Origin of the sequence: Actinoalloteichus sp. GBA129-24 (genome assembly GCF_001941645.1) — a bacterium.
GTDB classification, from domain to species: Bacteria; Actinomycetota; Actinomycetes; order Mycobacteriales; family Pseudonocardiaceae; genus Actinoalloteichus_A; species Actinoalloteichus_A fjordicus.
Map to the genome: position 1 here is coordinate 6,786,955 of NZ_CP016077.1, position 57,526 is coordinate 6,844,480.

Here is a 57,526-nt window from a genome sequence, read left to right on the forward strand (position 1 = left end):
CCTCGGCGGCGATCAGGTCTTCGCGACCCGCAGCGGCGAACTGTCCTGTGTCGCCACCGAGGACGGCCGGATCGACATGGACTTCCCCGCCGATCCGACGACGGTGATCGCCGAGCCGCCCTCGGAGCTGTCCGCCGCGCTGGGCGGGGCGAGGGTGACCGCTGTCGCCTCGGGCGCATCGGATCTGCTGGTCGAGGTCGACTCCCCGGCAGCCGTCGCGGCCGTCCGCCCCGACCTCGCCGCCCTGGGCGCGCTGCCGCATCGCGGCGTGATCGTGACGGCGGCAGGAGGACGCGACGGCGTCGACTTCGTCAGTCGATGCTTCTTCCCGCGCGTCGGCGTTGAGGAGGACCCGGTGACGGGCTCGGCGCATCGGACCCTGGCGGCCTGGTGGTCCGAGCGGCTCGCGCTGACGGAACTGGTCGCCGAGCAGCTCTCCGCGCGGGGCGGAACGGTCCGGGTCGCCGTGCGCGGCGACCGGGTCGGCATCTCGGGCCGCGCCACGACGGTGCTGCGGGGCAGTCTCTACAGCTGAGCGGCCGGGCACTGCCCGCCGGAACCCGCCCGCCGGAGGCGTCGCGGTCCGTCCGGCCAAGACCGACCGCCCGACCAGCAGGCTCAGTCGGCGGGGCCGTCCCCGCCGCCCAGACCGCGATCCGCGCTGAGGATCGTCCTGGCAGGCGAGTCCTCGGGGAACGGCAGATGCGCCGCACCGACCAGTTCCGAGATCGACTCGATCACCCGCGTGGGCCGGAACGGGAAGCTGTCGGCGGTCGCGGGCCCGGAGATCCCGGTCATGACCAGGATGGTCTGCATCCCGGCCTCCATGCCCGCGCGGATGTCGGTGTCCATCCGATCGCCCACCATCAACGTGTTCTCCGAATGGGCGCCCAGCGCCCGCAGCGCCGACCGCATCATCAGCGGGTTGGGCTTCCCGACGTAATACGGTGCCCGGCCGGTCGCCCGCTCGATGAGCGCGGCCACCGCTCCGGTGGCGGGAAGCTTCCCTTCACGGCTGGGTCCGGTCTCGTCGGGATTGGTCGCGATGAAGCGGGCGCCCGCCTCGAGCAGGCGAACGGCCTTGGTGATGGCGGTGAAGCTGTAGGTACGGGTCTCCCCGAGCACCACGTAGTCGGGGTCGCGATCCGTCAGCACGTAACCGACCTCGTGCAGCGCGGTGGTCAGGCCCGCCTCGCCGATCACGTAGGCCGAACCGCCGGGGCGTTGCGAGTCGAGGAAGCGAGCGGTGGCCAGTGCCGAGGTCCAGATCGACTTCTCCGGCACTTCGAGGCCGTTGGCCGACAACCGCGCCCGCAGGTCGCGCGGAGTGTAGATCGAGTTGTTGGTCAGCACCATGAAGTCGATCTCACGCTCGGCGAGCTCCGCGAGGAGTTGATCGGCCCCGGGGATGGGGTGCTCCTCGTGCACGAGGACCCCGTCCATGTCCAACAGGTAGTTCCAGCGTTCCTGACGAGTCTCCGCTGATCCGATCACCACTTCATGCTGCCCGCCCGACGGCGGAAGCGCCATCGGTGTCGGCCTGGTTCCCTAGCCGTTCTGGCGGGGGGTCTCCACGACGACATGGGTCGACTTGACCACGGCGACCGCCAGCACACCCGGCTCGAGGCCGAGCTCGGCCACCGCGTCGGCCGTCATCAGGGACACCACCCGGTGGGGCCCGCAGACCATCTCGACCTTCGCCGCCACCCGGTCGACCACCACCTCGGTGACCAGGCCGACGAAGCGGTTGCGGGCGGAGCGGCCGACAGCGGAGGGATCGGGTGTCTCGCGAGCCTGGCCCGCGGCGAACGCGGCAAGCACCGCTCCCTCGATCACCATCCGACCCGACTCGTCGCGACCGGCGGACAGCTGACCGAGCTCGATCCAGCGGCGCACCGTGTCGTCGCTCACCCCCAACAGGGAGGCGGACTCGGTGATGCGGTATCGGGGCACGAGATCGGACCTTACGTCACGACAGGCCGCGGGAGGCGGGTCTGGAGCCGCCGAGAGATGATCTTCACCACGGTCCCGGCCGCCGCCGAGGCCCGCATAGGCGTCGACGCCTGCGGAATCGACGCCGACGAGTGGTTAGTCTCGAGTCGTGAGTGCGGTGGAGCTGGGCATCCCGGTCGTTCCCGGCGCGACGGGCGGCACGGCGGGCGGCGAGCCGCGTCCGGCGGCCGACGGCCTGATCGACCGATACGGACGCACGGCCACCGATCTGCGAGTGTCCTTGATCGACCGCTGCAATCTTCGCTGTTCATACTGCATGCCCGCCGAAGGTCTCGACTGGCTGGCCAAGAGCAGCCTGCTCGACACCGAGGAGCTTCGCCGACTCCTGCGGATCGCCGTCGAACGGCTCGGCGTCCGCGACGTGCGCTTCACCGGCGGGGAACCCCTGCTGCGCAAGGACCTGACGGCGATCGTGGCCAATACCGCCCGACTGCGCCCGCGACCGAGAATCTCCCTGACGACCAACGGCATCGGGCTGAGGGCTCGGGCCGTGGAACTGGCCGAGGCAGGCCTCGACCGCATCAACGTCTCGCTCGACACCCTGCGCCCGGACCTCTTCCACACCATCACCCGCAGGCGACGGCTCGACGACGTGCTGGCGGGGCTGGCGGCGGCCAGTGCCGCGGGGCTGGACCCGGTGAAGATCAACGCGGTGCTGCTGCGCGGGGTCAACGACGACGAGGCACCCGACCTGCTGCGCTTCGCCCTGGACGGCGGATATCACCTCCGGTTCATCGAGCAGATGCCGTTGGACGCCCAACACGGCTGGCAGCGCTCCGAGATGATCACCGCCGAGGAGATCCTCCGGCTGCTACAGGAGCGTTTCACCCTGACCCCGCATCAGGCCGAGCGCGGCTCGGCGCCCGCCGAACGCTGGTCCGTCGACGGCGGGCCCGGCACGGTCGGCGTCATCGGCTCGGTGACCCGGCCGTTCTGCGCGGCCTGTGACCGCACCAGGCTCACGGCCGACGGACAACTTCGAAGCTGCCTGTTCTCCCAGACCGAGACCGACCTGCGCGGCCCCCTGCGGTCGGGGGCGGACGACGAGGAACTCGCCACGATCTGGCGGGCGGCGATGTGGGGGAAACCCGCCGGGCACGGCATCGACGACGAGAGCTTCACGCAGCCCCGGCGGCCGATGAGCGCCATCGGCGGCTGAGCTGACCGGAATCGGCCGCGAGCGTCGGCGTCGCAGGCGAAGAGGCGCCGACGACCGGATGCTCTCGGCGCTTCGTGGTCAGGATGCGGAGACAAGCCGGTCGGCGAGTACGGACGCCGGTCGCCGAACGGAGGAGGGACATCGGTGGACAGCACCGACGAGATCACCGTGCACGTCCGGTACTTCGCCGGGGCGAGGGCCGCCGCCGAGGTCGCCGAGGAGTCGGTGTCGATGCACCGAGGCGCCTCGGTGCGCGAGACGCTCGCGCTGCTCGCCGACCGCCGGGGAGCCGGGCTGGCTCGGGTCCTGAGCGCATGCAGCTTCCTCGTGGACGGCGTGGCCGTGACGAACCGGGAGCGACCGCTCACCGAGGCCGTCGTCCTGGACGTCCTGCCACCCTTCGCAGGCGGCTGACCGACCTTCACGCTGCTCTGTCGGCGAAGCGAAGCCAGCCTTTCGGGCCCGATGGATCACGAGTTGATCTCGCAGAGCGATCATCCATCACACTCTGTAGCACACAGTCGTCGGACCCGATTGGATCTTGCGCTGGCCGCAATATCTTGCTCTCCGTCACCGAAAGCCGGCCCGGCCTCCCCCACCGGTGTCCCTACTCTCACTCGAAGCTGTACAGCTACTCCCCGCATATCAGAAAATCGCTCACAGTAAGCAGGGCATGGTGACCCATGCCTCACGGTGGGTGATCGATATCGAACCGGAAACGGACCGGTAACGGTGCCCCGACCTGCGGAAACAGTATGATCGCCGATCACCCACCCGCGTTACTGTGACGAGCGTCACCATTGGTATCGTTTGGGAATTCCCTCTCGGCTACGTACCGTCGCGTCTCGGTCGCCCCGAACGGCCGCAAGAAAACCGGGAGTGCGCAGCGCCAAGCCCTGTCCAGCGCATTCCTTCCCCGAATCACAGACCGGACAGGGACGAGAACTCGATCTTCGACGGCCCCGCGAACCGGGGACGACGGCGATCGGGGCCCCGCGCAAGCGGGGACGGAGTCGGCGCGGTGGGAGAGAGGGACATGGCTCGCTACCAAGGCAAGCACCGCAAGCCTTCCAGCACTAGCCGCACCATCACCCGAATCGCAGTCGCAGGCGCCTTCGTCGGCGCCCCCCTGGCAATGGCCACACCAGCCGTCGCGGCGCCCGACTGGGACGCGCTCGCGCAGTGCGAGAGCACCGGCGACTGGGCCATCAACACCGGAAACGGTTACAGCGGTGGACTCCAGTTCCACCCGCAGACCTGGGCCGCCTTCGGCGGCACCGAGTACGCACCCAACGCACACCAGGCAACCCGCGAGCAGCAGATCGCCGTGGCAGAGCGGGTCCTGGCCGAGCAGGGACCGGGCGCATGGCCCGCATGCAGCGCCAAGACGGGCTGGCACCTCGGCGGCGGAACGGAAGAGCCCGCTCCGCAGCCTGCGGCACCCGCCCCGGCTGCCCCGGAGGCCGCTCCGGAGCAGAGCGCGGCGCCCGAGCCGGAGCCGCAGCCCGCCCCGCAGGAGGTTCAGGAGCAGGCGCCGAGCCACGTCGGCCCGATCCTGGATCACCCGGAGGGCGACTACACGGTCGAGGCAGGCGACACCCTGTCCAAGATCGCGAACGAGAACGGCACCGACTGGCAGTCGCTGCACGAGGCGAACGCAGAGGTCGTCGCCAACCCGGATCTGATCTTCACCGGTCAGAAGCTCCTGGTGGGGTGATCCCTGCCGGGTCCGCTCCCCGCCGCCATCCCCCGGGGGGCGGGGAGCGGGCCCGATTCGGCCGTCACGACGACGGCCGGACCCGACGAGCAGCCACCCGCGCCCGAGTCGATCAGGGCTCCGCGTCAGCACCCGTCATCGGCGGGGCGCGCCGCCCCACACGGTCTCGACGAGAGCCGTCTCCCCGACCGGCCGAGCGTCGAGCAGACCTCGCCACGGCCGTGAACCGCAGAACCTGCGGCGAACGGCATCGATGATCATCGGAACCTAGGCAGGCCGGATCGACGGCGGTAGAGTCGCATCGTGACCGAGCCGCTCCGCCTGCCGCGCGCCATCGCGACGCCGGACCGTGCAGCAGCCCGTCACCGTCACCACGCCCCTGGCCGCCCGCTGGCCGCCTCATGGGCAGTCGACCCACTCCTCCTCGCCGTCGACGAAGACCTGGCGTTTCCAGATCGGCAGCCGTGCCTTGATCTCGTCGACCAGATCGGCGCAGGCCGTGAACGCCTCGGCGCGATGCGCGGCCGAGACCGCACAGACCAGGGCGAGGTCGCCGATCCCCAACAGGCCCAGCCGGTGCGTCACGGCAATCGCCCGCAGACCCGGATGTCTGGCGGCCACGTCGGCCGCCACCTGGCCCACCGTGTCGGGAGCGCTCGGATGCCCCACGTACTCCAGTTCGCGCACGCCCCGACCGCCGTCGTGATCACGCACGACGCCCCGGAAGCCCACCACCGCCCCCGCTGCGGCATCGCCCACCAGGGCCTCGTGATCGACGGCGGCCAGGTCCTCGTCAACGACCTCGGCGCGCACCACCAGCACGTTCCCGCCCGGCTTCTGCGCGGCTGAGGGTTCGACCGGTCCGGCGGAGCCTGCATCGACGGTCTCCGCCGCTGCCGGGTCTCCCCCGGCCGTGGCCGACCCCGCAGGAGCAGCAGGCCCCTGGTCTCCCGCAGCAGTGCCCGCGACGATCGACGCCGCGCCCGCCGCCCGTCCCGGTTGCGGATGATCGCCGCCCCGGAGCTGGTCCACGGCGTGGTCGAGCACACCCGCCAGCACGCCCAGCCCGTCGCGAACACCGCCCCGCGACCCGGGCAGGTTGACGATCAGCGTCCGGCCCGCGACCCCGACCACGCCCCGGGAGAGCACGGCGGTGGGCACGGCGGGCAGCCCGGCCGACCGGATCGCGTCCGCTACGCCGGGCACCTCGTAGTCCAGCAGTTCACCGGTGACCTCGGGGGTGCGGTCGGTGGGGCTGATGCCGGTGCCGCCGGTCGTCACGACCACCGCCACGCCCGCCGCGACGGCAGCCCGGATCTGTGCACCCACCGGCGCACCGTCGGGCACGACCGCCGCGTCCGGCGTCTCGAAAGACCGCTCGCGCAGCCAGGCCACGATGATCGGCCCGGTGGTGTCGGCGTACACGCCCGCAGCCGCGCGGTTGGACGCGGTGATCACCCTGGCCTGCCTGGTCTCGCCCGTCACTCCGGTCTGGTCCATGTCCCCGTCTTCCCGCCGTCCTTGCGCTCCACCCGGATCTGGTCCAGCACCGCGGCCGGGTCGACCGCCTTGATCATGTCGTGCAGGGCGAGTCCCGCGACGGCGACGGCGGTCAGGGCCTCCATCTCGACTCCGGTGCGGTCCGTGGTGCGGACCGTCGCGCTGATGCGCACCTCGACACCCGCAGGCTGCAGCTCCACGGTCACCCCGGACAGGGCGATCGGATGGCAGAGCGGAACGAGGTCCGGCGTGCGTTTGGCGCCCATGATCCCGGCGATGCGCGCGGTGGCGAGCGCGTCGCCCTTGGGCAGGGTGCCGCTGGCGAGCAGGTCCACCACCGCCTCGGTGGTGCGCAGCACTCCGGTGGCGGTGGCGGTCCTGGCGGAGACCTCCTTGGCGGAGACGTCGACCATGCGGGCCGCGCCGCCACGATCCAGATGCGGTAGCTCCATGCCCGGTGATGCTAGGCGGGCTGGTCGGGTGCTCGTGCCCGCAGGGCGGTGGCGGACCGGAACAGCCCGCCACGAGGCGGATGCCGCAGGCGGCCCGGGCTCCGACGACTCACGGCCGACGGGCCGACCCGGCGGGCGTCGATGAGACGGCGTCGAACAGCAGGCGTCGGCCTTCTCCCGAAGGAGGAGGCAGGCGGTGTCTCCTGCGGGCTGTCAGTCGCCGCCGATGTGCTTCCGCCACGGTCCCGTCGCCACGAGCCAGTGCGGGACGAGCCGGATGGGGAAGGGCGTGTCGGTCTCGAAGACGTCCGTGCCGAAGACCTGGGCGATCTCGTGATAGCCGCCGTCCGCCAGCCGAAGCTCCACGATCCCGGGCTTCTCCGGGTCGGGACTCACGATCCAGTAGGACTCGATGCCGAACCGGGCGTACTCGACGCGCTTGGTGTGATGGTCTCGGAACACGCTCTCCGGCGAGACGACCTCGACGGCGAGCAGCGGCGGACGGGTCAGACCGGGGTGCTCGAGGTCGTCCGCTCGAATCACCGACAGATCCGGGATGCGGTGGTGGGTCCGATCGGCGTTGAGGTCGATCCCCAGGCCGCGGAGGACCGCATGCTCGTCAGGAGCGAGCCTCCCCAGCTGAAACATCAATCGAGACTCGATGAGCGAATGTGTGGTGACTGGTGCCCGCGACATCTCCAGCCGCCCGTCGACGAGCTCGTACCGGCCGCCGTCGTCCGACAGCGTTCGAAGGTCGTCGACGGTCAGCGGCTGGTCCGCGATCCCGTCTGCCGGAAGCCCATGGCAGCCGTTCTGCACCCGGTTCAGCACGGTCACGAGCATGACAGAGCAGCCGCTCCCACTAATGAGTCACCCAGCAGCGAACCGGCCGGGGCGGGACGGCATCGCCCCGCCCCGGTGTCCGCCCTCAGCCCTCCTCGGCCGCCCGCCGCACCGCCTCGGCCACCGCAGGGGCCACCGTCGTGTCGAAGACGCTGGGCACGATGAAGGAGGCGTTCAGGCGCTCCCCGTCGGCCACGTCGGCGATGGCGTCGGCGGCGGCCAGCAGCATCGAGTCGGTGATGCTGTGTGCCTGGGCGTCGAGCATCCCTCGGAAGAAGCCGGGGAAGGCCAGCACGTTGTTGATCTGGTTCGGGTAGTCGCTGCGGCCGGTGGCCACCACGGCGGCGTGTTGCTGGGCCTCCAGCGGGTCGATCTCCGGGTCCGGGTTGGCCAGGGCGAAGACGATCGCCGAGTCCGCCATCGTCGCGACCTGCTCCGCGCCGAACAGGTTCGGTGCCGACACCCCGATGAACACGTCGGCGCCGACGAGCGCGTCATGCAGCGAGCCGCTGCGGTTCTCCGTGTTGGTGTGCTCGGCGATCCACTGCAGGTGGTCGCCCAGCCCCTCCCGCTCCGGATGCACAATGCCGTCGATGTCCACCGCGAGCACGTCGCCCGGCTTGTCCCGCAGGAGCAGCCGGATGATCGCCGAACCCGCCGCTCCGACGCCGCAGACCACCACCCGGCAGTCGCCGAGGTCTTTGCCGACGACCCGCAGCGCGTTGCGCAGGGCTCCCAGCACGACGATGGCCGTGCCGTGCTGGTCGTCGTGGAAGACGGGGATGTCGAGCTTCTCGCGCAGCCTGCGCTCGATCTCGAAGCACCTCGGCGCGGCGATGTCCTCCAGGTTGATGCCGCCGTACACGGGAGCGAGCAGCTCCACCGTGCGGATGATCTCCTCGGTGTCCTGGGTGTCCAGGCAGACCGGCCAGGCGTCGACGTCGGCGAACTTCTTGAACAGCGCCGCCTTGCCCTCCATCACGGGCAGCGCGGCCGCCGGACCGATGTTGCCCAGGCCCAGCACCGCCGAGCCGTCGGTGACCACGGCGACGGTGTTGCGCTTGATCGTCAGCCTGCGGGCGTCGTCGGGATTGGCGGCGATGGCCTGGCAGATCCGGGCGACGCCCGGCGTGTAGGCACGGGACAGGTCGTCTCGGTTGCGCAGCGCGACCTTCGAACGCACCTCCAGCTTGCCGCCGAGGTGCATCAGGAAGGTCCGGTCGGAGACCTTGCGCACGGCGACGCCGGGCAGCGCGTCCAGCGTGGAGGTGATGTCGGTGACGTGCTCCGCCGACAGGGTGTTGCAGGTGATGTCGATGACGACTCGGTCGGTGTGCGACTCGACGACGTCCAGCGCGGTGATCACACCGCCGACCCGGCCGACGGCGCTGGTGAGGTCACCCGCCGCGCTGGACGACGGCGGGGTCTCGACGCGCACCGTGATGGCATAGCCGGGGCCGGGAACCGGCATGACGACCTCCCTGGTCAACGCTGTTCTAGCAGGGGGAACAGCCTAACCAGACGATTCCCGGCGCCCACAGCCCGGCCGGTGGAGACGAACTACCTGTTGATCACCGTGACCGGGTGCTCGTAGTGCACCGCGCCCTCAGCCAGCGGAAACTCGGTCTCGCCGAAGGGGGACGGCGCTCCGGCCGTCGCCGCCCTCAGCTCGGACACCGCATGCCCGCCCTCGGGCACCTGCGGCCAGCTCGGGTCGATGCGGTCCTTACGGGCTGCCTTGGCCACGGCTCCTCCTGAGATTCGATCCGACGACCTCACCGACCTGCCGCACGCATCCGCATGGCATGGCCCCGCCTCGGCGGCGTGCCCGGGCGGAGTGTCGGAAAGGACTCCCCTCAGTCTGCCGCATCGCGAAGTATCGTGGTGAGGATGCCCGGCACCTCACTGGCCGACTGGTTGCGTGACCAGGACGACTCGATGCTCGCCGCACTGCTGCGCGCCCGACCGGACCTGGCCACCCCGGCTCCGCCCGACACGACGGTCCTCGCCACCCGCGCGGGCATCGGGATCTCCGTGGCCCGAGCCTGCGAGGAACTCGACACCTTCAGCCTCGCGGTGCTGGAGGCGCTGCTCGTCGCGGACGCCGACCAGCAGCCCGTTCCGGAGAAGTCGATCCTCGAGCTGTTCGGCGGCGGAGTCTCCGCGGACCGGGTCCGGGAGGGGCTGGCAGTCCTGCGGGCCAGGGCGCTGGCCTGGGGAGCCGACCCGACGCTGTCGGTGGTCCCGACCGCACGCGAGGTGATCGGCCCGTTCCCCGCCGGGCTGGGCAGGTCTGCTCCACACCTGGACCGCCAGGACCTCCCCGCCGTCGTGGCGGGCCTGTCCGAGGCAGAACGCAGGCTGTTGGAGGCCCTGGCCGCCGGGGCACCGGTGGGCCAGACGAAGGACGCCGGAACGATGGTGCCGCCCGACCGGGCACGCACCCCGGTCCAGCGGCTACTGGCCGCCGGGCTGCTGCTGCGCCGCGACGCCGAGACGGTGGAGCTGCCCAGGCAACTCGGCCTCCTGCTGCGTGGCGAGCACCCCCTCGGCCCGGTCCGACTGGACGAGCCGGAACTCGACACGGTGCGCCGCAGCGCCGCCGACTCCGACGCCGCTGCGGCGGGCGAGGCCCTGGAGCTGTGTCGCCATGTCGAGACGCTGTTGCGCCTGTGGTCGACCGAGCCGCCGCCGGTGCTGCGCTCGGGCGGCCTCGGCGTCCGCGAGCTGCGGCGAGCGGCCCGCGCCCTGGAGTGCACCGAGCCGCGTGCCACCTTGATCATCGAACTGGTGGTCGCCGCAGGCCTCGTCGCCGCGAGCGACGACACGGAGCCGCACTGGCTGCTCACCGTCGCCGCCGACACCTGGACGGCCTCCCACTCCGAGCAGCGCTGGGCCACGCTGGCGCTCGCCTGGCTCGACATGCCCCGGCTCCCCGCGCTGGCGGGCAGCCGGGACGACCGGGAGCGGCTGCTCTCGGTGCTCGCCGAGGAGCTGCGCAGGCCTCGTGCGCCGCTGGCCCGCAGGCGGGCCCTCGACGAGCTGGGGACGCTTCCCGCGAACACCGCCCTGCGGTCCGACGACTCACTCGTCGAGCTGCTCGCCTGGCGGGCGCCCAGGCAGGGCGGTCGCTTACGAGACGAGCAGGTCCGGTGGACGCTCAGCGAGGCCGCGGCCGTCGGCGTCAGCGCGTTGGGCAGGCTCTCCTCCGCAGGGCGGGCGCTGCTCTCCGACGGGCAGGCGGAGGCGGCCAGACTGATGGGCGCGGCGATGCCCCCGCCACTGGACCACATCCTGGTGCAGGCCGATCTGACAGTGATCGCGCCGGGCCCGCTGGAGTCCGACCTCGCCTCGGACATGGCACTGGTCGCCGACGTGGAGTCGGCGGGCAGCGCCACCGTGTACCGGGTCGGCGAGGCAAGCGTGCGACGCGCGCTCGATGCGGGCCGCAGCGCCACCGAACTGCACGATCTGTTCGCGGAACGCTCCAGAACGCCGATTCCGCAGTCGTTGACCTATCTGATCGACGACGTGGCTCGCAGACACGGCAGGCTGCGTGGCGGCTCGGCGGGCTCGTTCCTGCGCTGCGAGGATCCGGTGCTGCTCACCGAGGTGCTCGGCAGGCCGGAGGCCGCGCAGTTCGAGCTGCGACGTCTCGCGCCGACGGTGCTGGTGAGCCCGCTGCCGCTGGCCGAACTGCTGGACGGTCTGCGCGGAGCGGGACTGGCTCCGGTGGCCGAGGGACTGGACGGGCGGCTGCTGGATCTACGCCCGGCGGGCCGCAGGCTCTCCCGACGCGCCGGGACCGGCCGCCGGGTCGTGTCGCCGGGTCCGATCGACGAGGAGCGCCTCGCCGAGGTGGTCACCGGGATTCGGATCGGGGATCGGACCTCGGGCGTGCGGCGTGGCGCCTCGGCCTCGACCGCATCCGAGGGGCATCGGATCTCGCCGACCTTCACGCTGTTGCAGGACGCGGTGAGTTCCCGGCACCGGCTGTGGATCGGCTTCGTCGACTCACACGGCGTCGCGACCCAGCGGATCGTCGATCCGGTGAGCATCAGCGGCGGGTTCCTGGAGGGCTTCGATCAGAGCGTGGGAGCCGTGCAGCGCTATCCGCTGCATCGCATCAGCACGGCGGCCCTCGTCGAAGGCTCGGCGGACGCGGCGGGCGCCGCAGACTGAGGCCGTGTCACGCCGCCGCAGTGGCGGCTGTCGGCCGCATCAGGCTGGGCGATCGTGCGTCGCCCGCCGATCGTCTCGACGAACGCACGGCCCGAAGGCCGGGAGGACGCCAGTCCCGGCTGCGCGGCTCGCCGCCCCCAGCCGGGTCGCCCCGAGCCGGGTGGACCCGAGCGGCGGACCGCCTCGGCACTGCGCGGGCCGGCGTGACGGCGGCTCCGACGAGCGGAGCAGGCGTCACGCCGGCCTGCGATCGTCATCCGGTGGCGCGAACCGCCATCCACTGCCGCATCGCGTGCTCGACCAGCGTGATCAACGCCTGCTTGGTCGAGTCCCGATTCCGTGCGTCGCACACCACGATCGGCACGCTCTCATCGATCGTCAACGCCTCACGGACGTCCTCGATCCGGTGATGCAGCACGCCGTCGAAGCAGTTCAACGCCACGACGTACGGCAGCTCACGGTCGTCGAAGAAGTCGATCGAGGCGAAGGCGTCGGCCAGTCTTCTGCTGTCCACCAGCACGACGGCGCCGATCGCACCCTTCACCAAGTCGTCCCACATGAACCAGAACCTGTGCTGGCCGGGCGTGCCGAACAGATAAAGGATCAGGTCGCTGTCCAGCGAGACACGACCGAAGTCCATCGCCACCGTGGTGGTGACCTTGCCAGGGGTGGCGCTCAGGTCGTCGACACCCACACTGGCCTCGGTCATCACCGCCTCGGTGGTCAGCGGCACGATCTCGGAGACCGAGCCGACGAACGTCGTCTTACCAACCCCGAAGCCACCCGCCACGACGATCTTCGTCGACGTGGTGGCGTGCTTGCTGGCGGCCGGAGTCCGCTGGGGTTCAGAGCCTGCGAAGCCCACTGAGCACCCTTTCCAGGAACGCGAGTGACGGCCCGTCCCCCATCACAAGACCGCTGTTGTGGACGAGAACCAAGCCGAGACTGGCCATGTCGCCGATCAGCACACGAACCACGCCGAGAGGAAGACGCAGATGCGCCGCGATCTCGGCGACAGAACGGGTTTCGATGCACAGACCGCAGATGGAACGGTGTTCGGCCAGCGACATCGAGTTCCGCTCTCGACCACGGTCACTCGTGGAGATCAACGCCTCGATGGGGAGATCATAATCCGGCCGGGTTCGGCCGCCTGTCCTGGCATAGGGACGGACCAGCGACCCGGTCTCCACCAGCGGATCCCGGCTGCTGTCGTCGTCTGGCTCGTACTCGGGCCAGCTCTGCTCGACCTCCTGGACCGGAGCCGAGGAGAAGTCGTCGAAGTCGCCGGACATGCTCGTCCCGAGCAGATCGGCGCCGGGCCCGCCGAACAGCGCCCGATCGGCGCCGCCCATCAGGTAGTCGGCGTCCGGGTCGCTCTGACCATCCCGCCCTCGACCGTAGAAGCCGTCGAAGTCGAGCTGGCCTGCCCACTCGCCGGCACGGCCGTCGCCGAAACCAGGTCCAGAGGTCATTGCCCATCACTCCGTCGAGGTAAGTGCGCCTGTGGGTTCACCGGCGAATCACACCCTGTAGTTGAGCACGTAGCTCCGGCGTGAGCTGCTGGCCGACGCGCTCGACCAGCAAGGTCATCTCGTACGCGACGAGTCCGATGTCACAGTTCGGCGCGGCCAAGACGGACAGGCAGGAGCCGTCGCTGATGGACATCAGGAACAGGAACCCCCGTTCCATCTCCACCACCGTCTGTGCGACCTCGCCTGCCTCGAACACGCGGGCAGCACCCTGGGTGAGGCTGATCAGCCCGGAGGCGACGGCAGAGAGCTGCTCCGCACGATCCCGGGGAAGCCCGTGGGATCCGGCAAGGAGCAGGCCGTCTGCTGAGACGACCACGGCGTGCGCGACACCAGGTACGCGACGAACGAAGTCAGTGATCAACCAACCGAAGGAACCTGGTTGCTGGGCGGACGCGGTCACTCCTGCTCCTCGTCGTGGCGGCTAGCGGACTGATGGGATGGATCTGTGGAACTACCGGGACCGGCCAGGGCGTCAACCCTGTGGTGCCTGCCCTTCCGCAGTCCTTGTTGGAAGTTCGACATCTTGCCTCGAATCATCTCTGCCGACCGGGGAGGCGCATCCGACTGCTCGGGTGCGGCCTGCCGCTGCGTCTTAGTCTGCGGCGCGACCGAGCCGGGCATCAACTTGGCCTTCGGCACGCGCTTTGGCAAGCCTGCCTGCGTCACGCCTTCCGGAGTCTGAGCGAGCACCGTCTTGGCAGCCTCCCAACCATCGTCACCTGCGGAATGCCAGCCCTGGCCCTCCGACGGCGCCGCCGCAGGCCGCTCCGGCCGCACCGGCTGGCGGCGAGTGGGAGACGGCGGCGGGGTGGCGGGAGGCTGCGAGTCCGCGACCGGCGGGGTACGCCCGGCACCGGGCGCCGCCTGCCGCTGGGGTGCCTGCTCCTCCTGGGCGGCCTGCGGACGCCTGCGGGAGGCGACCGGCGGCGGGGTGGCCGCCTCGCGTCGGGGCGGAGCCTGCGGCGGGGCAGTCGGGGGAACGCCGTTCCTCGACGGAGCCGCCGGGGCCGGGGTGTTCCTGGCCGAACTCTTGGACGCGGCGCCCTTCTGCCGCGCCGCCTGAGCACCGGCACCGTTGGCGGGCTGGTCCTGCGGAGTGCCGCCGTCGCCCGCCTGGAACCACTGGGACAGGACGGCCTCGTAGATCGGCAGTCGCTCCGTCGGCGCATCGAAGTCGGTCTGCGCCTTCGACGCCTCCGAGGAGCGACCGTCCGCGATGGCCGCACGCGACACGCCGCCCTGCGAACGGTCGTTCTGCGGCGGGGCGGCCTCGGCCTGCGGGTGGTCCTGCTGCGGGAACTGAGCCTCCCACTCGTCCTCGTCCGGTTCCTGGGCCTCGTCCATGTCGGCGGCGGTGAAGTACGCCGTGTCCTCGGGAGCCGGTCGCCCGGCGGGCCTGCCCTGCTGCGGCTGCTCGTCCTCGGCGGGGTCTCGGTAACCGCCGCGCAGCTCCGACTCGGCCGATTCGCCGTAGAAGCCGAAGTAGTCCGTGGAGTCGGCCCTGGCGATGTCGCTCAATGCCGGGTCGCTCGGCAGCTGCTCGCCGAACGGCTCCATCGGGCCGGGCTCGGGCGCCACCGACGGCAGTGCAGGCAGCGAGCCTGCCCCGGAGGCGGGTCCGCCGTGATCGTTGACCACGGTCGGCAGCGCGAGGTTCTCCCTCGGCGCCGCCAGTGCCTGCGTGCCGGTCTGGCCGCCGCCGCGCAGCGAGGTCGGCCGCACCACCAGGATCGACGGCACCACGACCAGGGCGATGATGCCGCCCTCCAGGTACTCGCTGCGCAGTCGGACGCGGATCTCGTGTCGCTTGGCGAGCTGTGCGACCACGTACAGGCCCATGCGGCGGGAGACGCCGACGTCGACCCTCGGCGGGTTGGCAAGCCGTTCGTTGACCTCGGCGAGCTCGTCGTCGGCCATGCCGACGCCTCGGTCCGTGATCTCGATGATCAGCTCGTTCTTCCTGCTGTGCGCGGTGCGCACCGTGACCTTGGTCTGCGGGTCCGACAACGCGGTGGCGTTGTCGAGCAGCTCGGCGATGAGGTGGACGAGGTCGTTGACCGCTCGACCCTGCACCATCAGCTCCGGCGTGGCCGAGACCGTGACACGGGCGTACTGCTCGACCTCGGAGACCGAGGCACCGAGGATGTCGGTGACCGGAACCGGCCGCGCCATCCGCCGCGTCGTCTCGGTGCCCGCGAGAACCAGCAGGTTCTCACTGTTACGCCGCATCCGGGTGGCGAGGTGGTCCAGCTCGAACAGGTTCGCGAGCTGATCGGGGTCCTGCTCGTCGCGCTCCAGCCGGTCGATCAGGCCGAGCTGCCGTTCCACCAGGGTCTGGCTGCGGCGGGAGAGGTTGACGAACATCGCGTTGACGTTGGCGCGAAGCAGGGCCTGCTCGGCCGCCAACCGGACGGCTTCGTTGTGCACCGCGTCGAAGGCCCGCGCGAGCTGGCCGATCTCCTCGCGAGTGTGGATGTCGACGCTTTGCACGGTGACCTTGGGAATGTCGTTCTCGGTCTCGCGCATCTGGGCGATGACCGAGGGCAGTCGCTCGTGCGCCACTTCCAGCGCCGTCTTCCGCAGCACCCGCAGCGGACGCAGCATCGACCGGGCGACGAGCAGCATCAGCACCAGCGCGCCGACGAGGAAGCCCAACACCAGGGCCGCGTCCCGGAAGGCGGTCATACTGGCCTGGTCGGCCAGCGACTCTCCGCGCGCCCGCAGGTCTTCCTGGAGATCCAGCTCGACCTCACGAGTCAGGCCGATCGTGGTGCTGGCCGACTGGTCCCACAGCACCGAGTTCAGCCCCAGCGGGATGCCGTTCTGGTGCCGGACCAGGGTGATCCCCTTGATGCTGTTCACGTCGTCGACCGCAGGGCCTGCGACGGTGTCGCTGTAGAGGTTGGCCTCACTCGGGCTGGCGATGGCGTAGAACTCGTTGACCGCCGCCGAGAACTGCGCGTTGGAGGCCTGGAGCTGCTGGAACTGGATCTCCCGCAGCTCGTCCCGATGCCCGGCGGCCAACAGGGTCGCCCGTTGCTGAGCGATCTCCTCCTTGGCCCTGGCCAGTGCCTCCGTCGCCCTCGCTGGAGCGCTGACGGCGCTGTCGGTGATCGACGCGACGATGTCCCGGTTCATCTGCAACAGGAACTGGATGATGCTCGTGTAGGTCTTGATCGCCGCCGTCTCGGAGTACTCCGTCTCCCGGACGGCGCCACGCAGGCCCGCCAGGCCGCCGAGGCGCTCCAGCGCCCTGGTGCGACTGGTGATCACCTGGGTGTCGAAGTCGTCGAGCTGCCCGAGGCTGTCCCGCAGCCGTTGGACGTCCTGATCAACCCGGACGACCTGCTCGTCGACCGGCTGACCACCGCCCTGCCTGCCCCTGGCGATGTAGGACGATGCGACGTCCCGTTCGCGCTGGAGCTCGTGGATCAGGTCGGTGCTGCGCTCGACGACGTCGAAGCCCCGGACGTTGCGGGCGTACTCGTCGGCCGCGTCGATCTGGTCGAAGACTCGGAGCTGGCCTAAGAAGAGGGCGGCCAGCGTCGGGAGCAGCAGAACCGCGACGAGCTTGGTGCGCAGGCGCCAGTTCCGTAGCTGCCATCGGGCGCTGCGGGTCCCGCCGGACCCCTGACTGCTCTGCGAGGAGGCCTCAGCGGCCTCACTTGATGCCGCCGTCTCCTGGCGGTCTTCCACTCCTTCGCTCTCCAGTTCGAGCGGAGCGGGCTTTCTGCCCTGCGAAGGCTTTTCGGGGCGTGCCACGACTAGCAGACCCTCCAACTCGGGCAGGCGGAGAAATCGAACGAGTGTTCGACCTCGGACCTTGACTTGGTGCCCGACGGCGCGGAGACCGACCGATGCCCGGGGAGGAACGCCCCCGCGTCCCCGGCATCGGACTCTCGACGCAAGCCGCCGTCTCGCGGGTCGGGTCGACCATCGGTCGAACTCGCCGGACCCGCATCGATCACAGCGAAGGCCTGGAACAGCGAAGTCATCGACTCCGCCCTCGCCCTGGCCGTCACCACCGGACTCGCCATCACGCTCCCTGGTCAGTTCAGCAGACTGCCGTGATCATGCCCGCCGGGAAGGTCGAACAGACCACCCCATCAGGCGGCCAGCCGAAACTATACTCACACAACGCGACCCATTGCGTCCCCCGCCCGTAAAGGAAATGCACCCATTCGGCGGTACTAGATCGTAACTTAGACCAGGTCACACACGGGTTGTTAAGGCTGTTCCCGCCGTTTAGGGTGGCCCCACTCAGCAATAGAGTTGGCTTCCTTAAGGAGGGGGCATGGCCCCACGTGTGGGCTCCGGTGCGCCGGCCACCAAACTCGCCAGACCCGCCAGAGTCGCCACCGCCATCATGGCGACGGCAACTCTGTTCGCTACCAGCGCCTGCGGACTGCTCGATGGTTCCGCTGGTCAGGAGGAGAGCAGCGGCGACGGCGGAAACGGCGTCGTGGAGCAGGAGGTCATCCGACTGGGACTACTCCCGGTCGTCGATGTCGCCTCTGTGCACATCGCCATCGAAGACGGATTCTTCGAGGAAGAGGGCGTCGAGATCGAGCTCACGTCCATTCAGGGTGCCGCGGCGGCGATGCCCGGTCTGGAGGCAGGTGAACTCGACATCGTCTTCGGTAACTGGGTGTCGATCTTCGCCGCGCATTCGGCACTGGGCAACATCAAGCTCGTCGCCGACAGCTACTACGCGCTGCCCAACACCTGGATGGTCATGACCACCCCGGACAGCGGGCTCACCCAGCCGGAAGACCTGATGGGCCGGACCATCGGCGTCACCAGCCAGGGCAGCCTGGCCGAGGTGACCATCAAGTCGGTGCTGCGGGCCAACGACCTCGACCCGGACAACGTCAGCTTCGTCGAGATGGGCTACCCCGACATGGCGGCGGCGCTGGACTCGGGCCAGGTCGACGCGGCGCTGATGGCCGAGCCCTTCATCACCAACGCGGAGCTGGAGATCGGCGCGGTGCCGGTCTTCGACGCCGCCTCCGGCCCCACCGAGGAGATCCCGATCGCGGGCTTCGCGGCCAAGGACGAGTGGGCTGCGGAGAACCCGCAGACCGTCGCGGCCTTCCAGCGCGCCTTCTCCCGTGGTCAGGAGGTCGCCAGCTCCGACCGCGAGCGCGTCGAGCAGATGGTTCAGGAGTACGCGAGCATCGAGCCGGAGACCGCGTCGCTGCTGAACCTCGGCGGCTGGCCGACGACGCTGGAGGCGTCCAGGCTGCAGCGCATCCCCAACCTGATGCTGGAGTACGAACTGATCGACGAGCCGATCGAGGCCGAGTCGATGATCCTCTCGCAGCCGCGAAACTGACCTGATGCGTTCGGTTCTTCGCGGCCTGGTCGGGCTGGCCGGCTTTCTCGCCCTGTGCGAGATCGTCGGCCGGTCCGGCCTGGTCCCCTCGTACTATCTGCCCCCGCCCTCGGTGGTCCTCACCACGCTCGGCGGCCTGCTCGTCGATCAGAGCTTCCTGATGCACGTCGTCGCGACCGTGCTGGCCTGGCTGATCGCGATGGGCATCGCCGTCGGCATCGCGGTGCCCGCCGGACTGCTGCTCGGCAGCGTCAAGGCGGTGCGGGTCGCGACTCGCTCGGTCATCGAGTTCCTGCGGCCCATCCCGTCGGTGGCGTTGATCCCGCTGGCGCTGGTCCTGCTGGGCACCGGCCCGGAGACGAAGATCGCTCTCGCGGTCTACGCCGCGATCTGGCCGATCATGTTCAACACCATCTACGCGCTGGACGAGATGGACTCGATGATGATCGACACCGCGCGGTCGTTCCGGCTGGGCAGGCTTCGCACGCTGGCCACGGTGGCACTGCCCAACTCGGCGCCGTTCATCGCGACGGGCATCCGGGTGGCGGCCTCCATCGCGTTGATCCTGGTCATCAGTACCGAACTGCTCGCAGGCGGCAGGGTAGGCCTCGGCGTGTTCATCCTCGAGGCGAGTTCCAGCGTGGGTCGGATGGACGTCGTCCTGGCGGGCACCGTGGTCGCGGGCGCCGTCGGCTATCTGACGAATGAACTGCTGGAGCGGGCCCAACGACGCTGGCTCGGCTGGGACAACACCGTCGAGGCCGTCCGGTGAGGCGTGGGCAGAGTGGAATTCACCGTCAATTCACGAATTCGCCTTCTCCGACGATTCGAGAAGGCCTGCCGGACCGGGACGGCGATGAGCAGAGGCAGGGCCGGTCGATGAGGGCGCCCACGAGTCCGACATCACATCGATGGTCGGCGTCGCAGCAGGCGGAGGTGAGCAGGTGACCGCGTCGGCGCTCGCACTCAAGGGCTTCGCCCAACGCTGGGTCGTCTTCGTCGGGCTCATCCTGGTGTGGGAGGTCGCCGCCCGCCTCGGCGAGAGCGTCTTCTTCCCGCCGCCGACCGAGATCGGCGCGACGGCGGTCGGCCTCTGGTTCTCCGGGCCCGCAGGCCAGCTCTTCCTCAGTGACACCGTGCTGGGCGACATCGTGCCCAGCGTGGTCCGGATGCTGAGCGCCTGGCTGGTCGCGGGCGTGATCGGGGTGTCGCTCGGCCTCGTGCTCGGGCGGTCGCGCACCGCGATGGACTACGTCGGTCCGCTGTTCTCCTTCGCGCGAGCGATTCCCTCGCCCGCGCTGGTCCCGGTGTTCCTGGCCCTGTTCTCGATCGGCACGCCCATGCAGATGGCGACGATCATCTTCGGCGTCGTCTGGCCCGTGCTGCTCAACGCCGTCGACGGTGCGCAGGCAGTGGACAAGACCAAGGTCGAGACGGCCAAGTCCTTCCGCATCCCGTACTGGCAGTGGATGGGCATGGTCGTGCTGCCCTCGGCAGGCCCCAAGATCTTCGCCGGGCTGCGGGTCGCACTGTCACTGTCGTTGGTGCTGATGGTCATCTCGGAGCTGGTCGGTGCGATCAACGGCATCGGTTACCAGCTGATCGCCGCGCAACGACTGTTCCGGTTCGACGAGACCTGGGCGTGGATCGTCCTGCTCGGGGTACTCGGCTACGTCTTCAACACGGTTCTCCTCGCGGTGGAACGCCGCGTACTGGGGTGGCAGCAGGCGCAAGGCGCAGGCACGAGCCTGGCCAGGACAGGAGGGTGACATGACGACGATGTTGCAGGTGACCGATCTCGGTCACACCTATGGAGGCGACGCGGGCTACACGGCCATCGACGACCTCTCCTTCACGGTGAACACCGGCGAACTGGTCTGCATCGTCGGCCCTTCCGGCTGCGGCAAGTCGACGCTGTTGCGCGCGGTGTCCGGGCTGCACCGCCCCAGCCGAGGGACGGTGCGGTTGCAGGACGACCCGGTGAACGGCGTCCCCGAGGACCTCGCCGTCGTGTTCCAGGACTACAGCCGGTCGCTCTTTCCCTGGCTGACCGTGGCGGGCAATGTGGAGTTCCCGCTGCGCAGCCGGGGTATTCCGGCCGCACAGCGCAAGGAGCGCGCCGCCGAGGCGCTCGAAGCCGTCGGGCTCTCTGCCGCCGCGGCGAAGTACCCTCGGCAGCTCTCCGGCGGCATGCAGCAGCGGGTCTCCATCGCCAGGGCACTGGCGTGCAGGCCCGCCCTGCTGCTGATGGACGAGCCCTTCGCCTCGGTGGACGCCCAGACCAGGGCCGAACTGGAGGACCTGCTGTTGAAGGTCCAGCGCGAACAGGACACCACGGTGCTGCTGGTCACCCACGACATCGACGAGAGCGTGTACCTGGCGCACCGGGTCCTGGTGCTGTCCACCGCGCCCGCGTCGGTGGTCGCCGACCTCCCGGTCGACCTCCCGCCGGAACGGGATCAGATCACCACCAAGGAGGACCCTCGCTTCATCGAGCTGCGTGGCGAGGTCGCGCGGCTGCTGCGCCGCCCCGAGAACGTGCCGGTCGTGGCGGACGCCGAGGGCGCGGCCGACTCGGTCGACGTCGAGCCCGTGGTCGCGGCGAAGTCCTGACCCGACGCGGCTAGCACGGCAGGCCCGTTCGGCCCGCTCGACACGGCAGGCTCCTCGACACGTCGTGACGGTCCGGGCCGGTCGTCCGCGCAGGCCAGGCGCGGGTGCTCCGCCGTCCAGGCAGGAAGGCCCGGTGTGCTCAGCCACACCGGGCCTTCGCATTCCTCGCCGCGCCGACCCGGCGCCTCGACGTGACACGGATCGCAGTGTCCGTCGCCGTAGCGGGCGTCCCTCGACGCAGCACCACACACCTGCGCGGCCGACGAACGGGCCTCTCCACCGGGTGCCACGGGCGTCACGGCGACCGGCCCGGTCACGCACACCGGCCGCCCGGCTCCGATTCACGACACCGGTCGGCAGGCCCAGCCCTCGAAGCCGACGTCGTGCGCGCCGTCGGCACGTCGACCAGGCCCGATCCCGGCTCGGCGCACGGCTGGGACGCTCCGGGCGGCGTGGCCACCTGGCACACTCGGGCGAGGCAGCCGGGCCGAGCACGGATCGAGATCGACGGCCGGACTCGGACCGGCCCGCCACCTGCGGACACCCTCGCCGCGAGCAGGCGGCCGACCCCACGCGGAGCAGGCCTGAGAGCCTGTCTTCGGTCCCCCTGGAGTCGTGAGCGGGGATCAGCGTGGATGAGCTGCCAGGCGGAAGCAGGAGACATGACGGAGTCATGTCTCCTGACGACGACAACGCCGCAGATCGCCGCTGCCTGCCCCGCGCAACAGGAAAGCGGGGATCAAAGACAGGCTCTGAGAACAGTCGAGCGGGAAGAACGGGCCTGGACAGGCACACTGGACAAGCGCACTGACCGCCAGAGCAAGGAGCACGAACGCGGTGACCGACGGCCCACTGATCGTCCAGTCAGACAAGACGCTGCTGCTGGAGATCGACCACGCCCGATCGAACGACGCGCGGATCGCCATCGCGCCCTTCGCCGAGTTGGAACGCGCGCCGGAGCACGTGCACACGTATCGGATCACGCCGCTGGCGCTGTGGAACGCCAGGGCGGCGGGCCATGACGCCGAGCAGGTCGTCGACGTCCTCGTCCGATACTCGCGGTATCCCGTTCCGCAGCCGCTGCTGGTCGACGTCGTCGACACGATGGGCCGGTTCGGCAGGCTACGGCTCGTCAACAGCCCGGTGCACGGCCTGGTCCTGGAGTCGCTCGACCGAGCCGTGCTCACCGAGGTCCTGCGGAACAAGAAGATCGCTCCGATGCTCGGCGATCGGGTCGACGACGACGTCACCGTCGTGCATCCCAGCGAGCGCGGCAGGCTGAAGCAGGCCCTGCTCAAGATCGGCTGGCCCGCCGAGGACCTCGCGGGTTACGTCGACGGCGAGGCCCATCCCATCTCGCTGGCCCAGGACGGCTGGCAGCTTCGCGACTACCAGCGACAGGCCGTCGACGCCTTCTGGGCGGGCGGATCGGGCGTCGTGGTGCTGCCGTGCGGAGCGGGCAAGACGCTCGTCGGCGCTGCGGCGATGGCCGAGGCAAGCGCCACGACGCTGATCCTGGTCACCAACACGGTGGCGGGCAGGCAGTGGAAGCGCGAGCTGATCGCGCGGACCTCGCTGACCGAGGACGAGATCGGCGAGTACTCGGGGGAGCGCAAGGAGATCCGGCCGGTCACCATCGCCACGTACCAGGTGATCACCCGCAAGTCCAAGGGCGAGTATCGGAACCTGGAACTGTTCGACTCCCGCGACTGGGGCCTGGTCCTCTACGACGAGGTGCACCTGCTGCCCGCGCCGGTCTTCCGGATGACCGCCGACCTCCAGTCCCGTCGCAGGCTCGGGCTCACCGCGACCCTGGTCCGAGAGGACGGCCGCGAAGGCGACGTCTTCTCGCTGATCGGCCCGAAGCGCTACGACGCGCCGTGGAAGGACATCGAGGCGCAGGGCTGGATCGCGCCTGCCGACTGCACGGAGGTCCGCGTCACGCTGACCGAGTCGGAGCGCCTGGCCTATGCCACGGCGGACCCGGAGGAGCGCTACAAGGTGTGCGCCACGGCGCGGACCAAGGTGCCGGTCGTGCAGGCGATCCTCGATCGGCATCCCGACGAGCCCTCGCTGGTCATCGGCGCCTACCTCGATCAGCTCGACGAGCTGGGCGAGGCGTTGAACGCGCCCGTGATTCAGGGATCGACCAAGAACAAGGAGCGGGAGGCCCTGTTCGAGGCGTTCCGGAAGGGCGAGCTGCGCACGCTGGTCGTGTCCAAGGTGGCCAACTTCTCCATCGACCTCCCCGAGGCCTCGGTCGCTATTCAGGTCTCCGGCACGTTCGGCTCGAGGCAGGAGGAGGCCCAGCGGCTCGGCCGGGTCATGCGGCCGAAGGAGGACGGCAGGCAGGCGCACTTCTACTCGGTGATCTCGCGGGACACCCTGGACACCGACTACGCGGCACACCGGCAGCGCTTCCTCGCCGAGCAGGGCTACGCCTATCGGATCGTGGACGCCGACGACCTGCTCGGGCCGTCGCTGCCGGACATCGCCTGACGGCTGCGGACCGGGCGGGGAACCTCCGGCGACGACCGCGCGGCGCGGACCGAAGCGGCGGGCGGCGGGCGGTCAGCCGTCGTGACGGACCAGGCCGTCCTCGGCCGCTCCCCGACTGAGCACGATCTCCTCGATCCGCGTCGCGGCCGCGTCGTAGGCCGGGCTCGGCTCGGCGGTGGTGAGATCCACCAGCCGGACGGGCGGTCCGAGATCGACCAGCGTCGGGACGAAGGACGCCTCCGCGACGGCCCAGTCGTCCTCGGGAGTCCGCTCGAACGTGAAGTGGGCGGCCACACCCTCCTCGGTGATGCCGCGTGGCTCGGCATGCCGGGCCACGCTGTTGCCGAGCCCGTAGGCGACCCAGGTGTCCCCGATCTTCTCGAAGGGCTGCACCACGTGGGCGTGGTGCCCGATGATCAGGTCGATCGCCGGGTCGCCCGCCAGCTGCTCGGCGAGTTCGATCTGGGACTCGCTCGGCTCGTGCTGGTACTCCACGCCCCAGTGCAGGCTGGCGACGACCACGTCCGCGCCCGCCTCCTCGGCGGCCCGCGCGCCCGCCAGGATCTCGTCGGCGTCCAGCAGGTTCGACATCCACGGCTTGTCCGGCGGCAGGCTCGTGCCGGTGTTGAAGCCGAAGGTGTGCGACACGTGACCGACCTGCACGCCGTCGACGTCCCGGACCAGCGGAGTCGTCGCCTCCTCCTCGGTTCTGGCCGCGCCCGTCTGATCGATGCCGACCTCGTCGAGCCGGTCCAGGGTGCGCACGACGCCCTCCTCCCCCTGATCCACCGTGTGATTGGACGCCGTGGTGCAGACGTCGTAACCCGCTGCGGCGAGGCCGTCGGCGACCTCGGGCGGCGCGCTGAACAACGGCCAGCCCAAGAACGGGCCCTCTGGAGCCGCGAGCGGCACCTCCAGGTGACATAACCCCACGTCGGCGGCGGACAGCAGCGGTTCGAGTCCGGCGAACAACGGGGCGAAGTCCCGTCCACCGCCCGACTCGGCACCGTCCAGCTCGGCCTGTTCGGTGAGTGGGGGGTGGATCAGGACGTCTCCGGTCGCGACCAGAGAGAAGGAGTCCTGCGGCCCGGCGTCCGATGTCGACTCCTGTGCCGACTCGCCGGGCGCCTCGCCCACAGGTCGCGTCGGCGTGGCCACGACCGGGCTCCCGACGCACCCGGCCGCCATCGTCGCCACCATGCCTAAGGCCACCACAGTGGCCACACGAAAGTGTTGATCGCGAGCGTCGAAGCCACTAAACATGTACTGAAAGTAGCGCTAACACCCAAATCGAGCAGAAGGGCCATTCGGGCTATCGCCCAGATCGACTAGTCGACTATCATGATCCACGCCGCCGCTAACACTGAGTCACCAGTGAGGTGAGCGACCATGGCGCCCACTCGAAGCTTCCTCTTCTACCGGCGAGTCCGGGGACGAGACACCGTCTACGGACCCTGCACGAATCAGGTGGAGCTGAGCGAGGATCGCCGCAGGCTGTACCTGCGGCTGGCCTCCACCGCGCGGTTCGCCGTGACGCTCGACTGGCGAGGGGTGTTCTCGCTGATCGAGGCGCTGGAGACCGACACGACGCTCGGCGTGCCCTGTGTGCACGAGGAACACGGACCGATCGCCCTGCTGGTCGAGGTCTACAAGCGGAAGATGGCGCTCTCGCTGACCGTCGAGGACAGCCCCATCACGGTCGTCTTCGACTCGCGGGAGCTGGCCGAGCTGGTGGATCACCTGCGCAACGGGATGCGCTACCTCGAAGGAACCCGGACAGGGTGACGGGGAGAAACCCTGACGGGTCCGCAGAGCGGGCTAGGGGTCGATCTCGGGTGTCCGCCCGATGGCCTCGGGCCGCCGCCGAGCGAAGCTTGAGCCATGACAGAACACAGACTGGTCACCGACGCGAAGTCCCGGCTTCGAAGAATCCGTCGTAGCAGGCAGGATCGGATGCTCGCAGGCGTGAGCGGCGGCCTCGGCACGGCCCTCGGCGTCGACCCGGCGCTGGTCCGCATCGGCTTCGTCGTGCTCAGCATCATCGGCCTCGGCCTCGGCGTGGCCGCCTACGCCGTCTGCTGGCTGATCATCCCGGAGGAGGACTACTGATGCGGCCCGCCTCGCTGCCGGAGTCTCGGCCCGCCGCCGAGGTGCGCGCCCGCGGCAGACCCACGATCACAGGGCGAGTCCGCCGCGAAAGCGGTCCGTCCAGCGGTCGCTGCTCCACGCCCACGGCGGCCTGGCTCGGCAGCCGATCTCGTTCCCGCCGCATCAGGAACTCCGGCCCGTCCCGGTCCGCTGCGCTCCACACCGCCTCGGCCGCTGCGGCCGGGCTCGGGAACGCCGCGTAGTCGACTCGACGCGGACCGTCCAGACATCTCCGACCAGATCCGGGCCGGTGCACCGAGAATCCGGACGGCATCGGCCATCGGCAGTCCTGCGGGCAGCGGCTCGTAGCGATAGACGTCCGCGAGGGTGTGCACCCATCGCTCCGGAATCGGCTCCCGCTCGTCCGTCGACTGCCGTTGATCGAGGTACCACCGCATCTCCGGGCACAGCACCACGTCGAAAGCCCGCCTCGGCGGCGAGTCTGCCCGCCTCCTCGCCGCGCCAGGACCCGACCACCATGAACCATGAACTCGACTGACTCGTCGAGCGCCCGGCATCGACGATCTCGTCCCAGCCCAACACCCGCCGCCCCCGCGAACGCAGGCGGGCGGCAGGCTCCCGAAGCACTCTGCCGGTCGGTGCGGTCAACACCGGACAGCGCGAGTCGCGGCACCTCGCTCACTGTTCTCCCGCTGCTCGGTGGTCACCTCGTCGCCGCCGATGCAGATCCATTCACCGGGCCCGACAGCAGGCAACTGTTCGAAGCCGTTTCTCGACGAACCGCAGGCTGTCGTCCGTTGCCCGCAGCCCGGCTCGTCCGCACCCCGACCAACGCAGACGACTCCCGGCTCCGGACAGGCGCGGTCGGGGCGCGGCGGCGACCGTGCACTCGATCGCGAGCGTGGCCAGAGTCGCCGCGTAGGTGCCGATCTCCCGAGATCCTGCGGCGTGCAACAGCCCCGCCTACCGGGGCCGAACCCGGCGGGGCCGACGGCGGCGAGAGCCCAAGGGTCTGCCCGAACACCGAGCTGAGCCCGTGGGGACGATCCCGGTGCCCACTCCGGACGAGAGAGCGGCCTCCGGAGAGAGCACGAGCGTCCCGCCGTCGGACCGAGCCGGTCGGGGCCGGGACACCAGTGCGCCGCAGCGATCGTCGGGCGCGGTCACTGGTGCACCAGCTCCACCCAGCGACGCACGGCATCGGCCTCGATCGGCGAGTGCCAGTCCCGGCGGACGGCACCGCCGACGTGGAAGCGGCGGACGCCTCGCTCCCGCAGCCGCGCGACGTGGGCGGCGCGCAGGCCGCCGCCCACCAGCAGCAGCTCGTCGGCGGGAGCCAAGGCGTCGACGAAGTCGATCAGCTCCGGCCAGTCCCGCTCGACCCCGGCAGGGCCGCCTGCGGTGAGCACCGCGTCGCAGCCGAGCGCCTCGGCCTGGGCCCACGCGGCCCGCCGGTCCGTCGCGTTGTCCACCGCGCGATGAAAGGTCCAGCGGCAGCCGTCCAGCTCGGCCAGCAGAGTCAGACAGGCGGCCTCGTCCACTCGGCCGTGCACCGTGAGGAAGCCCAGCACGAACTCCTCCACGCCCGCGTCTCGCAGCTCACCCGCCGAACGACGCAGCCCGTCCAGGTCGTGCGGGAGGAAGCCTGCCGCGTCCCGAAGCATCACGCGCGCGGGCAGATCGGTGGCGGCCAGCACGCTGCGCACCGTGGCGACGTCGGGGGTCAGCCCGTCCGCCGCCATGTTCGCGACGAGTTCCAGCCGGTCGGCTCCCCCGGCCTGCGCAGCCTCCGCGTCCACCGCGTCGAGCGCGATGACCTCCAGCAGTCCATCGGCCACTCGCTTCGTCCCCTCTGCTCTGGCGCGGGTGCGCCGCCCACCGACCAGCCTAGCGGTGTGGTCTAGACCTCTTTGGCGGAATGGGCGGGTGGACACGGCGCGTCGGCGACTGCGGTCGGACCGCCGAGCGCCGTTCCCCCGAGGACTGGTGTGGCAGTCGACGGTCGACGGCATGGCCTGCTTCCCGACTGACGGTCGCGGCTGAGGACCCGACGGGGAACCGCGATCCCCACCCTGTCGGGTCGCAGCCGCGTCGGCCGAGTCCGGCTGCCCGGCCGAGCCGGGAGGGGCGGTCTCACGGGCAGGCGAATCGTGCCCATCGCGGCAGAATCTCGGTGATCCTCGACAGTCCGGCAACCTCCCCGGAACCCCGGCTGAACTGGACAGACAGGTCCACCGTCGAGATCGGACCCACCCTCCGACGGAAAGAGTTCAAAAAAGTTTGCCCGCAGATGTATCTGGCGGCCGGTCGCTCCCTCCTGTCTCACAGGTCGTTCACACGGCCGGTGGGGGGAAGCCGCGGATCGCGGTGGCAGGGGGAGCGGCAGGAGTTCGCTTGGGGGAGCGAATGCCACACGCCGTTCGGCTGCCGTGGTCCGCGGCGCGGTCCCTTCGCGGATGGCTGGGGGTGTGAAGGGGCGGGGGGGGCACGGCTGCCGACGGGTGGGGCGCACGGGGGACGCCCCACCCGTCGGCAGCCGCCTGAACATCTCCCGAACGATCGTGCGTACTGGGGGCAGTTCGCACTGATGATCACGCACGACATCTGTTCAGTAGCGCTGCGCCGGACGGGCACCGTTCCAAGATCGCCTGCGTCTTACCGGCCAGCCGACCAAGGGAGAAACAGCGTGACCAGTTCCGAGAAGCAGCAGAAGGTCGACATCGAGGAGTTCGAGGCGGAGTTCCCGCCGGTCCAGGAGGACGCCGCAGGCGAGGCCGGTGCGGCGACCGAGACCGAGGAGCGGCCCGGCCGGGTGCCACCCCGCAAGCCGACCCCTGGCGGGGGCATTCAGGACCCGGTGAGCGAGCCCGGCAAGCTCAACTGACCAACTGGTTTCTGTGATCAGTGCCACTAGTCCATTCGTGTGGCCGATGTATCTGGTTGAGATGTTGTCGCTCTTATCTACATAGGCCGGTTCCGCCCCTACTGCGGGCCGGAACCGGCCTTGCGGCGTCCTGGCTGAGACGATGGCGGACTGGGGGTCGGAAGGGGGAAGCAGCGTGAACCACACGCGGGCGGGCCAGTCAGAGCTGTCCTGGCATGAACTCGACGGCTATGAACGGCATGAGGCCTGTCTGATCGCGGCACGCGCGGGCGACCGCGATGCGCTGAATGCGCTGGTCACCGATCTGACCCCGTTGGTCTGGCGCGTCGCCAGGGCACGGGGTCTCAGTACTCCGGTGGCGGAAGACGTGGTGCAGACGGTCTGGCTGCTGCTACTCCGCAGCCTGCACTCGCTGGAAGACCCACGAGCGTTGGCAGCCTGGCTGATCACGACGACCCGGCGGGAAGCCATCCGATCCCTCCGTGGCGACCGAGACCCTTCATTGCCTGCCGACGTACTCGACGACCTACCCACGCAGCACCACCTGCCAGAGCCTGAGGCGCTGCGTCACGATCGTGATCGACAGCTCTGGGCGGCCTTTCATCGGCTGTCTGCGCGCTGCCAAGAGGTGCTGAGCCTGACGGTGTTGGCAGGCCGCGTGGAGTACCAGGGCGTCGCGGACGCACTGCAGATACCTCGAGGAAGTGTGGGACCGACGAGAGGCCGCTGTCTGACGCAGTTGCGGTCTCTGCTCACTGTGGAAGGAGGCTCACCATGAGTCCGACCGGGTACGGCTCCGGGCACCCCCCGGGCGGCGAAGATCCAGTTGACTCGTTTTATCAAGGAGACGTACTGCTGGCCGAGCTGGGCCAACTCTTGGACTACACCGAACCAGTGCCTGCAGGTCTGATCGAGCGGGCACAGTTCGCCATCGAACTGGATAACCTTGACGTGGAGGTCGGCCGTTGGGTCCGCCCTAAGGCGCTTGCTGGGGTGCGCGGTGAGGAGCCCAGCACGATGACCTTCACGGTCGGCGACCTCACACTGATGTTGACGCTTGCCCCCAGCGGTTCAGGTCATCGCTTCGACGGCTGGCTCGTGCCCGGCGGTCCACACATCGTGGAGGTGCGCGTCGCCGGGTACGAGTCCAGCAGGATCGCAGCCGACGAAGGGGGCCGGTTCGCCCTCGACATAGTGCCGAAAGGAACGACTCAGATCCTGGTCCATCTGAGTACGGTCGAGGGCAGGCCCGGCCGAACCATCGCTACTCCCAGCATCGTCTTGTGACATGACCACGGTGGGCGTGATACCGCAGGCTCACCGACGAAGCGGCGCGGGGATCGGGTGGGCCACACCACACTGGTAGGGTCCGCTTCGCCCTTGTCCTTGCTACCGGAGCAATGCAGACGGTGACTGGTCATGACAACCAAGTCAGGCTCCTGCGCCGAGCCGAAGGGCTGCGGACTGCTGCTGCGTCTGCCGCGTCGGCATACCGCCCAGCCGAGGCCAGTCGGCTCCTGCGCCATGCTCTGCGGCTCCTGGACAGCGGCGAGGCGAAGGGCCGCCTCGACGAGAATCTCACAGTAGCGTTCAACCGACTGCGAATTCGGCTGCTAGTCAGTCTGGCATATTCTCAGGACGCGACACGGAGCAACCGTCACGGGTTGAGCATTCTGCGCTCTGCGCAATCCTTGATAAAGGCCCTTCCCGACGCCGGGCAACGCGCTCTGTTCCAAGCTATCGTCGACATCCAGCACGGATCGATGCTTTCTCAGGCCGGCCAGAACGAGCTGGCGATAGACCGCCTCGATCAAGCTGTCACACTCCTTGAACAGACGGAGAGCGCAGACCTGGAAGAGGTGTCTCTCCTCCCTCGCGCCCTACTCAACCGCGCGCTTGCCTTCATCAGGGCAGAGGACCCCAAATCCGCCGTCAGGGATCTCGAACGGTGCCTGGCCTTGGCCGAAGCCAGCGGGTTGCCACTCATCATCGCGAAAGCCCAGCATAACCTGGGCGCCCTGTCGTTGAGAATGGGATCGATCCCAGAATCGATCCGCTATTACGAACAGGCAAACCTGAGCTACAGCAACGTGGCTCCGAACCTGCTTCCCCATATCCAGATGGACCAGGCCGAGGCCCTGTTGGCAGGCGGCCTCGCCGAGGAGGCGGCGAAATACCTGGATGAGGCTTTACCTGTTCTGGCGCATGGCCGCGTACGACAGAATCTCGGCGAAGCCGAGAGTTTTCGCGCCATCGCAGCGTTGCTACTCGGCGATTCGACCACCGCCCGCAGGCTCGCGGCCTCTGCAGAACGACGAATGCTACGGCGCGGCAACCTCAGCTGGGCACGAATGGCCGCTCTCACGCGACTACGCGCCGACACCGCCACAGCCTTCCGCACCGGCCAGGTCAGTGCAGGGCTCCACCGACGCGCATTGCGGCTCGCTGACCGGCTGACGGAACTGAAGCTCACCGACGAATCCGGGGTGGCCCGATCGTTGGCGGTGCGGGCAGCACTCCGACTGGGCAGGCTCGACGTGGCGGCGGCAGAACTGGCGCGGGTTCCCCGTCCCCGGCAGATCACTCCGATCGACCACCGGATGCTCCTGCGGCTCTCGCGGGCCGAGCTGGCCGTGATGCAGGGCGATCGACGGCGGGCCCTCGCCCAGGCGCGCGCCGGTCTGGCGGAGTTGGGGCGGATTCGCGACCGGATGGGCGGGCTCGACCTGGTCAGCGGCACCGCCGTGCACGGCAGGGAACTCGGTGAACTGGCGATCCGGCTGGTCCTCGACCCCACCCGTGGCCGGGTCGATGCGGGCAGGCTCTTCAGTTGGTTGGAACGGACGCGAGCACAGGTGTACCGGTATCAACCGCAGCCGCCCATCGCGGACCCGGTGCTCGCCGAGCGAGTCGACGACTATCGCGTGCTGAGCAAGGAGTTGCAGCAGGCCCGGCTGGACGGCCGGAACCCCGGCGAGCTGGCGACTCGCCATGCCGCCCTCCAGCGGGAGATCACCCGGCTCGGGTGGCAGTCGAACCTGTGGGGCAGCCCTACCCCCATCGCCACGCTCGCCGACGTGGCTCGGCACCTCGGTGATCGGGCGTTGGTGAGCTTCGCCGTCTCCGACGGGAATGCGGTGGCGGTGGTGATCGTCGAGGGTCGAGCCCGGCTGGTCCGGCTCGGGCCCGCAGTGGAGATCATGGCCGCCGCCCGTGAGCTGCACGCCGACCTCGACGCGCTCGCTCCGGACCACCTGTCCGGCCCCCTGGTCGCGGTGATCGCGGGTTCGGCACGCCGCCGCGCCGAACGGCTGGACGAGAAGCTGCTCAGCCCATTGGTCGGTCTTCTCCAACACCGTGAGCTGATCATCATTCCCACCGGGGCGCTGTACGCGGTCGCGTGGGGGACGCTGCCTTCGATGCACGGCCGGTCCCTGACGGTGGCGCCCTCCGCGACGGCATGGCTGACTGCCGACCAGAGAGCCGAGCACGGTCCCGACCATGTACCCCCCGGACGGGCGGCTTCCGAGGTCCCGAAAGACCACGTCACCGAAACGACTGCCGGGCACGCCGCCGGGCCGAGCGCAGGCCGAGCCGTGGATCAGAGCTGGCAGGCCGCGCCGGGCAGCCGAAACGGTCGGGCCGACGGGACGCGCGGCGGCGGCACGGACGACGGTCACGTCGTCCTGATCAGCGGCCCGGATCTGCTCGGCGCTGTGGGTGAGGTCGCCGGGCTCCGCACGCACCATCCGGACGCCCGGGTGCTGGCGGGTCGACAGGCGACCGTCGGAGCGGTCCTCGAAGCGCTCGACGGAGCCCGGCTGGCCCATGTGGCCGCGCATGGTGCACACGAGTCCGAGAACGCGATGTTCTCTCGGCTCGAACTCACCGACGGGTCGCTGTTCGCGCATGAGACGGCACGGCTGCGCCGTGCGCCGGAACGGGTGGTGCTCGCCGCCTGTGAGCTGGCGCTCAACCGCATCCGGCCCGGCGACGAGGCGTTGGGCTTCGCGGGCGCCTTACTGGCCAGCGGGTCCCGCACCGTGATCGCCGCGACGAGCAAGGTCGGCGATCAGGCGGCCGCCGACACGATGGCCGAGTTCCACGGACTGCTCGTCCAGGGACGCCCGCCCGCTGCGGCGCTGGCCGAGGCCGTCGCCCGCGAGCCGCTGCGGCGCCCCTTCGTCTGCCTAGGCTCCGGCACCTGAGCCTGAGCAGCAGGGTGAGTGCCTTCCGGAACTGCCGATGCGGCACGCGAGTGCTCCTCGATCAACCGATCGGCGAGTCAGCCTCGGCGGACTCGTCCTGGAGCAGCTCCGCCGATGCACTGCGGGACGGCGAGGTTTTCGGACGTCACGGGGACACAGCCGACAAGAAGGCGGCCCCGCGAATCTGCCGAAACGCGGAGCCGCCTTCTTCGTGTCGTGCTGTCGTGCGCGTCAGCGATGGATCAGAAGTCCATGCCGCCGGCGTCGGGAGCGGCCGGGGCCTTGTCCTTCTCCGGCTTGTCGGCGACGACGGCCTCGGTGGTGAGGAACAGAGCCGCGATCGACGCCGCATTCTGCAGCGCGGAGCGGGTGACCTTCACCGGGTCGGTGATGCCGGCTGCGACCAGGTCCTTGTACTCGCCGGTCGCGGCGTCCAGGCCCTCGCCCGCCTTGAGACCCTTGACCTTCTCGACCACGACGCCGCCCTCAAGGCCTGCGTTGACCGCGATCTGCTTGAGCGGGGCCTCGACGGCGACCTTGACGATGTTGGCACCGGTGGCCTCGTCGCCCACCAGGGTCAGCCCGCTGAAGGCGGCCTCGGCAGCCTGGAGCAGAGCCACGCCGCCACCGGCGACGATGCCCTCCTCGACGGCGGCCTTGGCGTTGCGCACCGCGTCCTCGATGCGGTGCTTGCGCTCCTTCAGCTCGACCTCGGTGGCCGCGCCGACCTTGATCACCGCGACGCCGCCTGCCAGCTTGGCCAGCCGCTCCTGGAGCTTCTCGCGGTCGTAGTCGGAGTCGCTGCGCTCGATCTCGGAACGGATCTGGCTCACGCGGCCCGCGATCTGGTCCGACTCGCCGACGCCCTCGACGACGGTCGTCTCGTCCTTGGTGACGACGACCTTGCGGGCCTGGCCGAGCAGGGAGAGGTCGGCGGTCTCGAGCTTGAGGCCCACGTCCTCGCTGATGACCTGGCCGCCGGTGAGGATCGCGATGTCCTGGAGGATCGCCTTGCGGCGGTCACCGAAGCCGGGAGCCTTGACGGCGACCGACTTGAAGGTGCCGCGGATCTTGTTCAGCACCAGGGTCGCCAGGGCCTCGGCCTCGACGTCCTCGGAGATGATCAGCAGCGGCTTGCCTGCCTGCATGACCTTCTCCAGCAGCGGGAGCAGGTCCTTGACCGAGGAGATCTTGGAGCTGTACAGCAGGATGTACGGGTCGTCGAGGACCGTCTCCTGCCTGTCGGTGTCGGTGACGAAGTAGCCCGAGATGTAGCCCTTGTCGAAGCGCATACCCTCGGTGAGCTCGAGCTCCAGCCCGAAGGCGTTGCTCTCCTCGACGGTGATGACGCCTTCCTTGCCGACCTTGTCCAGCGCCTCGGCGATCAGCTCGCCGATGCTGGCGTCGCCTGCGGAGATCCCTGCCGTGGCAGCGATCTGCTCCTTGGTCTCGACCTCCTTGGCGGTCTTGAGGAGCTGCTCGGCGACGGCGTCGACGGCCTTCTCGATGCCCCGCTTGAGACCGAGGGGGTTGGCGCCTGCCGCGACGTTGCGCAGACCCTCGCGAACCAGGGCCTGGGCCAGCACGGTGGCGGTGGTGGTGCCGTCACCCGCGACGTCGTCGGTCTTCTTGGCGACCTCCTTGACCAGCTCGGCGCCGATCTTCTCCCAGGGATCCTCCAGCTCGATCTCCTTGGCGATCGAGACGCCGTCGTTGGTGATCGTGGGGGCGCCCCACTTCTTCTCCAGCACGACGTTGCGGCCCTTGGGGCCGAGCGTCACCCGCACGGCGTCGGCGAGGGTGTTCATGCCGCGCTCAAGGCCGCGACGCGCATCCTCGTTGAACGCGATCAACTTTGCCATTGCTGTGTCGTCCTCCGGCAATTGGTCGCTGCGGACGCTTTCACCCCCACAGCAAGGACATGCACGGCCAGGCACGGCGCCCGCGACGGACGACCGGCACGGCAGCCCCTCAGGCAGGACTGTCGCGACTCGATCTCACCGACCCGACCTCTGGCACTCAAGTGTAATGAGTGCCAACCCGTGTTTAGCACTCCGGGGGGTCGAGTGCAAGGTGATTGATCGTCGGTCACCCGGCCGCGAGACGCATCGCACCTCGTCAGAGGAGTTCTCAGTGTTCGGCGGCGTGGTGGTGCGCTGCCTGCTCCTGACGGTCGACGACTCCGCCGACGGCGTCCGTCCGCTCCACGCCCGCCTCGGCGCGGAGCCCCTGATCGTCTGCCTCGGCGCCGTTGATCAACACGATGACGAGCACCGTGACCGCCAGCACCACCGCACCGACCAGGATCGGCAGCACCCATCTGTTGCCGCCGCCGCGCTGACCGGTGAAGCTCGCCGCCGACTGGGCGGGCGAGGGCGGGCGCAGGCGCATCGGCTCGGCCATCGGCGCGCCGCCCACGTACTGCTGGCCCGCCCCCGGCGTCGCCGGGAAGCTCTGCTGGCCCCAGGCTGCGCCCTGTGAAGTCGGACCCGGTGAAGTCAGACCCTGCGGTGCCGAACCCTGTGGTGCGGCGCCCGGCGGAAGTCCGGCGCCGGACAGCGCGGGGCGCGAGCCGGTGTCGGGCTGCGCAGGCGCGGGCGGTTGGTCGGGTCGCGGCGTCGACGCGAGCGCGGTGCGCGCGGTGGCGATCAGCTCGCGACAGTTCGCGTAGCGCTGCTTGGGGTCCTTGTTCATCCCTCGGCGCAGCACCTCGTCGATGGCGGGCGGCAACGCGACCACGGACGTGACCGAGGGCACCGGCTTGGCGAGGTGGCCCTCGATGACCTCGGAGACCTGACCCCGGTACGGCGGCCTTCCGGTCAGGCAGGCGAACAGCACACAGGCCAGCGAGTAGGCGTCGGTCCTCGGGTCGACCGGCTCTCCCCGCAGGTGCTCCGGCGCCGCGTAGGTCGGCGAGCCGAGGAAGTCGCCGCCCTGGGTGCGGTGGCCCGTCGCACCGCGCCGCGTCAGCCCGAAGTCGGCGAGGTAGACGTGCTCGCCGGAGGACTCGCGGCTGGTGACCAGGACGTTGGCCGGCTTGATGTCCAGGTGCACCAGCCCTCGACCGTTGAGCATGTCCAGCGCCTCGGCGACCTGGCCGAGCAGGTCGAGACAACGCGTGGGCGAGAGCGGACCGTCCTTGATCTTCTCGGCCAGATCGGCGCCGTCGACGAGGCGCATGGCGATGTAGAGCAGTCCGTCGACCTCGCCGAAGTCGTACAGCGGAACGACGTGCGCGTGATCGATCGCGGAGGTGTTGCGAGCCTCGTCGACGAAGCGTTCTCGGAACTCGCCGTCACCTGACAGATGCTCTGCGATCACTTTCAGCGCGACTTTGCGACCCAGGCGTTCATCGGTCGCTCGATACATCACGCTCATGCCGCCACGGCCTAGCACGCCGGTGATCCGATAATGGCCCAGACGACGTCCGGTGAGGTCCTCCGACACGCAACGCAGCCTAACGCTCGGTGTATGTGATTCGTGGGCGGTCGACGAAGCCGATCACCGCCATCGACGTGCAGCCTCGCAGAGGGCAACGGTGATACGGCCGACCGTCAGTGGCTCACCGTACGCGCGTTCCTGGTCTGAGTGAGAATCTGTGCCGGTCCGGCGAAATCCGCGACCAGTCCCTCACCGCTGCGCATCGACTGCGTTCCGGATTGGCTGAGCGCACGGACTCGCACCTGAGTCCCTTCGCGGAAGGCCGCGATGTGTCCGGTGTCCAAGGTCACCGCCTCCCCCGCCTTCAGGTTCACCACGTCCAGCATCCCGAAGCAGGCCAACAACAGCGTTCCCGCGCCGAGCGCGTGCAGCAGGAAGCCGTCGTCCGAGCCGAGCACCGCTCGCAGTAGCGGCGACTGCCCGGCGAGGCCGACGGTGGCCGACGTCGCAAGCCAGGCATCGCGATGGACGCACCAGCCGGGCGGACCCGCCAGTTCCAGCGTGTGCAGCTCCCCGGCTCTGTTCGGCGTGACGTCGACCCAGCCGCCCAGGGCAGGGGCGGCGAACTCCGCCGCAGCGGGCCCGCCGCCGAGCTGTCTGTTGGCGGGCTTGGCCGCACCGACCTTCGGCCGGACGGCCATGCCGTAGCTCGTCGCCATCATCGCCCCGACCCGGGTCCTGATCTGCTCGCCGGGGCCGAGCACGAGCCTCGCCACCCCGAACGACGGCGTGTGGCGGGTCACGACCTGCACCGCTTACCTCCTGTGTACAGCCGGTTGGGGTCCCGCGACCCGTTCACCGCGAGCAGGCCCTCGGCCCTGCGGCGTCCGGCGGGCGCGGCGACGTCGTCTCGGGTCCCGCCACGCCGACCGCACCTCGACGGCCGCAGAACCTGGCACCGGCGTCGGCCAGACAGGTCGGCTGGCAGTGTGGCATGTGGCAGACGGCAGGATGACCGGTGTGACGACGCAACCGAACCGGACGTCCGGCCTGATGCCCGTCTCCGCCCATCAGGCCGAGGTGGCGAGCCTGATGGATAGGACCGAGATTCGGCGCCGTCCGCTCATCGAGTGTCTCGGACTGGCGCTGGCCGAGGACCTGACCGCGCCGATCCCGCTGCCCCCGTTCGACAACTCCGCGATGGACGGCTATGCGGTGCACGCAGCCGACGCCGCCTCGGCAGGCGCCGAGAGCCCGGTGACGCTGCCGGTCGCCGAGGACGTCCCGGCGGGCCGGGGCGACGCGCCGCCGCTGCGATGCGGCGAGGCACACCGGATCATGACCGGGGCCCTGCTGTCCGACGGTGCAAACGCGGTGATCCCGGTGGAGTCGACTGACGCGGGCGTCGACCAGGTCACGATCTTCTCCTCGACCACGACGGGCAGACACCTGCGACGAGCGGGCGAAGACGTCGGCGTCGGAGACGTGGTGGCCAGGGCCGGTGATCGGTTGAGCCCGGCCCGGCTCGGCGTTGCGGCGGCCCTGGGCATCGCCGAGTTGTCGGTGCACCGCAGGCCCCGCGTCCTGGTGCTGTCCACCGGTTCGGAGTTGACCGAGCCGGGCAGCCCGCTGGCTCCGGGCCGGATTTACGAATCCAACGGGGTGATGCTGGCCGCTGCCGTGCTGGAGGCGGGCGGCGAGCCCACCCGACTGCGCATCGTGCCCGACGACGTCGCCGAGTTCCGGGCGGCGGTGGAGCCCCGGCTCGGCGACGTCGACCTGCTGTTGACCTCCGGCGGAGTGAGCGCGGGGGCCTATGAGGTGGTGAAGGACGCCCTGGCCGATCAGGGCGTGGAGTTCCGCAAGATCGCGATGCAGCCGGGGATGCCGCAGGGCGCCGGGCGGTATCGCGGGGTGCCCGTGGTCACGTTGCCGGGGAATCCGGTGAGCGCGCTGGTGTCCTTCGAGGTGTTCGTCCGGCCCGCGCTGTTGGCTGCGGCGGGCTTCCGCGAGGTGCTGCGGCCGAGGACGTCGGCGACGCTGGAGGGCGCCGCGCTCCGATCCCCGTCGGACAAGCGGCAGTATCGGCGAGGGCGCTATCACTTCGACACCGGTTCCGTCCGGGTGCTCGGCGCGCCCGGCTCGCATCTGCTGTCCGCGATGGCGGCATCGAACTGCCTGTTGGAGATCCCGCCCGAGACGACCATGGTGGAGCCGGGCGCCCAGGTGACGGTGTGGCTGCTCGACGAGCCGCAGAACAGTGCGGTGCCGCCGTCCGCCGGACAGTAGAGTCGGCCGCATGGGCGTGCTCTCCTGGATCTTCTTCGGTGCGATAGCGGGCTGGGCGGCCAACGTCGTGGTCGGCGGGAAGGACCGCAGACCGCAAGGCTGTCTGGTCAGTGTTCTGGTCGGCGTGGTCGGTGCGGCGTTGGGTGGGCTCGGTTATCAGTTGATCACCGGGCAGGAGATCGGCTTCCAGTTCAACTTCGCGAGTCTCGGTGTCGCCATTCTCGGCGCAATCGTGCTTCTGGTGCTGATTCGCCTGGTCAGCGGCCGACGGCATTGATCGACTTCCCGACGAGGCGATGACCGGCCGTACCGGTTCCATCACGCCTCGGCAATGATCACTAGCCGCGGTCGGGATCACCGTGAAATGATCGTGGTGAGCAGCCAGCCGAGAACATCGACCTGTCACCGCATCGTTCACTCGGGCCGGATCGTCGCCGTCGTTCATCCGACGTGGTGACCGGGGTTGCACCACCGCTGCTCGTCCGAATGTTCACCGGCCGAGAACAGGCCGTCACAGCCGAGAATGGACCGTGTGCCGTCGGGGGGTGCACGGTCCGTTTTCGGTTGTGGGCACAAGGACCCCGCCGCAGGGACATCGCCACGACGCGGCAGCCGCGCTCGGTGCGCGGCCCTCAGCTCTGCGGCAACCGGCAGGCCCGGACCCGAAGTCGCCGTCGCCGCATCGCATTCGCCCACGATGCGGCCCGCCTGCGGCCGGACGACCGTAGGGTGGACCCGTGATCACGCTGACCACGAGACTCTCGCCATCCGCGTTGGACACCCGCCGAGGCGTCGTCCGTCTGCACCGCGAGGTGCTCGACGCGCTGGGCCTGCACGCCTGGGACGCCGTCCGGCTCACCGGCGCCAGGGTGACGGCCGCGCTGGCAGCCGCCATCGAGCCGGGGACCGCGGGCAACACCGGGCCCGGTGTGGTGCTGGTCGACGACGTGACCTTGGCCAACCTCGGACTCACCGAGGGCTCCGAGGTGGTGGTGGCCCCGGTCGAGGTGAGTGCGGGCCGGTCGGTCACGGTGGCGGGCTCGCGCCTCGCGACGGCCGCGCTGTCGCCGGAGACGGTCCGACTCGCGCTCATCGGCAAGGTGATCAGCCAGGGCGACTCGGTGTCCCTGCTGCCGCAGGACCTCGCGCCGCCCGCCGGGGCGAACGTCAGTGACGCACGCCGCCGCCTCTCCGGTGCCATCGGCCTGACCTGGACGAACGAACTGCTGACCATCACCTCGGTCGATCCGCCCGGCGCGATCGCCGTGCAGCCCTCGACGGTGGTGTCCTGGCGAGCCGGTTCGGGCGCGGCCGCGGCCGCAGGCGTCGCGCAGCCGGTGGCCGCAGCCGCCGGGTTCGCCCCCGCCGGTGTCGGCTCGCCCGGCCTGCGCACGGTGCCCGCCCGGAACGGGACGTCGAGTTCGGCGGACGGGACCATCGACGGCGTCGTCGTCTCCCCGTCCGAACAGGAGTCCGGCGAACGTTCCCAACCGCCCGCGATAGCCGACCTCGTCGGCGCCCAGAGCGCGGCGAAGCTGCTGGGCGAATGGCTTCGGCTGACCATCAACCGGCCGGAGCTGCTGGCGAAGTTGGGCGCACAACCTCGGCTCGGCGTCCTGGTCACCGGTCCCGAGGGCGTCGGCAAGGCCACGCTGGTGCGGTCCGTGACCACGAGCGTGCACGCCGATCTCGTCGAGCTGGCCGCCCCGAGCGTCGTCGCGATCGAGGCAGGCGCGGCCTCGCAGCTGGTGCACGACGCGACGGCGGCGGTCCGTGCTGCGGCGCAGCAGGGCAGGTCGGTGGTGCTGCTGCTCACCGACGCGGAGTCGCTGCTGCCCGCGACCGACCCGCCGCCGCTGGCGACGGTCGTCCTCGACGCGCTCCGAGGCATCAGCGGGCTTCCCAAGGTGACGCTCATCGCGACGAGCTCCCATCCCGAGTCGGTCGACCCCCGGCTGCGGGCGGCCGACCTGCTCGACCGCGAACTGAGCCTCGCGCCACCCGACGCGCGCACCAGGACCGAACTGCTGCGGATGCTGCTGCGGGACGTCCCCTCGTCCGACGACGTCGACCTGTCGGTGATCGCCGAACGCACCCCGGGGTTCGTGGCGGCCGACCTGGTCGCCCTGCGCCGAGACGCGGCGGTGCAGGCTGCGCTGCGGCACCCGGAGGCCGACTCCGGCGAGGACGACGGGCCGCGCATCGAGCAGCAGGACCTGCTCGACGCCCTGCGCACGGTCCGCCCCATCGCGATGTCCACCACCGACTCGCTCCAGACCGGCGGTCTGACCCTGGACGACGTCGGGGACATGGCCGAGACCAAGCAGTCGCTGACCGAGGCGGTCCTCTGGCCGTTGCAGTACCCGGACTCCTTCGCCCGGCTCGGGGTGCGGCCGCCGCGCGGCGTGCTGCTGTACGGGCCGCCCGGGTGCGGGAAGACCTTCCTCGTCCGGGCGTTGGCGGGCACCGGGGCGCTCAACGTGCTGTCCGTCAAGGGCGCCGAGCTGCTGGACAAGTGGGTGGGCGAGTCGGAACGAGCCGTGCGCGAGCTGTTCCACCGCGCGGCCGAGGCGGCCCCGGCGCTGGTGTTCCTCGACGAGGTCGACGCACTGGCCCCGCGCCGAGGGCAGTCGGGAGACAGCGGGGTGGCCGACCGGGTGGTGGCGGCGCTGCTGACCGAGATCGACGGTGTGGAGCCGATGCGGGAGGTCGTGGTCGTCGCGGCGACGAACCGGCCCGAGCTGATCGACCCGGCGCTGCTGCGACCCGGCAGACTGGAGCGCCTGGTCTACGTGCCGCCGCCGGACGCCGACGCGCGAACGGCCATCCTCGAGTCGGCGGCGAAGAACACGCCGTTGGCCGAGGACGTCGACCTCACGGCGCTCGCGGCCGGGCTGTCGGGATACTCGGCGGCGGACTGCACGGCGTTGATCCGCGAGGCCGCTTTGACGGCGATGCGCGAGGACCTCGCGGCCGCCGAGGTGACCTCGGCGCATCTGGACACGGCGCGCCAAGGCGTCCGCCCCTCGCTGGACCCGGCTCAGCTCGCCTCGCTGGAGGCGTACGCCGCAGCGCAGCACTGAGAGCCTGTCTTTGATCCCCACTGTCCTGTTGCGCGGGGCCAGGGGACCAAAGACAGGCTCTGAGACCGCAGGCCCGGCCGACCCGGTGGGCGTGGCCCGTTCGACTGCGCCGTCGCAGCGGCGGCGCAGCCCGACGGATCCACGCCCGTCGGCAGGCCGGGTCGATCCGAGGCGCCCGCCACCGGGTAGCGTCCTCGGATTGATGTACCGAGTCCTGTATTCCCTGGTCCTGAGCCGAGTGCCCGCCGAGGCGGCCCACCGGCTGAGTTTCGGTGCGCTGCGGATACTGGCGGCCGTGCCCGGCGTCCGTGCGCTGCTGCGTCGGTGGCTGTCGCCCCGTGATCCCGCATTGCGGGTCCGCGCCCTCGGCCTCGACCTGCCCGGCCCGCTCGGCCTGGCGGCAGGCTTCGACAAGGACGGGCGAGGAGCCGACGCGCTGGGCGCGCTGGGCTTCGGATTCGTCGAGATCGGCACGGTGACCGGACAGGCCCAGCCGGGCAATCCCGAACCCCGGCTGTTCCGTCTCCCGGCGGATCGAGCACTGGTGAACCGGATGGGCTTCAACAACGCGGGCTCCGACGTCGCGGCAGGCACCCTTCGCCGCAGGCCGACGCCACACGAGACGGTCGTCGGCGTCAACATCGGCAAGACCAAGGTCGTCGAGGAGGCCGAGGCCGCCGCCGACTACGTGCGCAGCGCGCAACGCCTCGGGGGCCTCGCGGATTACGTCGTCGTCAACGTCAGTTCGCCGAACACACCGGGCCTGCGGAACCTCCAGGCGGTGGAGCAACTGCGTCCGCTGCTGATCGCCGTGCGCACCGCGCTGGACGAGACGACTCGGCGCCGAGTCCCGTTGCTGGTGAAGATCGCCCCGGACCTGTCCGACACCGACGTCGACGCGGTGGCCGAACTGGCGTTGGAACTAGGCCTGGACGGGATCATCGCCACCAACACGACCATCTCGCGGGAGGGCCTGCGGACCGCCGAGGCCGAGGTCGCGAGGCTGGGCGCAGGCGGTCTCTCCGGGGCGCCGGTCAAGGCCCGATCCCTTGCGGTGCTGCGCAGGCTCCGGGCGAAGGTCGGCGATCGACTGGTGTTGATCGCCGTGGGCGGCATCGAGACCGCCGACGACGTCTGGGAGCGCATCACCGCCGGAGCGACGCTGGCGCAGTCCTACACCGGGTTGATCTACGGCGGCCCGCTGTGGCCGCGTCGGATCCACCGGGACCTGGCCAGGAAGGTGCGGGCGGCCGGGCTGGCGAGCATCGGCGACGCGGTGGGGACGGACCGGGGCTGAGGCGGCTGAAGCCGATCCCGGGGAGCTGATCGGCTGACGTTGATCGGCCCGCGTCGACGCGCAGGCACGGTCGTCTCGGTGCTGATCGTCGCGGTGCCGATCGTCTAGCGAGCGACTCTCCCCGACAGCACGTCGGGCTTCGGGGTGTCTCCTCACCCGTCCGGGTGCAGTTCCTTGACGGTCTCCGCAACGGGCCAGCCACCATGGATCACTGACCGTGATCACCAAGGGGGCGACCCTGTGACCGTGCCGCCACCGCCGCCGAGGCCCGGACGGCGCCCATGACCTCTATGCCCGAGGTCATCGCCCGACTCCGCGCCGCCCTCACCGGCCTACGACCCGACGAACTCCGCGAGATCCACCACCACCTCACCGACAACCTCCAACCTCTCCTCACCCAACTCGCCACCGAGACCACCAACCCCGACCTCGCCGCCACCCCCGAACTCCTCGCGAACGCCCTCACCGCCATCGGCAACGCCGCCGACCTCTACGACCACGCCACCCACCTCACCCACTCCTACATCGCCGACCACGACACCGAACCCGCAATCTCCGTCGCCGCAACGGGCCGGACGACGGAGTCCGCACCACCGCACGAGAAGGCCGCCCCGGCCCAACCAGGCCGCTGGAAGGGCAAGACCGCCACGGAACATGCTCGGACCAATGGCGAGGACATCGGTCGAAAGGCGCCTGGATCCAAGAAGTACGCGACGCGGGAGGTACGTAGCGTGGCAGAGCTTGACGAGATATTTATGGAGCTTTCCCGCAGCGGTGAGAAAATTGACCTCCCCCACCTACAAGGGGGACGATGACAAGGCTTCCCGACGGGACCAAGATCGGTTACCGAACCAAGGCTTCGACATCGCCCGACCCAACGATTGACATCACGACAGAAAAGATGGAGAAGTTGAAGATCCATGTCAACCGGGAGAAATGGTGTTTGTAATCAACGATGAAATTCTCGAAGGGGTCATGGAAGTCGTCGAGGACGACTACCTCGACATGACTGACATCATGTCGCTCCTCCGCGAGCAGACCGACGACGTTCCCTCCCTGCTACGCATCGCCGCCATCGTCGCCGAGCATGTAGTCATCACCGGCAGAGTCGTACCAGGCGACCTCACCGACGAAGGCCTCATCCCCTGGCCGACCTCACCCCGAGACTCGGCCGCGCGAATAGTCGCGGAAGCGAATTCCCAAGCCGACGAAGAACGGGAGGTGTATCCGGGAGATATCGCCTGGTTTGACCTGCCCCGACGTGTCGCGGCCAGAGCGGCAGGAGACGATCCTGCTGCGCCGCGCGCGTGACCTCTTCTCAACTGACTCCCGACCACACAGTCGAACAGCTCCATCGACCCGACATCGATATCAACACCGCCACTGGCAAGCTCAAAATCCACGTGGATATGGACAATCGGGAGCCCACTAGGATGATCGACAGCGAGATAATCGAGGGCGTCATGGAGGCCGCCGAGGACGACTACCTGGACCTGACCGATATCATGCATTTCACCCATCGCCTGACCGCCAGCCAAGCTGAGGCGCTACGAATGGCAGCGGCCATCGCGAGCCACCTTATTCGCGCTGGCCGGATAACGCCGGGAGACCTGACCGACGACGGCCTCGTTCCCTGGCAGATGTCACCGGAAGAATCCGCGCAACGCATCACCGCCGAAGCCGAATCCTGGGACGAACCGAACAGAATCGTCTACCCCGGCGAGATCGCCTGGTTCGACCTCCCCTGGCGTATCGCGGCGAGAGCGGCAGGAGAGGACCCTGCGGCGCCCCGCACGTGACGACCCCGCCCACTGACTCCCGACCGCAGGAACAACACGCGAACAGGTGGTCTCATGCACTCCGCCGGTTACCTTCTCGATCGGCTGACGACCGTGGCCTCGGACCTGCCGGTTCCCCGATTGACGGCGAACCGGACGGCAGGCGTCGGCGCCGCTGCGGAGCTTCGCGAGGCCTGGCAGGGCAGTGTGGACGAACGGGCGTGGGAAGCCGTCGGTGCACTGAGCCGGGCGGCCGAGGAGTTGGAGTCCGCGTTCCTGCTCCTGGTTCGGCTCGACGAGTCCGTGCGGGCCTATGCCACGGTCCTCTGACCAGAGTCGACACCGCCTGCCGCAGCAGCCCCCACGCCCAGGACCGGGGCCCGACCCACCAGACCTGGCGGGCCGGGCCATCGCGGTAGGGACTACTCCGTCCGCAGCTCTTCCGGCCGAGTTGCCCGCCGCAGGCTGGACAGCGTGCACAGGGTCACGATCACCGTGACGATCAGGGCGGCCAAGGCCATCAAGCCGATTCCCGTCAGGCTGAATCGCGGAACCTGCTCAGAGGGCAGGAGTGTCAGCACCGCCATCGTGACCCCGATCACCGCTGCGATCACCAGCCCGGCCGCCACCGGGATCACCGTCTGCAGCAGCACGGAGATCGCCAGGGTTCGGCGCGGCGCTCCTACTGCGGAGATCACCGCCAACGGCCTCCGTCGCTCCCCGATCTGCTCGATCGCCACCACCAGCAGGCTGCTGCCGATCAGGGAGAAGGTCAGCACTCCGGCCACCAGTAGCGCAAGCAGAATGGTGTCGAGCGTCTGCTGTTCCGCACTGACGCTCGTCGTGGGCAGCGCCCGGCCGAGGTCGGCGACCTGCGCGAGGGCATCGACATCGGACACCGCGATGAGGGCCGCCTCGGCGGCGTCACGGTCAGTGGGGTCGACGGCGATGATCAGACGTTGGTGGAGGAGGTCCAGGGGAGGCAGTTCCCCTGCCGCCTCGGGAGTGAGCAGTACTGCAGGGGCATCGTAGTCCATCCAGAAAAAGCGTTCCTGACTCCAGGGGATCGATTGTGCATCCGCCGGAATGGTGAATTCCGAGCGCCCGTAGTCCGGGTTGTTCTCCGCCTGGAAATGCTCCCCCACGATCGGCGCAACCCCGTCAGGACGGTCCTGACCTTCCTGGTCAGTCAAGACGAAGGAATCCCCCGGCTCGCAGAAGGGCAGGGCGTTCAGCTTCGCGAGCTGCTCGCAGTCGGCGACGACAGCCTGGTCCCGTCGCTGATATCCACCAACGTCCTGCATCAGGTTGATCGTCCAGCCGACGAACATGTCGTCGACGGCAGGTTCGGCTGCTAAGGCGGCGACCAGGTCCTGAAAGCTGGGTTCGGTGGAGTCGTCAAGGTCCGAGTACACGGAGAAGAGCCCTCGTTCACTCTGGGGAATCAGATGATCCGAGTGATCAGCGGATTCGAGCCGCTCGGCGCGGGCCGCCTCGTTCGCGCGGACCTCCGCCTGCGAGGTGGCCACGATCGTCTGTAATCCGATCATGCCTGCCAGGATCACCGCGACTCCGCTGACTGCGCGGGCCGCCGTGCCGGAATCCAGCTGAAGCCTGCGCACCGCGAGCTGCCAGGGCAGCGGGCCTCCGCGCAGCCGGGCGACCGCCCGCTCCACCAGCCAGGGAAGCAGGGCGGGCACCCCGATGAGCAACAACGCCACGGACAGGCTGAAGAGCGCCGCCGACTCGACCGAATCGGACGCCCATCGAGGGTTGGCGTAGACCATGCCGACCGCGCCTGCGACGACCGGCACGAGGCGCCACCAGAGCCTCCGGCGGACGGGCCGGGTCCGGCGGACCACCCCCAACGGTTCGATGACCGTCCGCCGCATCGCCGCGACGGCCGTCGTCACCGCGACGGCAGGCAGCCCGATGACGATGGCGAGCACCGCCCACCAGGCGGGGACCAGGTCCGAGGCGAAGACCCCGAACTCCAGGATGCTGATCTGCTCCAGCAGAACGCGAGCAGGGAAGAACGCCAGGAAGCCGACGATCAACCCGCCGACGGCGCCGAGGAGTGCTTCGCCTGCTGCGATCCGCCGGACCTGCCCGGCGTCCGCGCCGACGAGACGCAGCGCCGCCAGCCGTCGGTCGCGGGCGGCCTCGGCCAGTCGGGTGCTGCTCGCCACGAACACGACGACGGGCACCACCATGACGGCGACGCCGACCAGCAGGATGATCATCGCCGTCGGTGTGATCTGACCGAAGCCGACCCAGCCGTCGAGATTGAATCCACGCACAGCGGTGTCGGGACTGCGGTCGCTGAGCTGATCGGTGCCGACGTAGGCGATGACCTCATGCGGGTCCAGCAGGCCGTCGCGGCCGATCACGCCGACGACCTCGTCGCCGAGACGCCGGCTCAGTCCCGCGCCGTCCGGCGAGTTCAGCAGTTCGGCGAGGGCGGGCGAGGCGACGATCTCACCCGGTCCGGGAAGCCGTTCGACTCCGGGCGGCGGCTCCGGGCTGTTTCCGGCGACGTCGACGAAGAAGGCTCGAAACTGTGTTCCACCGTGGTCGATGTGGTTCTCATAGATGTGAAGCGCCGTGCTGGGATCGGTGATCTCGAAGCCTCGGTCGGCCGCCCGTGCGGACTCCCGCGCGGCACGCTGCTCGACCACCGAGCCCGCCGAGGCCAGCAGTAACAGCACCGCCACGCCGAGGCCCGCGCCGATCGCGGTCAGCGAGATGCGGCCCCAGGGGGTCCGACTGCCCCCGACAGCCAGTCGGACCCCCAGGGCCAGGTCTTGGGCCCATCGGCGCAGCACGCCGCGTCGGTCACCGTTCATCGGGCGAACTCCTCCGCCTTGATCTCCCCCGACCGGGTCATGCCGTCGCGGACGATGACCTCGCGGTCGGCGAAGGCGGCGACGGTGGGTTCGTGGGTCACCAGCACCACGGCGGCGTCGGTCTCCCGTGCCGTCTCGGTGAGCAGGGTCATGACCTGCTCGCCCTGCAACGTGTCGAGCGCGCCGGTCGGCTCGTCGGCGAAGATCACCTTCGGACGCGCGACCAGCGCCCGTGCGATCGCCACCCGCTGCCCCTGGCCGCCGGAGATCTCACCGGGCCGGTGGTCGGCGATGTGTGCGACGTCGAGACGGTCGAGCCACCCCTTGGCGTCGACGGCGGCCTGTCTGCCCTTGACACCGCACAGCCGCAGCGGCAGCGCCACGTTCTCGACGATCGACAGCTCCGGCACGAGCTGCCCGAACTGGAAGACGAAGCCGAACTCGCTGCGCCGCAGCGCGCTGCGCTCGACGTCGGTCATCGCGGTCACCTCACGCCCGGCGAAGGTCACCGACCCGGACTTCGGGCTGAGAATGCCCGCCAGGCAGTGCAGCAGGGTGGACTTGCCGGAACCGGACGTGCCCATCACGGCGACGATCTCGCCGGGACAGACCGACAGCCCCGCTCCCCGCAGGGCACGGGTCTGGCCGAAGTCCAGGTGCAGGTCGGCGCCGGTGAGGATCGGTGCACCCGAGGTCGAATCGGGCTGGTCGGACGCGGTGGTCATGACTGAATCTCCTTGGCCAGCGGCCCGAGACGGGAAGCGGCGAGGTCGAGCCACTTCAGGTCGGCTTCAAGGTGCAGGAGCGCGAAGTCGAGGACGATGTGGTCCGTGACCTCCGCGCCGCGCTTCCGGCGGGTGAGGTCGCGCATCACCGCCAGGTGAGCGGCCCGCTGCGCGTCCAGCAGAAGGGTGGCGTCCCGCCCGGACATCAGGGCGAGGACGACCTTGGTGTAGAGCTTGTTCTGGAGATAGGAGTCCGGCTTCTCCGGCGTCTCCAACCAGGCGGTGACCTGCGCCAGGCCCGCCTCGGTAATGGCGTAGCGCTTACGTTCCGGCCCGTCGCCCGCCTCGATGCCGTCGATCTCCACCAGGCCGTCGCGGAGCAGCCGCGCGAGGGTCGAGTAGACCTGCCCGTAGTGCAGCGCACGGTCCCGACCGAAGCGTTCGTCATAAGCGCGCTTGAGGTCGTACCCGTGCCTCGGCCCGTTCTCGAGCAACCCGAGAAGGGTCTGGCTGATTGACATGGTCACACAGTACACCGGGTGTATACACCTGAGCTATACACCCGGTGTTCTTTGCGCGGCCCGCGCCGAGGACGAAGGCAGGCACCCGCCTCAGCAGGCGTAAAGGCAGCAGCACTGCCCGGCCGGATCGGCATCGACGCGGCAGCCTCGGGAAGGCTCCGCCACCAGGACTCGCGCACCGATCGCCACCACTCGCGCGTGCTCGACGATCAGGTCGTCCGCCTCGACTCCTGACGGGAGACCCCTCGACACATGACGGCGGTCAGTCGTGCGGTGGACCGGCGGCACGCGGGCAGCCATCACCCGGCCCAGTGATCCGCACGCGGGCGCCGCTCACCCCTTCGGGCGTTCTCAGTCGATCAACGGAGCCCGTCCCACCTGCGAAGGCTCCAAGCGCGGACTCAGCGGACGACGACATCGGAGGTAGGAGACGTGCGACCCCACTCATCGACGGGAGACGTCGAGCGGCTGGTGCTGCGTGCCATGGACGGCGACCGGACGGCCTGGCAGGACCTGGTTCGGCGCTACTCGCGACTGATCTGGGCGGTCGCCAGAGCACACCGACTGCCCAACGCCGATGCCATGGACGTCTGCCAGGCCACCTGGCTGCGGCTCACCGAACGGCTGGCCTCGTTGCGGGAGCCGAAGAAGCTCCCCGGCTGGCTCATGACCACGGCCCGCCGCGAGTCACTGCGCATGGTGGCCCTGCGACGTCGCGAACAGACCTGGGAAGAACACCCCGCAGAGCCGAGACAGGCCGATCGGCCGATGGAGGAGACGCCGGAGAACGTCGTCCTGCTCGCCGAACAGGACCGCGCGCTGTGGCAGGCGTTCAACAGGCTGCCCGCCCGATGCCGCAGGCTGCTGCGCGCGATGGCCTTTCATCCCGACTGGACGTACGCCCAGGTCGGGGAGGCGATGAACATGCCTGCCAACAGCGTCGGTCCGACCAGGAACCGGTGTCTCGCCCGGCTTCGCGCGCTGGTGGGCCCGGCCACTGCACGGTCGGCCCGCTCGAGCGAGTCTGCGGCAGGAGGGCGGGTCCCCCACCGCGACGCAGCTGCTCCCGGGGACGCAGGCGAAGGACGTCCCGGTCTCGTCCGACACGACGACCCGGCGCCCGCCCCCGATGCGGCCCGGACCGCCGTCGGCCTCGGAGCACCGGGACCGGGATCAGGCCCCGTCGCGCCCGACACGGTGCGGTCCGAGTGAACGAGGGCGATCAGGGCCTGCTGAGCAGACTCGCCGCCCTCTTCGACGAGCTGGACCCGCCGCCGCCCTCGGTAGGTCGTCGGGCAGCGGCCGCCTTCTCCCTCGTCGGCCTGCGGCGGCAGGCAGGCCGCGCACCTGCCAAGTCGCCGGTCCCGAGCAGGCAGGCGGCCGACACCCGGTCGAGCCAGCGAGCCGCCGATCCGGCCGCGCCTGCGGTCGTCGGGCACCACCCGGGCCCGGCAGGCACCGATGCCCGCCGTCATGCGGGCACGACACCGACCTCAGAGACGCCGCAGCCTCCGCAGCGCCTCATCGAGGATCTCGTTGCGCTTGCAGAACGCGAAACGCACCAGGTGACGAGCCATGTCGGGCTCGTCACAGAACGCCTGCACCGGAATCGCCGCCACCCCGATCTGCTCGGGCAGTGCCCGGCACAGGTCGGCACCGTCGGTGAAACCCAACGGCCGGACGTCGGCACACACGAAGTAGGTGCCCTCGCTGGGCAGCACGCCAAAGCCCGCCGTGGCCAGTCCCTCGCTCAGCCGATCCCGCTTGGCGGCCAGGTCCTTGCGCATCCGCTCCACCCAGTCGAGCTCGTGCCGCAGGGCGTGCGCGACGGCAGGCTGGAAGGGCGCACCCCCGGTGAAGGTGAGGAACTGCTTGGCGGCCTTGACCGCGTGGACCAGCTCGACGGAGCCGCAGACCCAGCCGATCTTCCAGCCGGTGGCACTGAAGGTCTTGCCTGCGCTGGAGATCGCGAGCGTGCGCTCCGACATCCCCGGCAGGGCGGCCAGCGAACGATGTCGATGCCCTTCCCTGGCGTCGTCGAAGATCAGGTGCTCGTACACCTCGTCCGTGATGGCCAGGAGGTCGTGCTCACGACACACCTCGGCGATCCCGGCCAGCTCCGCGCTGCTGAAGACCGTTCCCGTGGGGTTGTGCGGTGAGTTCACCAGGATCGCCCTGGTGGCGGGGCCGACGGCGGCGCGAAGGGCGACCAGGTCCAGCTCGAAGCGCCCGGTGTCGGGGTTCGCCCGCAACGGCACCGCCCGTCGCACCCCGCCCGCCATCGCGATGGCCGCCGCGTAGGAGTCGTAGTACGGCTCGATGACGATGACCTCCTCACCCGGCTCGACCAGCGCCAACAGGGCGGCGGCGATGGCCTCGGTCGCACCCGTGGTGACCAGCACCTGGGTGTCGGGGTCGTACTCGGTGCCGTACTGCGTCAGCCGATGATCCGCGATCGCCTGCCGCAGTTCTGGCCTGCCGAGACCCGGCGGGTACTGGTTCACGCCCTCCGCGATCGCCCGACGGGCCATCTGGAGCATTCCCATCGGCCCGTCCGTGTCGGGGAACCCCTGACCGAGGTTGATGGCGCCGGTTCGCACCGCCGAGGCGGTCATCTCGGCGAAGATCGTCGACGTGAACGGCTGAAGTCGGGAGACGAGAGCAGGTGTGCGCACAAGTTCTGATCCTGTCAGGCGTCCTGGTGAGCGAGAATCGACCCGTGCAGCCACTTACCGCGAGCGAGTTGGACAAGCGCAGCAGCCTGCGCCGGATGAAGGCGGCCGCCACCGGGTTACTGCTGGTCGCATCGGTGATCTACGTGATCGCCCGATGGCAGGAGAACCAGGGCGCCGCCGCCTGGGTCGGCTACGTGCGTGCCGCGGCCGAGGCGGGCATGGTCGGTGCGCTCGCCGACTGGTTCGCGGTGACGGCGTTGTTCCGCCGACCGCTGGGCCTGCCGATCCCGCACACGGCGATCATTCCGACCCGGAAGGACGCTCTCGGCAAGAGCCTCGGCGACTTCGTGGGCTCCAACTTCCTCTCCGAACAGGTGATCAGGGAGAAGCTGAAGCGCGCCGAGGTCGCCAGGCGAGTCGGGACGTGGCTGGCGAAGCCGGAGAACGCCGCCCGGCTCACCTCCGAGCTGGCGGCGGCCACTCGGGGCGCGGTGACCGTGCTGCGAGACGAGGACGTCCAGGCCGTGCTGGAGCAGGCGCTGCTCCGCAAGCTCGTCGACCGCCCGTGGGGCCCGCCGATCGGCAAGGTCCTCGAACAGGTCGTGGAGGAGCGGTCACATCACCGACTGGTGGACATGCTCTGCGACCGCGCGTACGAGTGGGTGGAGCGCAATCGGGAGAGCCTGCGCGGGCTGGTGAGCAAACGGGCGCCGTCCTGGTCGCCGAGATTCGTCGACGACATGGTCGGCGATCGGATCTACAACGAGATCCTCGCCTTCGCCTGGGCGGTCAAGACGGACAAGAACCACGAGGTCCGGCAGATGCTGGACAAGTTCCTCACCGAGTTCGCCTCCGACCTGCAGAACGATCCGGTCGCGATGGACAAGGCGGAGCAGTTCAAGCAGCAGGTCCTCGACCACCCGGCGGTGCAGAACCTCGCGGGCTCAGTCTGGAGCAGGATCAAGCAGCTCATCCTGGACGCCGCCGAGGACCCCTCCAGCGAACTGCGTCTTCGGGTGGAAGGCGGGATCCGCTCGCTCGGCGAGCGGCTGGTCAAGGACGACGCGCTGCGGGCGAAGGCCGACGGGTGGCTGGAGGGCGCCGCCGTCTACGTGGTGACGAACTACCAGGGAGAGATCACCACCTTGATCAGCGACACGGTCGAACGCTGGGACGGCGAGGAGACATCCCGCAAGATCGAACTGCAGGTCGGCAGGGATCTTCAGTTCATCCGGATCAACGGCACGGTCGTCGGCGCGCTCGCTGGCCTGGCGATCCACACGATCTCGCAGCTGCTGCTGTGAGCGGCACATCCCGGTTGGCACGGGAGACTGCCTGCGTTGCTGCCGCGCTCGACGTCGTCCGAGGCGGCGGCCGGGCCGGGCCGGACGGCAGCGGCGACCGGTGAGGTCGGCGGGGCGTCCGGAGCCGCACTGCTCCGGACGGCTCGCGCCACCGGGTCGCCACGCAAGCACGCCTTCGCCGATCCGGCCGGTCGGCCGTCTCGTGCGCGAGCCGCGAACAGCGCCCGATCGCCGGGCGAACGCACCGAACACGCTGTCTCGGCATCCGAAGCCGAGGTCCGTGTTCGTCGTCACGGCCGCCACTCGTCACCGCGTCGGCGATCCGGCCGCGTCCCGCCGGCGCCGCGACCGGCTCCCCGGGCGACCTCGGAGTCTGTCTTTAATCCCCACTTTCCTGTTGCACGGGGCCAGGGGGATCACAGACAGGCTCTCAGACGTCGCAGGTCTCGGGCACCGGGCTGCCGCCTGCTGTCGTCGGCTCAGCGACACCGACGATCTGTCGGTCCGACTCCCGCGAACCCGGCGTCGTGCATCGCATCCGCCGTAGCAGCCCGCCCAGGGTGCCGCGCTCCTGCGCCGTCAGCGGCGCGGCGACACCGTCGGTGACATCACGGACATCGCGGCGCGCGGCGCCCACCCGATCCCTACCGTTGATGGTGAGTCGAACCCGCTCGTCCACGCCGCAGCCCTCGACGAGCACCAGGCCTGCGTCGACGAGGCCACGCAGTGTGTCGCGAAGCCCGACGGGCGACACGCGGCCCTTCAGCGCCACGACGGCCTGGGGCTCCGGGGCGGCGAACAACGCGGCGAGCAGGTGATACTCCGGAGTCGTCAGGCGGTAGCGGGTGGCGAGGAGCTGATCGAGGGCTTCGGTCGCCGTGAGATAGAGCGCGCTCAGCGCCTCCCACAGGGGTGCGTCGACGTCGTGATCGTCGACCGTCATCGTTCGGGCCCTTCCCGTCGGCTGGAGAGTCCGTGCCCGGTGCCTGCTGCCTCGCCGGCGAAGCGCGGACGAGGCGGCTCGGGTTCCGGCCGGACATGCGGTCGAACTCCACGACTGTGAAGAGGGTCTGGTGCGCACGCGATCCGGCGCCGCACGGCGCCGACTCAGCGCATCAGTCGTCGCAGAGCCTGCCAGGAACGAGCAGGCTCGGGCGAGCAGGGGCGGCGTCGAATTCGCGGTCCTCCGCGCGGTGGCATTCGAGCAGGGCGTCGGACCCCGACGACGTCAACAGGCAGCAGGTGCACGGCACGCCGTCACCGGGATCGACGATCTCGACCATCGTCCGAGGGAGCGCCGCACCGCAGGACGCGGTGAGGGTCGGCCCGGCCAGCGGCAGTCGGCAGAGATGCACCGGCTCACCCGGTGAGAGCCGCACCGCCATCAACGGAGGCGCCGTCCCGGCGCTTCGGTGCGATTCACCGGCGGCCGAGGAGTCCGCAGGCGTCCGATCGAGGTCCTCGGCCTGCGTGTCGAGCAGTGTCGCGGTGAGGACGTCCTGGCAGAACGGACAGTCGGCGGTGTACGCGGCGGGCACGCCGGGCAGCACCTCGGCGGGCGGCGGGCCGACCGTCAGCCGGACTCCGCACAAGGCGGTCAGCGCCGCACCGTCCTCGGGCGGACCGTCGTCGACCAGTGCGAGATGCCGGTCGAGGATGATCCCGGCCTCGGGGAGCGTGTCCTGTTCGATGAGCATCGGGCCGGTCATCGGGGATGCACCGCCCGAGGGACGTCCACCGCCCGCCCACTCGGTGCGGGCGAGCCGCCCCGAACCGGAGACGCGAGCAGCGAAGCATGGTCGGCAGCGTGTCGGGCCGTTGCGGGGGATGCGCTCTTCGACAGCCGAGCCGACCCGCCGTCACACCGCCGGAGGATCGCCGCCACGCCGAAGACGTCCTCCCCCTGGTCGACCGACACCCCCGCAGGCACCCCGGCAGGCACCTCAACGGGCGGCTCGGCAGGACCTCGGGAACGCATGCGCAGCCTAGACACCGGGGCCTGCGGCGACACCGGGGCCTGCGGCACGGCGGGCCTGCCCGGCCGAACAGTCTTCTCGATTCCGACGATGCTGAACCAGATCAGCAACGAACCGCCGATCAGCAGCCCGCAGCCACCGAGCACCGTCGCGGTCACCTCGTCGATCACCATGGTGCCTCCTGATCAGGAAAGGCCGCTTCTCACCTACGTGATCGTCGCCGTCGAAACGATCCTCAATGCCCTGATCGGGTACAGAGATCATCTGCCGAGAGGCTGCCGACCAGCACCGCCGCTGGTCGGAGCCCCGAAGACCCTCAGCGGACGTACCCGGCCGGGAGGGTGACCTCGATGCTCTCGGCGCACCCCCACGCCGACCGCGCGAGGGCAGGGGACGCCCGGGAACGGGAGCCGAGGAGAGCAGGCACGCACATCGGGACCCGGCCGCGCCGCGTGGCACTCGCGCGCCGGGAGGGACCCGCCACGGCGAAGACCCCGACCGGCGGAGTCGCCTCCGCAGGCCGGGGTCCGTGTCGCACGAGGCATCGGCTCGTGACGGGACGTCGAACGATTCGGAAGCGTGTCTTATTGTCAGTTAACAGAGTGCACTCCGAACGCCACATCCCGACATCTGGAACCGTTCACCGCGCTGATGACAAGCCAGGAGGGTCTCGCTAGCGTCGAACTCGGCCTACCGACCGGCTACGGGGAGAACAGATGCTCGGCGCCGCATGAAGTGACCGAGAGCCACGCCTCAACGCCGGATCGGACGTACCGCCACTGGCGGAACTCCTGGTGACCGGCCCGTTCTCCGATGCGCTGCGCGCCGCGATCGCGGCAAGCGGATTGAGCCTCGACCGAGTGTGTCATCGGCTGCGGCAGCACAGGCACCCCGTGAGCGCCGCCACCCTCAGTTATTGGCAGTCGGGCCGCAGCAGACCAGAACGTCGCGAATCCCTGGTCGCACTGAGCCATTTGGAGGGAATACTCCGACTACCGCCGCAGGCCCTGCACACGCTGCTCGGACCACCTCGACCTCGGGGTCGAAGAATTCAGCGAAAAGAACCGAGCACCGTCTCGTTGTGGCAGGACGACCGCCGAGTCGTCGAGCTGCTGGGCGGCGTCGACGTGGAATCAGACATGCTGCTGGATCGGATCAGCCAACATGATCATTACGTGTTCGGGCACACGGGGAATTCGTCGGCGTGCGGGTCAGACAGGTGTTACGGGCCCGCCAGGACGGCCCCGATCGGGCCGTGGCCGTGTTCGACGGCGAGAGCACCGGAACGACCGCCCCGACTCTGCGTCCGCTGCAGAGCTGTCGTCTCGGCAGGGTCGTGACCTCTGATCACACCGATCTCGTCGTGGCGGAACTCGTCCTGCCGCACCCGTTGGCACGTGGGGAGACGGCCGTACTCGAGTACCAGCTCGTCGGCGGCGGCCGCTCGGCCGCCGAGGCCGCCGCCATGGAGTGCTCGCGGCGATTCCGACACCGGTGCGGGAGTACCTGCTGGAGATCGCCTTCCACCCGGCACGGCTGCCGACGAGGGTTCATCGCGTCGGCACCGCGCTCGAACCAGGGGATGCAGGCCGCCGAAGACCACCGGCGGTGAACTCGATGCACACGGTGCACACCGTCGAACTCGACGTCGGGCCCGGCACCGTCGGCATCGGCTGGTCCTGGCCGAGGCTGCTGACCGTGCCGCACACCGCCGAATGATCCGGGCAGCCGCTGCGCCGCCCGCTCGACCCGCAGCCTTCGGTCCGCTCGTCCATCGTCCGAATCAGTGTTCCGGTCTCTAGATCATTGCGCATGGCACGGCACCAGAGAACCCTCGACTCGACACAGTCGCGCACGGGAGGACTCATGACCGTCGACCACATTCCGAGCGCGAGCGGGCTGCCGCTGATCGGCTCGATGCTCGATCTCCAACGCGGCGCGTTGCAGGCCTACGAGCGGGCCCGCGCCGAGCACGGCGACGTGGTCCGCTTCATCGCCGGACCGCCAGGCCTGCGGGCCACGTTCTACGCCGTCTTCTCCCCGCAGGGGGCGAAAGAGGTGCTCGCGACCAAGGCAGCCGACTTCGGCAAGGACAACCAGTTCTACGAGGAGGTGCGACAGATCCTCGGCAACGGACTGCTGACCAGCCAGCACGACGACTACCAGCGACAACGTCGTCTCATCCAGCCGCTGTTCACCCCGCGCAGGGTCGACCTCTATGCGGACGCCATCCGTGAGGAGACCCGGCGGATGACGGACGGCTGGAGCGCCGCGCCGGACGGGACGATCGATGCATTAGAGGAGACGGGCAGCTTCACCCTGCGCACCGTGGCCCGGGTGCTGTTCGGCGCCGACGCCGACGACATGATCCCCGCCGTGCGCCGAGGCTTCCCGATCCTGTCGGCACACACCCGGCGACGCGGCTTCGCCCCGGTCAACGTCCCCAGGACCTGGCCGACGCCCGGGAACATCAAGGCGAACGCGGCACAGGCCGAGCTGTACGAGGTGTGCGATCGGATCATCGCGAGCCGAGGCAGGCAGGACGACGTCGCCGACGGCACCGGAACCGACCTTCTCGCCCTGCTCAGCGAGGCGGTGGGCGAGG

52 protein-coding genes (2 of these 52 running past the window's edge) are annotated in these 57,526 nt (G+C 69.9%); 28 read left to right on the plus strand and 24 right to left on the minus strand.

Going from position 1 to position 57,526, the window contains the following annotated elements; genetic code table 11:
• A protein-coding gene (locus UA75_RS29090) for a PhzF family phenazine biosynthesis protein (RefSeq protein WP_075742948.1) crosses the window boundary here: on the plus strand, positions 1-535 show its 3' portion. Its footprint begins 251 nt before the window's first position; the window shows 535 of its 786 coding nt (coding positions 252-786); the start codon falls outside the window, past its left edge; its stop codon occupies positions 533-535.
• Positions 536-618: 83 nt separating this feature from the next.
• Here UA75_RS29090 and UA75_RS29095 read toward each other — a convergent pair whose 3' ends face one another.
• On the minus strand, positions 619-1,443 hold the full coding sequence (locus tag UA75_RS29095; protein ID WP_232237884.1) for an HAD-IIA family hydrolase: 825 nt from the start codon (positions 1,441-1,443) through the stop codon (positions 619-621).
• A gap of 105 nt (positions 1,444-1,548) precedes the next feature.
• Positions 1,549-1,953, minus strand: coding sequence for a TOBE domain-containing protein (locus tag UA75_RS29100; protein ID WP_075742949.1), 405 nt, complete (start codon positions 1,951-1,953; stop codon positions 1,549-1,551).
• Between the two features lie 148 nt (positions 1,954-2,101).
• Between UA75_RS29100 and moaA the strand changes: the two genes are divergently transcribed.
• From moaA to UA75_RS29115, 3 genes are all read left to right on the plus strand, one after another.
• Positions 2,102-3,172 (plus strand): GTP 3',8-cyclase MoaA, encoded by a 1,071-nt coding sequence (gene moaA / locus UA75_RS29105; protein ID WP_075742950.1) that lies wholly within the window; start codon positions 2,102-2,104, stop codon positions 3,170-3,172.
• A 144-nt stretch (positions 3,173-3,316) separates the two neighbouring features.
• The gene (locus tag UA75_RS29110) at positions 3,317-3,586 is read left to right on the plus strand and encodes a MoaD/ThiS family protein (RefSeq protein ID WP_232237531.1); all 270 of its coding nucleotides are present in this window, start codon (positions 3,317-3,319) and stop codon (positions 3,584-3,586) included.
• A 622-nt stretch (positions 3,587-4,208) separates the two neighbouring features.
• Positions 4,209-4,889, plus strand: a complete 681-nt coding sequence (locus UA75_RS29115; RefSeq protein WP_075742951.1) for a transglycosylase family protein — start codon at positions 4,209-4,211, stop codon at positions 4,887-4,889.
• 399 nt (positions 4,890-5,288) lie between these two features.
• On the opposite strand, the gene UA75_RS29120 is transcribed toward UA75_RS29115, so the two are convergent.
• From UA75_RS29120 to UA75_RS29140, 5 genes are all read right to left on the minus strand, one after another.
• Positions 5,289-6,389, minus strand: a complete 1,101-nt coding sequence (locus tag UA75_RS29120) for a molybdenum cofactor biosynthesis protein MoaE (protein ID WP_075742952.1) — start codon at positions 6,387-6,389, stop codon at positions 5,289-5,291.
• Entirely contained in the window at positions 6,371-6,841 is a 471-nt protein-coding gene (gene moaC / locus UA75_RS29125) for a cyclic pyranopterin monophosphate synthase MoaC (protein WP_075742953.1), read from the minus strand. The genes UA75_RS29120 and moaC overlap by 19 nt, the downstream gene beginning before the upstream one ends.
• 213 nt (positions 6,842-7,054) lie before the next feature.
• Positions 7,055-7,678, minus strand: a complete 624-nt coding sequence (locus UA75_RS29130) for a Uma2 family endonuclease (protein WP_232251132.1) — start codon at positions 7,676-7,678, stop codon at positions 7,055-7,057.
• Between the two features lie 91 nt (positions 7,679-7,769).
• On the minus strand, positions 7,770-9,155 hold the full coding sequence (locus UA75_RS29135; RefSeq protein ID WP_075744348.1) for an NAD-dependent malic enzyme: 1,386 nt from the start codon (positions 9,153-9,155) through the stop codon (positions 7,770-7,772).
• Positions 9,156-9,244: 89 nt separating this feature from the next.
• The gene (locus UA75_RS29140) at positions 9,245-9,430 is read right to left on the minus strand and encodes a hypothetical protein (RefSeq protein WP_075742954.1); all 186 of its coding nucleotides are present in this window, start codon (positions 9,428-9,430) and stop codon (positions 9,245-9,247) included.
• A 144-nt stretch (positions 9,431-9,574) separates the two neighbouring features.
• Here UA75_RS29140 and UA75_RS29145 point away from each other — a divergent pair, with 144 nt between their 5' ends.
• Positions 9,575-11,866 (plus strand): helicase-associated domain-containing protein, encoded by a 2,292-nt coding sequence (locus tag UA75_RS29145; protein WP_075744349.1) that lies wholly within the window; start codon positions 9,575-9,577, stop codon positions 11,864-11,866.
• A gap of 253 nt (positions 11,867-12,119) precedes the next feature.
• Here the strand turns inward: UA75_RS29145 and UA75_RS29150 are convergent, their stop codons facing one another.
• The 4 genes from UA75_RS29150 to UA75_RS29165 are packed head-to-tail and all read right to left on the minus strand — an operon-like array spanning position 12,120 to position 17,160.
• The gene (locus UA75_RS29150) at positions 12,120-12,731 is read right to left on the minus strand and encodes a GTP-binding protein (RefSeq protein ID WP_075742955.1); all 612 of its coding nucleotides are present in this window, start codon (positions 12,729-12,731) and stop codon (positions 12,120-12,122) included.
• The gene (locus tag UA75_RS29155) at positions 12,712-13,338 is read right to left on the minus strand and encodes a DUF742 domain-containing protein (protein ID WP_075742956.1); all 627 of its coding nucleotides are present in this window, start codon (positions 13,336-13,338) and stop codon (positions 12,712-12,714) included. Before UA75_RS29155 ends, UA75_RS29150 begins: the two co-directional genes overlap by 20 nt.
• Positions 13,339-13,375: 37 nt before the next feature.
• Positions 13,376-13,798, minus strand: a complete 423-nt coding sequence (locus UA75_RS29160; protein ID WP_075742957.1) for a roadblock/LC7 domain-containing protein — start codon at positions 13,796-13,798, stop codon at positions 13,376-13,378.
• Positions 13,795-17,160 (minus strand): nitrate- and nitrite sensing domain-containing protein, encoded by a 3,366-nt coding sequence (locus tag UA75_RS29165; RefSeq protein ID WP_075742958.1) that lies wholly within the window; start codon positions 17,158-17,160, stop codon positions 13,795-13,797. The genes UA75_RS29160 and UA75_RS29165 overlap by 4 nt, the downstream gene beginning before the upstream one ends.
• A 532-nt stretch (positions 17,161-17,692) precedes the next feature.
• On the opposite strand from UA75_RS29165, the gene UA75_RS29175 reads away from it, so the two are divergent.
• The 5 genes from UA75_RS29175 (at position 17,693) to UA75_RS29195 (ending at position 23,845) form a co-directional block, all read left to right on the plus strand.
• Positions 17,693-18,733, plus strand: a complete 1,041-nt coding sequence (locus UA75_RS29175; protein WP_075742960.1) for an ABC transporter substrate-binding protein — start codon at positions 17,693-17,695, stop codon at positions 18,731-18,733.
• Positions 18,734-18,737: 4 nt separating this feature from the next.
• Positions 18,738-19,505 carry an ABC transporter permease gene (locus UA75_RS29180; protein ID WP_075742961.1) on the plus strand — a complete coding sequence of 256 codons (768 nt, stop codon included), beginning with the start codon at positions 18,738-18,740 and terminating at the stop codon, positions 19,503-19,505.
• Positions 19,506-19,677: 172 nt separating this feature from the next.
• On the plus strand, positions 19,678-20,502 hold the full coding sequence (locus UA75_RS29185) for an ABC transporter permease (RefSeq protein ID WP_232237532.1): 825 nt from the start codon (positions 19,678-19,680) through the stop codon (positions 20,500-20,502).
• A 1-nt stretch (position 20,503) separates the two neighbouring features.
• Complete coding sequence (locus UA75_RS29190) at positions 20,504-21,346, plus strand: ABC transporter ATP-binding protein (RefSeq protein ID WP_075742963.1); 843 nt, start codon at positions 20,504-20,506, stop codon at positions 21,344-21,346.
• An 837-nt stretch (positions 21,347-22,183) separates the two neighbouring features.
• Complete coding sequence (locus UA75_RS29195; protein ID WP_075742964.1) at positions 22,184-23,845, plus strand: DNA repair helicase XPB; 1,662 nt, start codon at positions 22,184-22,186, stop codon at positions 23,843-23,845.
• A gap of 72 nt (positions 23,846-23,917) precedes the next feature.
• Here the strand turns inward: UA75_RS29195 and UA75_RS29200 are convergent, their stop codons facing one another.
• Complete coding sequence (locus tag UA75_RS29200) at positions 23,918-25,045, minus strand: CapA family protein (RefSeq protein WP_157434685.1); 1,128 nt, start codon at positions 25,043-25,045, stop codon at positions 23,918-23,920.
• A 189-nt stretch (positions 25,046-25,234) separates the two neighbouring features.
• Here UA75_RS29200 and UA75_RS29205 point away from each other — a divergent pair, with 189 nt between their 5' ends.
• Together UA75_RS29205 and UA75_RS29210 are read left to right on the plus strand one after the other, a co-directional pair.
• Positions 25,235-25,630: a hypothetical protein gene (locus tag UA75_RS29205; protein WP_157434494.1), complete on the plus strand. Its 396-nt coding sequence runs from the start codon at positions 25,235-25,237 to the stop codon at positions 25,628-25,630.
• A gap of 96 nt (positions 25,631-25,726) precedes the next feature.
• Positions 25,727-25,954 (plus strand): PspC domain-containing protein, encoded by a 228-nt coding sequence (locus UA75_RS29210; RefSeq protein ID WP_075742967.1) that lies wholly within the window; start codon positions 25,727-25,729, stop codon positions 25,952-25,954.
• Here the strand turns inward: UA75_RS29210 and UA75_RS35260 are convergent.
• Positions 25,948-26,511 carry a family 20 glycosylhydrolase gene (locus tag UA75_RS35260; protein WP_075742968.1) on the minus strand — a complete coding sequence of 188 codons (564 nt, stop codon included), beginning with the start codon at positions 26,509-26,511 and terminating at the stop codon, positions 25,948-25,950. The two genes, UA75_RS29210 and UA75_RS35260, sit on opposite strands and share 7 nt — an antisense overlap.
• Before the next feature lie 606 nt (positions 26,512-27,117).
• Complete coding sequence (locus UA75_RS29220; protein ID WP_075742969.1) at positions 27,118-27,792, minus strand: copper homeostasis protein CutC; 675 nt, start codon at positions 27,790-27,792, stop codon at positions 27,118-27,120.
• A gap of 848 nt (positions 27,793-28,640) precedes the next feature.
• Here UA75_RS29220 and UA75_RS29225 point away from each other — a divergent pair.
• From UA75_RS29225 to UA75_RS29240, 4 genes are all read left to right on the plus strand, one after another.
• Complete coding sequence (locus UA75_RS29225) at positions 28,641-28,838, plus strand: hypothetical protein (RefSeq protein WP_075742970.1); 198 nt, start codon at positions 28,641-28,643, stop codon at positions 28,836-28,838.
• 175 nt (positions 28,839-29,013) lie between these two features.
• A complete protein-coding gene (locus UA75_RS29230; protein WP_075742971.1) occupies positions 29,014-29,616 on the plus strand; it encodes an RNA polymerase sigma factor in 603 nt (200 codons plus the stop codon).
• Positions 29,613-30,125, plus strand: a complete 513-nt coding sequence (locus UA75_RS29235; protein ID WP_232237533.1) for a carboxypeptidase regulatory-like domain-containing protein — start codon at positions 29,613-29,615, stop codon at positions 30,123-30,125. Before UA75_RS29230 ends, UA75_RS29235 begins: the two co-directional genes overlap by 4 nt.
• 743 nt (positions 30,126-30,868) lie before the next feature.
• Positions 30,869-33,046, plus strand: a complete 2,178-nt coding sequence (locus tag UA75_RS29240; RefSeq protein ID WP_075742972.1) for a CHAT domain-containing protein — start codon at positions 30,869-30,871, stop codon at positions 33,044-33,046.
• Between the two features lie 242 nt (positions 33,047-33,288).
• Here UA75_RS29240 and groL read toward each other — a convergent pair whose 3' ends face one another.
• The 3 genes from groL to UA75_RS29255 form a co-directional block, all read right to left on the minus strand.
• Positions 33,289-34,908, minus strand: coding sequence for a chaperonin GroEL (groL, locus tag UA75_RS29245; RefSeq protein ID WP_075742973.1), 1,620 nt, complete (start codon positions 34,906-34,908; stop codon positions 33,289-33,291).
• Between the two features lie 268 nt (positions 34,909-35,176).
• Positions 35,177-36,493 (minus strand): serine/threonine-protein kinase, encoded by a 1,317-nt coding sequence (locus UA75_RS29250; RefSeq protein WP_083683769.1) that lies wholly within the window; start codon positions 36,491-36,493, stop codon positions 35,177-35,179.
• Between the two features lie 107 nt (positions 36,494-36,600).
• Complete coding sequence (locus UA75_RS29255; protein WP_075742974.1) at positions 36,601-37,239, minus strand: AIM24 family protein; 639 nt, start codon at positions 37,237-37,239, stop codon at positions 36,601-36,603.
• 199 nt (positions 37,240-37,438) lie between these two features.
• Between UA75_RS29255 and glp the strand changes: the two genes are divergently transcribed.
• The 8 genes from glp to UA75_RS29295 all read left to right on the plus strand — a co-directional run bounded on the left by glp (position 37,439) and on the right by UA75_RS29295 (position 45,204).
• Positions 37,439-38,716, plus strand: a complete 1,278-nt coding sequence (glp, locus tag UA75_RS29260; protein ID WP_075744351.1) for a gephyrin-like molybdotransferase Glp — start codon at positions 37,439-37,441, stop codon at positions 38,714-38,716.
• 10 nt (positions 38,717-38,726) lie between these two features.
• Entirely contained in the window at positions 38,727-38,993 is a 267-nt protein-coding gene (locus tag UA75_RS29265) for a GlsB/YeaQ/YmgE family stress response membrane protein (RefSeq protein ID WP_075742975.1), read from the plus strand.
• Between the two features lie 460 nt (positions 38,994-39,453).
• Complete coding sequence (locus tag UA75_RS29270; protein WP_075742976.1) at positions 39,454-41,799, plus strand: AAA family ATPase; 2,346 nt, start codon at positions 39,454-39,456, stop codon at positions 41,797-41,799.
• Positions 41,800-42,001: 202 nt separating this feature from the next.
• Positions 42,002-43,096: a quinone-dependent dihydroorotate dehydrogenase gene (locus tag UA75_RS29275; protein ID WP_198043189.1), complete on the plus strand. Its 1,095-nt coding sequence runs from the start codon at positions 42,002-42,004 to the stop codon at positions 43,094-43,096.
• Between the two features lie 281 nt (positions 43,097-43,377).
• Positions 43,378-43,911, plus strand: a complete 534-nt coding sequence (locus UA75_RS29280; RefSeq protein WP_075742978.1) for a hypothetical protein — start codon at positions 43,378-43,380, stop codon at positions 43,909-43,911.
• Positions 43,912-44,032: 121 nt separating this feature from the next.
• A complete protein-coding gene (locus UA75_RS29285; RefSeq protein WP_083683770.1) occupies positions 44,033-44,407 on the plus strand; it encodes a hypothetical protein in 375 nt (124 codons plus the stop codon).
• On the plus strand, positions 44,404-44,895 hold the full coding sequence (locus tag UA75_RS29290) for a hypothetical protein (protein WP_075742979.1): 492 nt from the start codon (positions 44,404-44,406) through the stop codon (positions 44,893-44,895). The genes UA75_RS29285 and UA75_RS29290 overlap by 4 nt, the downstream gene beginning before the upstream one ends.
• A 54-nt stretch (positions 44,896-44,949) precedes the next feature.
• Positions 44,950-45,204 carry a hypothetical protein gene (locus UA75_RS29295; protein WP_075742980.1) on the plus strand — a complete coding sequence of 85 codons (255 nt, stop codon included), beginning with the start codon at positions 44,950-44,952 and terminating at the stop codon, positions 45,202-45,204.
• A gap of 92 nt (positions 45,205-45,296) precedes the next feature.
• On the opposite strand, the gene UA75_RS29300 is transcribed toward UA75_RS29295, so the two are convergent.
• The 3 genes from UA75_RS29300 to UA75_RS29310 are packed head-to-tail and all read right to left on the minus strand — an operon-like array spanning position 45,297 to position 48,966.
• Positions 45,297-47,720: an ABC transporter permease gene (locus UA75_RS29300; RefSeq protein ID WP_075742981.1), complete on the minus strand. Its 2,424-nt coding sequence runs from the start codon at positions 47,718-47,720 to the stop codon at positions 45,297-45,299.
• Entirely contained in the window at positions 47,717-48,445 is a 729-nt protein-coding gene (locus UA75_RS29305) for an ABC transporter ATP-binding protein (RefSeq protein WP_075742982.1), read from the minus strand. The genes UA75_RS29300 and UA75_RS29305 overlap by 4 nt, the downstream gene beginning before the upstream one ends.
• Positions 48,442-48,966 carry a PadR family transcriptional regulator gene (locus UA75_RS29310; protein WP_075744353.1) on the minus strand — a complete coding sequence of 175 codons (525 nt, stop codon included), beginning with the start codon at positions 48,964-48,966 and terminating at the stop codon, positions 48,442-48,444. The genes UA75_RS29305 and UA75_RS29310 overlap by 4 nt, the downstream gene beginning before the upstream one ends.
• Before the next feature lie 432 nt (positions 48,967-49,398).
• On the opposite strand from UA75_RS29310, the gene UA75_RS29315 reads away from it, so the two are divergent.
• A complete protein-coding gene (locus tag UA75_RS29315) occupies positions 49,399-50,178 on the plus strand; it encodes an RNA polymerase sigma factor (protein ID WP_075742983.1) in 780 nt (259 codons plus the stop codon).
• 281 nt (positions 50,179-50,459) lie between these two features.
• Here the strand turns inward: UA75_RS29315 and UA75_RS29320 are convergent, their stop codons facing one another.
• Positions 50,460-51,641 carry a pyridoxal phosphate-dependent aminotransferase gene (locus tag UA75_RS29320; RefSeq protein WP_075742984.1) on the minus strand — a complete coding sequence of 394 codons (1,182 nt, stop codon included), beginning with the start codon at positions 51,639-51,641 and terminating at the stop codon, positions 50,460-50,462.
• A gap of 95 nt (positions 51,642-51,736) precedes the next feature.
• On the opposite strand from UA75_RS29320, the gene UA75_RS29325 reads away from it, so the two are divergent.
• A complete protein-coding gene (locus tag UA75_RS29325; protein ID WP_083684184.1) occupies positions 51,737-52,945 on the plus strand; it encodes a DUF445 domain-containing protein in 1,209 nt (402 codons plus the stop codon).
• Positions 52,946-53,375: 430 nt separating this feature from the next.
• On the opposite strand, the gene UA75_RS29330 is transcribed toward UA75_RS29325, so the two are convergent.
• The 3 genes from UA75_RS29330 to UA75_RS29340 all read right to left on the minus strand — a co-directional run bounded on the left by UA75_RS29330 (position 53,376) and on the right by UA75_RS29340 (position 55,094).
• The gene (locus UA75_RS29330; RefSeq protein ID WP_075742985.1) at positions 53,376-53,888 is read right to left on the minus strand and encodes a MarR family winged helix-turn-helix transcriptional regulator; all 513 of its coding nucleotides are present in this window, start codon (positions 53,886-53,888) and stop codon (positions 53,376-53,378) included.
• Between the two features lie 172 nt (positions 53,889-54,060).
• Positions 54,061-54,654, minus strand: a complete 594-nt coding sequence (locus UA75_RS29335) for a hypothetical protein (RefSeq protein WP_075742986.1) — start codon at positions 54,652-54,654, stop codon at positions 54,061-54,063.
• Positions 54,651-55,094, minus strand: coding sequence for a hypothetical protein (locus UA75_RS29340; RefSeq protein ID WP_075742987.1), 444 nt, complete (start codon positions 55,092-55,094; stop codon positions 54,651-54,653). The genes UA75_RS29335 and UA75_RS29340 overlap by 4 nt, the downstream gene beginning before the upstream one ends.
• Before the next feature lie 1,321 nt (positions 55,095-56,415).
• Between UA75_RS29340 and UA75_RS32295 the strand changes: the two genes are divergently transcribed.
• Together UA75_RS32295 and UA75_RS29350 are read left to right on the plus strand one after the other, a co-directional pair.
• Positions 56,416-56,640 carry a hypothetical protein gene (locus tag UA75_RS32295; RefSeq protein ID WP_083683773.1) on the plus strand — a complete coding sequence of 75 codons (225 nt, stop codon included), beginning with the start codon at positions 56,416-56,418 and terminating at the stop codon, positions 56,638-56,640.
• Positions 56,641-56,787: 147 nt separating this feature from the next.
• Positions 56,788-57,526, plus strand: the 5' portion of a protein-coding gene (locus UA75_RS29350) for a cytochrome P450 (RefSeq protein WP_075742988.1). The gene runs 623 nt beyond the window's last position; only the first 739 of its 1,362 coding nucleotides appear in the window; it begins with the start codon at positions 56,788-56,790; the stop codon falls past the right edge of the window.

What these genes read in the sequence shown, in the direction of transcription:
- UA75_RS29340 (WP_075742987.1), bottom strand. Translation starts at nt 55,094, where the DNA reads ATGGTGATCGACGAGGTGACCGCGACGGTGCTCGGTGGCTGCGGGCTG.
- UA75_RS29115 (WP_075742951.1), top strand. Translation starts at nt 4,209, where the DNA reads ATGGCTCGCTACCAAGGCAAGCACCGCAAGCCTTCCAGCACTAGCCGC.
- UA75_RS29295 (WP_075742980.1), top strand. Translation starts at nt 44,950, where the DNA reads ATGCACTCCGCCGGTTACCTTCTCGATCGGCTGACGACCGTGGCCTCG.
- UA75_RS29200 (WP_157434685.1), bottom strand. Translation starts at nt 25,045, where the DNA reads ATGGTGGCGACGATGGCGGCCGGGTGCGTCGGGAGCCCGGTCGTGGCC.
- glp (WP_075744351.1), top strand. Translation starts at nt 37,439, where the DNA reads ATGACCGGTGTGACGACGCAACCGAACCGGACGTCCGGCCTGATGCCC.
- UA75_RS29120 (WP_075742952.1), bottom strand. Translation starts at nt 6,389, where the DNA reads ATGGACCAGACCGGAGTGACGGGCGAGACCAGGCAGGCCAGGGTGATC.
- UA75_RS29190 (WP_075742963.1), top strand. Translation starts at nt 20,504, where the DNA reads ATGACGACGATGTTGCAGGTGACCGATCTCGGTCACACCTATGGAGGC.
- UA75_RS29240 (WP_075742972.1), top strand. Translation starts at nt 30,869, where the DNA reads ATGGGATCGATCCCAGAATCGATCCGCTATTACGAACAGGCAAACCTG.
- UA75_RS29205 (WP_157434494.1), top strand. Translation starts at nt 25,235, where the DNA reads ATGGCGCCCACTCGAAGCTTCCTCTTCTACCGGCGAGTCCGGGGACGA.
- UA75_RS29155 (WP_075742956.1), bottom strand. Translation starts at nt 13,338, where the DNA reads ATGACCTCTGGACCTGGTTTCGGCGACGGCCGTGCCGGCGAGTGGGCA.
- UA75_RS29210 (WP_075742967.1), top strand. Translation starts at nt 25,727, where the DNA reads ATGACAGAACACAGACTGGTCACCGACGCGAAGTCCCGGCTTCGAAGA.
- UA75_RS29305 (WP_075742982.1), bottom strand. Translation starts at nt 48,445, where the DNA reads ATGACCACCGCGTCCGACCAGCCCGATTCGACCTCGGGTGCACCGATC.
- UA75_RS29095 (WP_232237884.1), bottom strand. Translation starts at nt 1,443, where the DNA reads ATGGACGGGGTCCTCGTGCACGAGGAGCACCCCATCCCCGGGGCCGAT.
- UA75_RS29330 (WP_075742985.1), bottom strand. Translation starts at nt 53,888, where the DNA reads ATGACGGTCGACGATCACGACGTCGACGCACCCCTGTGGGAGGCGCTG.
- UA75_RS29325 (WP_083684184.1), top strand. Translation starts at nt 51,737, where the DNA reads ATGAAGGCGGCCGCCACCGGGTTACTGCTGGTCGCATCGGTGATCTAC.
- UA75_RS35260 (WP_075742968.1), bottom strand. Translation starts at nt 26,511, where the DNA reads ATGCCGGGCGCTCGACGAGTCAGTCGAGTTCATGGTTCATGGTGGTCG.
- UA75_RS29310 (WP_075744353.1), bottom strand. Translation starts at nt 48,966, where the DNA reads ATGTCAATCAGCCAGACCCTTCTCGGGTTGCTCGAGAACGGGCCGAGG.
- UA75_RS29335 (WP_075742986.1), bottom strand. Translation starts at nt 54,654, where the DNA reads ATGACCGGCCCGATGCTCATCGAACAGGACACGCTCCCCGAGGCCGGG.
- UA75_RS29285 (WP_083683770.1), top strand. Translation starts at nt 44,033, where the DNA reads ATGGTGTTTGTAATCAACGATGAAATTCTCGAAGGGGTCATGGAAGTC.
- UA75_RS29275 (WP_198043189.1), top strand. Translation starts at nt 42,002, where the DNA reads ATGTACCGAGTCCTGTATTCCCTGGTCCTGAGCCGAGTGCCCGCCGAG.
- UA75_RS29300 (WP_075742981.1), bottom strand. Translation starts at nt 47,720, where the DNA reads ATGAACGGTGACCGACGCGGCGTGCTGCGCCGATGGGCCCAAGACCTG.
- moaC (WP_075742953.1), bottom strand. Translation starts at nt 6,841, where the DNA reads ATGGAGCTACCGCATCTGGATCGTGGCGGCGCGGCCCGCATGGTCGAC.
- UA75_RS29280 (WP_075742978.1), top strand. Translation starts at nt 43,378, where the DNA reads ATGACCTCTATGCCCGAGGTCATCGCCCGACTCCGCGCCGCCCTCACC.
- UA75_RS29265 (WP_075742975.1), top strand. Translation starts at nt 38,727, where the DNA reads ATGGGCGTGCTCTCCTGGATCTTCTTCGGTGCGATAGCGGGCTGGGCG.
- UA75_RS29180 (WP_075742961.1), top strand. Translation starts at nt 18,738, where the DNA reads ATGCGTTCGGTTCTTCGCGGCCTGGTCGGGCTGGCCGGCTTTCTCGCC.
- groL (WP_075742973.1), bottom strand. Translation starts at nt 34,908, where the DNA reads ATGGCAAAGTTGATCGCGTTCAACGAGGATGCGCGTCGCGGCCTTGAG.
- UA75_RS29175 (WP_075742960.1), top strand. Translation starts at nt 17,693, where the DNA reads ATGGCCCCACGTGTGGGCTCCGGTGCGCCGGCCACCAAACTCGCCAGA.
- UA75_RS29145 (WP_075744349.1), top strand. Translation starts at nt 9,575, where the DNA reads ATGCCCGGCACCTCACTGGCCGACTGGTTGCGTGACCAGGACGACTCG.
- UA75_RS29235 (WP_232237533.1), top strand. Translation starts at nt 29,613, where the DNA reads ATGAGTCCGACCGGGTACGGCTCCGGGCACCCCCCGGGCGGCGAAGAT.
- UA75_RS29135 (WP_075744348.1), bottom strand. Translation starts at nt 9,155, where the DNA reads ATGCCGGTTCCCGGCCCCGGCTATGCCATCACGGTGCGCGTCGAGACC.